Genomic DNA, 57,671 nt, shown 5'->3' on the forward strand with positions numbered 1-57,671 from the left:
TATTAGCGGGTGTACATGAGCAGTTAGGCCGGGACAGTGCTACGGTTGTTGCCTGGAGCTATTATAATAGTAGAGAAGCGGCGATGCCGAGTGATTAGCTATAAATGATGAAGATGGATTTTATATTGAGAAGGTGATTATTATGAAGATTACTATGAGAGCAATTAGAGACTTCTGCGGAACTGACTTTTATAACCGGGGGAAGTCTTATTATGAACAGGGGTGTGTCCGCAGCCTTACCTTCTATCCGGATGATAGCAGCTATGGTGCACAGGTGAAGGGAAGGAAAGTATATGAGGTGAATATTGATATTTATGACCGTACCGATACCTTCAAAGCAGACTGTTCTTGTCCGGCCTTTGAGAACTATAGTAACTGTAAACATGTGGCGGCAACACTTATTGCTATACACATGCGGCAGATTAAGGAGCCTACCGATGCACAAGCTGCTCCATCCAGACGCGTAAATAAGTCTAAATACAACCAGATGGAGCAGCTTATTTCTTCTTTTCAGAAATCAGTTCTTACCAGAGAGAGTGAGCCGGTGCTATTCGGTCATGCAGATTCGCTGCAGTTTGAGTTCACGCTTAACGTTCATGGTGGTTACAATAGTAATCCGCACTTCTCCGTTGAAATGCGTGTGGGAATCAAACGTCTGTATGTAGTGTCCAAAATAAACGAGTTTCTGGAGCATTTCGAGCAGCGTAAGCCGCTATACTTTAAGAGTATATTTACCTTCGATTCTGAAAACCAGCATATTAATCCTACGGATATGAAATTCCTTGAACTGCTGCTTCTAATGAAAAACACTGAGAAAATTTATAGAAATGATCTCCCCAGCTATCATAGTAGCTCCTTAAAGGACGGGAAAACAATTGTCGTCACCCCGCTGGCCTGGGACAAGCTTAAACTGCTTTTTTCAGAGGTGAATGTCATTATGGGGCGATCGGGGAACCAGGGAATTCGGGCTGAGCTTGCAGGAGAGGCATCTCCGCTTGAATTTACGATTGGACCAGGGCAGAAGAAGGACTATGTTCTGTCAGCTTCAGCACTGGATAAGCTGATGTTGTTTCCGGACTACTCCACTATGATCATGAACGGGAAGATATATTCAATAAACAGCGATGTTATAAGCATGATTTCACTATTAAGGCAGCAGTTTGCGGCATCGCAGAACATTGAGATTGCTCCCGCACAAATCGAATCGGTCGTACAGCAGGTGCTGCCAGCCTTAAGAAAGCTAGGGAAAGTAAGTGTGGAACAGGCAGTAAGCGAGCGAATTGTGGAGCCTGAACTGCAGGCTAAGCTGTATCTGGATTATGTGGATGGCACCTTAACGTTCCGGCTGGAATTTCATTATGAGGAGATTGTGATTCATCCGCTGGAAGAGAATGGCGTGGATGCAGCGCGCAAGCAGAAGATCCTGATCCGGAATGTGCAGCAGGAGAACAAGATCATTGCTGTTCTGGACCATTCTCCACTCAGGCGGGAACAGCAGCACTGGGTTTCGGTTAGTGAGCCGGTCATCTACGAGGCGTTATATGAGCTTGTGCCGGTTTTGGAAGAGGTTGCCGAGCTGTTTGTCACCCCTGCTGTTCAGAGACTTGTACAAGAGCGTAAAGTATTTCCCAAAGTGAAAGCGGAGCTGAGCGAGGGTCTGGATTGGCTGGATATCTCTTTTGAGCTGGAAGGCTTGAATGAGGAGGAGACCGTTCGGGTCATGCAGGCGATTGTGGAGAAAAGGAAGTATGTCCGCCTGCGCAGCGGGGCTTTTCTGCCTATTGCCGTGGACAGCTTCAGCGAATTCGGTACCGTTGCCGAACGGCTGAATCTCAGGCAAAGGGATCTTAAACACTCGGTAATCCGCCTGCCCTCCGTACAAGCTCTTCAGCTTCCAGAGCGGGGGCATGGCTTCAAGCATACGAAGTGGGGCAAGTCCTTACGGGAATTCCTGGACCAGCTGCGGGAGCCGGACAGTCTGGAATTCGAGCTGCCCGCTGAGCTGAAGCCGGTTCTCCGGGATTATCAGGCCCGAGGCTTCCAGTGGATGAAGACATTGTCGAAGTTCAGGTTCGGCGGAATTCTGGCGGATGACATGGGGCTGGGTAAAACCATCCAGAGTATTGCTTATATCTGCTCCGAGCTGGCTGAGATGCCGTCCAAGGTACAGGGGAGAGCTCCGGTGCTGATTCTGTGTCCGGCTTCCTTAACCTATAACTGGAGCCATGAGTTCGCCCGGTTTGCACCAGCAGTTAACGTATTAGTGGCGGCAGGACAGAAGGAGGAGCGCAGTGGTCTGCTGGAGAGTAAGGCCGTGGAAGAAGCGGATGTGATCATTACCTCATACCCTCTTCTCCGCAGGGATATTGATCTGTATTCCGGCATAACCTTTCATGCGCTAATTCTGGATGAAGCCCAGGCGATCAAAAACTCGGCCTCCCAAACCGCCCAAGCGGTTAAATCGCTTAAGGCTGCACGGAAGTTTGCGTTGACGGGCACACCGATTGAGAATTCGGTGGATGAGCTGGAAGCTATTTTCAGCACCGTCTTCCCGGCACTGTTCACCGGACGATTGACCTTCAAGGAGCTGCCTGCCGGACGTATTGCCAGCATCGTGTCTCCCTTTATTCTGCGGCGGCTCAAAAAAGAGGTTCTGGAGGAGCTGCCAGACCGCATTGATACCGAACAGCGTACGGAGCTGCTGGACGAGCAGAAACAGGTCTATCTCGCTTACTTAGCGAGGCTCCGTTACGATACCGAACAGGATTTGCTTACGGACGGGTTCCATAAGAGCCGGATGAAGATTCTGGCGGGAATTACCCGGCTGCGGCAAATCTGTTGCCATCCTTCATTGTTCATCGAGAATTATACGGGCGGCTCAGGCAAGCTTGCGCAATTGCTGGAGACCGTGCAGGAATGCCGCGATTCAGGCCGGAGAATGCTGGTGTTCTCGCAATTCTCCAGCATGCTGGAGCTGATCCGGCAAAGCTTAGACGATGCGGGGGTCCAGCCCTTTTATCTGGATGGCTCGACTCCGGCCAGAGAGCGGGTGGAGCTGTGCAGGCGTTTTAACGAAGGAGAAGGCGAAGTCTTCCTGATCTCGCTCAAAGCAGGCGGAACGGGCCTTAATCTGACCGGCGCGGACACGGTTATTTTATATGACCTGTGGTGGAATCCGGCAGTAGAAGAGCAAGCTATCGGAAGAGCGCACCGGATGGGGCAGCGGAATGTGGTACAGGTGATCCGGCTGATCACCGAAGGCTCTATCGAGGAGAAGATTCTGGAGCTCCAGCAGCGCAAAAAAGATCTTATCGAAGAGGTCATCGAAGCTGGCGAGAACAAGACCACCCGGCTGTCGGAGGAGGATATCCGCGAGCTGCTTCGGGTATAGGAAGCCCGTACCTATTTTCCCCGTACATGCACTTCTAGGCACCTACCCACATACAATAAAAGGACCATGAACCCGTTGTTCTCATTGCTGATCGGTTTCATTGTACATGTGCGGGAGGTGTCGCCAAGTTGCCTGGAATCATAAGCACGATTGCACTGCTGATCAAAGAACTGACGCTGCTGGTATCTTACGTAAGGAACAACGCTTTTCCCCAACCTCTATCGGAGCAGGATGAGAGCAAATACTTAGGGATGATGGCCGAGGGAGATGCCAAAGCGCGAAACCTGCTGATTGAGCATAACCTGCGGCTGGTTGCCCATATAGTGAAGAAATTCGACAACACCGGCGAAGACATGGAGGATCTGATCTCCATCGGCACGATTGGGCTGATCAAGGCCATTGAGAGCTACCGCCCGAACAAGGGCACGAAGCTGGCTACTTTTGCGGCTCGTTGTATAGAGAATGAGATATTGATGCACCTCCGTTCGCTGAAAAAGACCCGGAAAGATGTGTCCCTGCACGATCCGATCGGGACCGATAAGGAAGGGAACGAGATCACGCTGATCGACATTCTCGGTTCGGAAGCGGACGATGTAATTAAAGAAGTTGACCTTAAAATCGAGAAAAGCAAAATCTATCGTAATCTTGATATATTGGATGAGCGGGAGAAGGAAGTCGTGGTTGGACGATTTGGGCTCGATACTGGCGGAGAAGAGCGGACGCAGCGGGAGATTGCGAAGGATCTGGGGATCTCGCGGAGTTATGTGTCGCGGATTGAGAAGAGGGCGCTGATGAAGCTGTATCATGAGTTTTATAAGGTGAAGCGGTGAGGTAGGAAATTGCCTGTAGGAATGAGATGTTAGATGTCTCGATCCTGCAGGTTATTTATGCGTTTATGCATAGAGCTTAGGGTGATATAAAATACACTGTACTGTGATATACTCGAACTATAAGTGAAAAACGAGGTGTTTGTGTAATGATGAATCTTACGAAGGACCTTGCTAAATTGATCCGGTTAACGGGTGACCGTGCGAGATTGGATGCCAAAGCATATGGGACATATATAGTCTATAAGACAGCTGAAGGACAAATCGTAAAAGAATATACCACAGGAAAGATTGAAAAATTGAATGAACAGGATTTCACTTATGAATGAAACCGTTGCAACGATGTTTGTGTTTGCAGGAATCTGTTAACAATAGCGCATTTATAAAGCAACTTGTCTGCGGATGAGTTGCTTTTTGTTTATCAAGCTTAATTTTGAACAGGTTTTGTTTTACGGATATATCGTCCAGGAGATATCCCTTCTGACTTCGTAAATTGTTTGGTGAATGAATATATATCCCCGTAACCCAGACTAACGGCTACGTGTTTGATGGGAAGTCCGGAGAGCAGCATCATTTTGGCCTGTCTCATTAAATGCTCAGTGTGATATCGCTTAGGGGAAATCCCGGTAGTCTCTTTGAAAAATTTCCGGAAGTTCTCGTAGCCCATATTCACGGCAGATGCCACTTCCTGAATATCAAAGTGAATATCATTGGAGACACTAATCAGCTCGCAGGCTTTTGTTATTTTACTATCATTTTCATTGTTATGAGCATTATGAATGCTACTGTGTAATCGGATAATCAAATCCTGAGACTTCATTAGCAGGGAGGGAAGACTTTCATCTGTTGCACTTTTCAAGGCTTTCAGCAAGGAAACAAAATCAAAGAAAAAATCACTTGTATGTTGTGTCGATTGGACTTCCTTGTCGGAATTAATAATTCCAAGTGTCTTTAAATATGAATAGACAGGATACCCGACACTGATATAGAACTCGATCCAATTCCCATCTGGTTCAATTGCAGTAGTGTGCAAACGTTCTGGTAAACGTTGAACCAGATCACCTGCTTGCATAGGAGTAACGGTACCGTCCGTCGAAATAAACGTTCCACTGCCTTGCAATACTACAAAACAGCTGTAATAGCCTATCTTAAAATCATATTGAGAACGCTCTGCTGATCTTTTCCGCATAAAGCCGCAAGATACAATCCCCTGATTAAAATCTTTGCCGATACAGCGGTAGATTACATCATTTTCATTAATGTCTTCAAAATTCATGTATTCACACTCCTACCAAAATGGATAAATGAAATACCATACTCAACATTTAATATAACGGATTTTCCTTATATTATAGGGGTATCTATATTGAAAGATCAACCAATTAGAACAATGGATGGGAGTGTTATTTAAGCCGATGAAGCTAAGCAGAGATTGGGAGAATCAATATGTTACTCAAAAAAACCGTTATCCCATGCATGAGCCCTACGGAGTATACGAAACCGTTGAACAGGCTTTAAGCGGAGACCGGAGAAAGTCTAAATACGTAAAAAGCCTGAATGGAATGTGGAAGTTTAAAATGTTCGGATCTCCCGATGAAGTAACGGATGAATTCTATAGTCCTGAACATGATGTTTCCCATTGGGATAATATTCCGGTTCCTTCCAATTGGGAGCTTTCGGGGTATGGAAAACCTGTATACACCAATATGTTGTATCCCTTTGTTCAAAAAGGGGAGGGTTCAAGTCACGAAATTCAACTCAGGAATAATGAATACATTTTGAATCCGCCTCATGTGCCAGAGAGTAACCTTACCGGTTGCTATGTCCTTACGTTTGAAGTTGACGAACATTTTAACGAAAGGGATATATTTATCGACTTTGGAGGTGTAGAATCGTGTTTTTATCTTTGGTTAAACGGCAAAATGGTTGGTTATTCTCAGGACAGTAAGCTTAACGCTTCTTTTGATATCACGGATTACATTCAAAAGGGACAAAACCGTATAGCGGTTCAGGTGATGCGGTTTGGAGCCGGTACTTATCTGGAGGATCAGGATTACTGGCATCTCTCGGGGATCTACCGGGATGTTCTCATTTATGCAAAACCACGTATGCGCATTCATGATTATAAGATCGAAACCCTCTTTTCAGGGGATTACAACAATGCCGAATTAAAAGTGACGGTTGCACCTAATAATCAAGTGAACGGTTATGGTGAGGCTCATGTGCGGTTATCACTGTATGATAGCGAACAGAAATTGGTAACTGAGTTTGAAACGCCAAAGTTTGCGGATTGTGATTTCTACCTGCGGGAAAAATATGTAGCAAAGGTTACGAAAACCATTTCAAATCCTCAATTGTGGAGCGACGAGAGCCCTTATCTCTATAAATTGGTATTAGAACTGATTGATTTGTCTGGAAATGTAGTTGATATTGAAAGTGCGAATGTCGGCTTCCGTGAAGTGAATATCGATCGAAAAGGGATCCTGAGAATTAACGGGAAGCGTCTCATTATACGGGGAACCAATCTTCACGCCTTTTGTCCTGAATCAGGACGAGCCGTAACAACAGAATATATGCGCGAGCAGATCAAGGTCATGAAATCGCTGAATATCAATGCGGTAAGAACAAGTCACTATCCGCACGCAATCGAATGGTATGACCTGTGTGATGAACTGGGCATTTACCTGGTGGATGAAGCCAATATTGAAACACACGGTCTTGGCGGCCAGTTAAGCGCATCCCCCGAATGGACAAATGCGTATATGGACCGGGCTACACGGATGGTTCTGAGAGATAAGAATCATCCATCCATTATTCTCTGGTCTCTGGGTAATGAATCCGGTTATGGAGCGAATCATGCTGCGATGTACGGCTGGATTAAGGAGTATGACAAAACAAGGTACGTTCAGTATGAGTCTCTGAATCCTCCGGCAAACATCTCCGATATTATGGCGCCTATGTATCCTCAGAAAGATTGGATCCTGGATGTCATGGCTGAAAGCGAAGATTTGCGTCCTTTTATTATGTGTGAATATGCGTACGCGAAAAGCAACAGTAACGGAAACTTTAAGGAATTTTGGGATCTCATTCATAAATTTCCGCGGTTTCAAGGAGGATTTATTTGGGATTTTCAGGATAAAGCGCTGGTTAAGCATGATAAAGACGGAAATAAAAAGTATGTCTATGGCCGGGCATTCCAGGAAGAGGTTACTGATCCTGCTCCTGATATGTGCCTGAATGGTATTGTTTTCCCAGATCTCACGCTCAAGCCGGCTGCGAATGAAATCAAAAATGTACAATCTCCTATCCAAATGGATTACATGCCCGGGAATGATGGCTATCGAATTTATAATCATTACACGCATCGGGATTTAAGCCATTTGAATATGGCTTGGGAGCTGGTTTGCGATGGCAATGTGATGGAAAGCGGTAGTTTGCCTAAATATCACACAGCACCCGGAACCGTTGATAAGCTTCAAGCGCCATACGATTCGTCTAAAGTCTCCGGGGAAGCTTTTCTTAATTTCTATGCTTATTTGGACGAGGACACCTTTTATTCTAAGAAGGGAACCTGTATTTATGCCTGCCAGATAGAGATTAAGGATTCTGTTAATAAAGTGCATACCGGAGATATTGAAAAGGATAGCTTGAAGTATGATGAAACAACAAATGAAATTCGTATCTATAATGAAAATACAACGGTTCTTTTCTCGAAAGAAACGGCAGAGTTCATCTCTGTAAAATACAATCACAAGAATTATTTCACGGGAGGAACCAATAACTTCTATCGCCCGCCAACAGGAATTGATGGAGGTATTCATCTTGAATCGTCCAATTATGCAGATGAATGGCAAGCTCTCGGGCTCCATTCCAATGAGAAAGAAATCAAGAATATTCGGGTATTTGCAGCACCCGCTGCTGTTATCATTCAAGTTCATGGTATCTATCATGGATGTATTGAAACCAAAACCAATTATACCGTCGGCGGCAAAGGGATAGAAATCACAAATACCGTTGTGAACAATGCCAAGGTCGACACCCTCCCGAGAATTGGGCTAAGCTTCAAGTTCTCTGATGCCTGGAAGAAGATGAAATGGTATGGCCGCGGGCCATGGGAAAACTACGCGGATCGTAAATCTGCCGCATTCGTTGGAGTCTATGAGAGCACCGTAGAACAGCAGCACATACCCTATATTTTACCGGTAGAATGCGGTGGGAAGGAGGATGTCCGGTATTTATATTTGTCATCCCAAGAACAAGCAGTAAAAGTATCGGCAGCGGGACATTTCCATTTCGATATTCATGGGCACAGTATTGAGCAATATGACAACGCCGCCTATGAAGACGAGCTGGGACATTCAGATTCTGTTTATCTTAATATTGATTACAAACATGCAGGTCTTGGCGGAGATACCGGCTGGACCAAAAATATTCACGATCCCTATAAAATTAAGAAAGGTATTTATGTTTATACGGTGACTATAGAAATCATTTCTTAAAAATCAAAATAGAAGCATCCGCTGAGGATAATAGCCTGTAGAGATGAGAGAATAAAGTCTCATCCCTGCAGGTTATTTATGTTTCTCGTAGAGCATTCTACTTTCCGCTATACTTATCTAAGTAGCTTGAATATGCCATTAAAGAGCTTCGGATAGGAGGCAAAAGTGCAAACTTTAGATGAGATCCTTTCGTTTCTAAGCCAAAATTATTTGAAAAAAGATGAGCAACTGGAGATGCCGACAACAATAAGTGATGATTCACTTATAGATATAAATATTGTAAAAAGGACTGCCCGTACGCTACGAAGAGTAGGGATCATTACAATGGCAGGGCAGTATGGCTTAAGTGCTCAAGAACCTCCGGAGCAGCAGCTGTTACGCTGGACAGTGGGGAAGCGCGCCCTATTAGATGACAACCCACAGACTTTTGACTTGCTGAGTAAGGGATGGATTGTGAAGGAGGTCCGGTTCAAGCAAGACGGGAAATCGGTAGACCGGATATATTACCGTATGGGGTATTTATTATATGTTCAATGGGTAAATAAGCAAAAAGACGCAGAACGGGATATAATAGATCAATTTACGTTGTATCAGTCAGAAGCTGCCTGGAGAATGGAAGAAATGATGTGTGTACCGGGCGAACGGATGCTTCAGTTAAAGAGTTTGACAGTATTCTTAACGGATAGTTTAGCGTGGAGTATTAGTACTCTGAAGGTTCAGGCTGTTTTCCCTGCGAATTGGGGTGTATCTAAACGAATCCATTCCTTACACTTTTTACTGGCTTTTGGCATGATTTCTTGTACCAAAGAGATATTTGACTGGAAAGAAATTGGCGCGCTGTATTACCCGGGTATTGGAGGATCTAAGGCATTTGATCCCTCTAAAATAGAGTTCCTTAACATTCTGGAGACGATAAGCGGTCAGCCAGCGGAAGCATTAGGAATGATAAGCGGAGGGCAGATTACGCCCATCTATTTTGCTGGCACGCTTCAAGGGAAATGGTCAAATTTCCAGGCAGGGCCTGTCCATGCTTTAACGAATATTTCCATCTCCCAAGACCAGTATTCAACCACAGCAACAACGTTATGGTTAGTTGAGAACCGGGCTGTTTTGACGCGGATGTCAGCAGAACCCCATTTCTTGCAAGAGACTCATTCTATGATTGTATGTGTAGACGGCCATATCCGAAGTGTACACCGGTATTTTATCAGACAATTAATGAATAGTAGCTCCATCGGTCAAGTGATCTTGTGGAGTGATTATGATGAGGCGGGGCTGCAAATTGCAGAGGAAATGTATCAGTCGCTTAGGGGACATGATGTGCGGCATAAATGGGTCTGTCCTGATCACTCCATAATAACAAGTTGGCCGGAGTATCAACAGCGCATGAGGGATTTGTTACAGTATATGAGGTTGGAACAAGAGATTGTGTTAGGGGAGGCAGAGGATTGGAGAAGCTGGATCAACCATTAATTTCGATATTTCAGACCGACGAATCCAAACCGGAAATGCATCAGGCCTTAAGGGATATTGCACTATTATCAGGAGTGCTGAATGATCTGAACTCACAGAACTTTCTGCAAACACCTATCGAAATATTACGGTTCTTACGTATTATTCAACTGATCAATGAAGAGGCCCTGGGACTGGATGAACCGATTGAGAACGGTGATACACTGTATTTTCGTTACCGGAACCGTTATAAGGACCTTGACCCGCCAAGCAAGAAAAAGGTTGAACAGATTGTAAATGTCCTGGTGAAGTATAACTGGATATCCAAACAAACAAGGCAGCTAAAAATGCGTGATGTAGGGAAGCGGATGATGGATACGCTCATACGACTTGCAAATGATTCTTTAGCCTATTACATGCATGATGATATTGGCCGATCGTTATTTCAGGCCAGACGGGATGCCGAGCTTAGTGAAGCCTATGATGATCATGGCATTTCCGGCGGCAACAAAATTGCCAGTATGATTCGCAATGTGGAAAATGCTATACAATTGATGAAGGAACGTGAATTAGAAATGCTGGCGGACCGTAATGCACTGCCTCAGCTAGAGATCATCCATCAGTTAATGCAGGAGCTTGAAATAAAGCTGACAGAGCGTTTTCGTAAATTTCATACGTTAGAGGACAGTCTTGTGCTCAGTCATTTAATGCAGGCAGGAACATCTGCGCTTGCCGATGGCACGAATCTGAGCATGGGGATGATTAATAAATATCTTAAATTTACGATGATGAAGCAAACGATGCTCTTGTCCTCGATAAATCCGGAAAAAGTCAGAATGTTCATTACACAAATGTATGACCCGCCCCAAGAATCCGACATTCCTAATGCTCATCAGATTATGAGCTTTATGGAGCAGAATGAATACGAAGGGGAGTCCATGGATGGTCTATGGATGCCGGTCAAATTCGCCGCGCCGCTGTCCGGTGCAGCCATTGGTGAAGCTATTCAATATCTGGAGGACTATGAGCCGCTAGTGGACAGGATGCAGGAAGATGTCCAGGACACTCAATATATCAATGAGGAGATTGATATTGCACAATTAGAGGAGTTGATGGGAGATTCAGAGTGGTTGCTGACTAAATCTATGATTGAGACGGCCGCCATTGAACGATTCATGCAGGAAGTGGAGCAAGCTCCGCTAGAGACGGTAATCATTGAAGCAACCTCTACGGAGTGGGGCGATGCGATTAATGCACTTACTGCGTTATCTGCGTTAGTAGGCAGCAAGAAGCTGACGATAGAGGAAGCGGCGGAGGATTCAGAATCCCAAGCCCCGCTATATGACAAAGAATGGGACTGGATGAATCCGGAGGATATTAATCAAGTGGTTAAACATAACCAATCTTCAATGAACAGGCAGAAGAGGAGTGACGATGAGCTTGACGGATGAATTAAATGTAAATCCGCTTAATGCCATGCAAGCAATCAAAGGCATGCTGACCGAGGCGGAAGAGATCGTGTTCATGAATCTTTTATTCTCATCCTCTGCAACAATACGTGTGGGCAATTTCGGCTTATCCCGGCGCGAGGTAGAGAAGCAATTAAAGATCTCTGATGATGGCGAACAGTTCAATTCGTTTTTAATACGGGTTAATCAGGCGGTAAGCCGGTATTTCAAAGTAATCTATGATGTGAAAAGAGATCAGGTGATCGTGATGATGCGGGTTCCTGCCCGATCGGCACGTAGTACATTGTCCAAAGAAAGTCTGGCCATTCTCTTGTTTATCTTTTATCAGCAAGAAGTGTTGCAGCATGAGTTCACGCTATTCGATCAGTTGCTAAATGCCCTTGGACATGAGACGACAAAGGCTAATCAGCGTTTGATTCTAAATATTGATCAATTGAAAAAAATCGGGGCACTCGAAGAATATGATACCAATTCAAATGAGAAGGCGTATACCATCACCGGAATTGGTTCCAATATGTTCTCGGATTCCTTTCTGCGGCGTACGGTTGAGTTCAGTCAATCCAATCAATTAAACAAAGAGGAAGTTCTGAAGTTTTTCAAAAGATATAATCTGTATCAGGAAGGAACTGACGAAGAATAATGATACCTTGGAAAATGTGGTTTACTGGCATCCGGGATTATCAACCAACGATGATGGACTTGTCGGGAAAAGAATCACATATCCTGATCACCGGCCCTAATGGAGCAGGGAAATCTACCATAACGTACTGTATGGGGGTTGTTTTGTATTCTTCCAAGGTAGATATAGAGGGTCTGAAATCCCGCAATCTCCTTCCGGAGGATACGTGGAAAGCTCATATCCGGCTATTGTTTAAGAACGAGGGAAGCATGCGCATTGATGCCCCTGCTTTTATAGAATTCTCGGTTTATATTCTGAAGGAACCGGGACAACCCGCGAAGAAGGAGTTCATCATTCAATCGGGGGATGATCCGGAGCAATGGGAGGAGACGATTAAGTATACTTCCGGTGACCGTCAATACAATTTCACTACGTACAAGAAGGACCTCCAGTACAAATACAAAATTGATCCCGATTTGTTCTACCTGATTTGGTATCAGCAGGAGGTCAATCAATTCGCGGTCATGGACCCGCAGGAGCGGTTTCGTATTTTTGCTGAAATGCATGGCATTGATCAGGTACAGCGCAACTGGGAAGAAAGTATGGAGAAGTTGAAGGAAGTACAGGAGAGTCTAAGAACAGCGGATATAAACGTGGCCAATAAAAAGCAATGGCTGGGGATGGCGAAGGTAGCGCTGGAACGGTATGAGGATAATCGCAAGCGCCTTGTAGAAGGAGGCCGGATGTATGCTGGGGCACTGCTGAAATTAGAAAGCTTTTACAAGCAGGAACAACACCATTTAGTAGCGAAGCAAGACCAATTGCTCGTGGACCAGGAAGCAGCGAAGGATAGCCTTGACCTACTGCAGGAACAAGCCGAGCGGATTAATTATGAGCTGTCGCAGGTCCAAACGGAAAATGAGCGGATGAATGAGGAAATCACTTTATTGCAGGAGAAGCTATCTCTTGTGAATAATGAAATAAATGAAACCACGAATGTTATTAATGAATTGAACCACCAGCTGAAGGAGCTGAATCAAGAAAAGTCTGGAATTACACGGACTGAAGAAGAGGTACAGGGGCAGCTCGCGGCCATCACTTTACAGCTTCAAGCGTTGAATAATGACACAGGGAAAGCCGAAGCTGACATTCAGGAATCTGAGGCTGTTATAGAAGACTTAATGAATTCAAGCTATATTCTGCATGCGCAAATTCAGCAGGATAAGGCACTGGAGTATGAACACCAGGGTCGGTTATGGCAATATCACAGCAGTTATGATGTGAATAAGAATATTGCAGCATTAGAGCAAAGAATTAGCGATTTCAAGCATGAACAGGACAGGAAAGTGAAGCTGCTTCAGGAATTAACAGAAGAGGGACTTCAGCTTGAGCATAATAGATTATGGTCTGAACGCCAGAGGGAGTCACTTGCGCTATTCAGAGCGAATGGAGTACGTGCCTATACCCTAAATGAGCTGATCGAATTAGACGATTCCGCACGGCCGGCAGCAGAGGAGCAATTCGAAGCTATTAAATATACAGTATTTTTTGATGGTATGCATGTACAGGCTCCGAATGATTTGTATCATGTTCCTCTGCGGAGTATCGTGCCGGATCGATCGGTTACTGACATTCAAAAGCTTCAGATTCATGTGAAAAAAGGCATCAGTGATGATGTATTCCCGCATGCAGTTAAAGCTCTATGGTGGGTAGAGCAATTCTATCAGGTAGGAGAAATACGTGTAGAGAAGGGTATGCTGATTGATCCGAGGGGGATTCGCGGGCCACAGGAGAAGAAGAACTATATCCTAAGCCAGAAGGCTCTGCAGAAACGCAAAGAGGAAATTCAGAAGAACACTAGCCAATTAAATACAGTGCTTGCGGATATCGAAGACTCCATTAAGAATGATACACAGACTATGCAGGAATTGCATGCGATTATTCAAGCTGTTCGTGAATCTGAAGCTTTCCTCACCAGGAAGCATGAACGTGAAGGACGGGTCACGAAATATACACTTGAGGTGCTGCGTCTTGACGAGCAGAAGCAGCAGCTTCAGGAAATAAAGGTTGTGCACAAAAAAATCCTTGAGAAACTGGTCAAGCTGAAGCATGCAGAGGAAATTTTGCAGCAGGAAGCGGATTTTTATGTGCGCTTAGGACAGCAGAAGGAACAGTTTGAAACGTTGCAGCAGAAGACGAAACACCGCCAGAGCCTAACTGCGCAACAGGATATGATGAAGCAGCAATCTGACACACTTGAAGAACAGCTTGATCAAATAAAAGACAATGAACGCCAGCTTAACCGCAAGCAGGCCAAGAATCATGACGATGCTGAACAGGTAACGCGTACGTTACAGCAAGTGAATGTTCAATTAAAAGATACAAATGAGGGGCTTGATGCATCACAAATAAATCTGCTTACGGCTATCGAAGAAATTGAGGATTTCAAAGGAACAGCCCGATTTATTTATGATGAGCTGATTAACGAGCTTGAACCAGAACCTAATAATGTCAAAAAAAAGCAGTCGCTGGTCAAGCTTCGCCAAGAGTATGAGTCCGGGAAAGTTACGTTTAATAATGCCAGATATGAAACGGGTCTTGATCCTGCGGCACCTGATAATTATAAAGTCATTGAAGAAGAGGTTCTCCGGCTGCAGGATGAGTATAAGCGGACAAGCTTATTGTTTGAAGAGAATCAGGAACGGGCTGAGACGCTCAGGGATCAATTGGAGACGACCATCAATATGAGAGTGCTGGAAATTCAGCAGCGATTCAAGAACTACATGAGCGGTTTTCAATTCGAGGGGCAGATTGACTGGAAGCAGCAAGAGGATCGCAAGGGACGGGTACTGTTCCATTTATTCATACGAGCCCGTAAGGAAGGGCACCGCGGAACGTTAGAGGATGTCAGTGTGAAGGCACGGGGAGGAAGAGTGGGCAAAGGTGTCTCTGGCGGGGAGGAATCGCTTAGTTCACTTTTGTTTGCACTCGCTTTGTTACAGAATCTGCAAACGGCCCCCGGCTTTATTGTAATGGATGAATTCGATAGTGCGTTAGATGAGCAGCGGAAGTTAAAGGTATTTGATCTCTATGCCAGCGAGCTTAAGCGCAAATTAATTATCCTGTCTCCGAAGTCGCACGAGAACTCCTACCTGGACCGGTTCTCCAAAGCGTACATTGTGCATCATGATCCTACTGTACCCTGGAGTAAAGTGACGGGGTTAATTCTAAAGCGTGAATGAGAGCTTAAGAGTAGATTAGCCCGTTAGAGTAAGCTGAACATTATTGGGTCTAACGGGCTGATTTGGTTTGTGAGGAATATAGGCTTTAGCAAAAATAAATTACACTGTACTGTGGTATACTCGATCTATAAGTAGAAGATGAGGTGTAAGCATAATGATGAATCTTACAAAGGACCTTGCTAAATTGATTCGGTTAACGGGTGACCGCGCGAGATTGGATGCCAAAGCAAATGGGACCTATATAGTCTATAAGACAGCTGAAGGACAAATCGTAAAAGAATATAGCACAGGAAAGATCGAAAAATTGAATGAACAGGATTTCACCTATGAATGAAACCATTGCAACGATGTTTGTATTTGCTGGTAATAATGGAAGTGGTAAGAGCGCTGGAGATCAAGTCCTCCATGTCTTCGCCGGTGTCGCCCGAATTTTTTGAGGTTATGCACACGGGTGTGATGTCAAAAAAATAAACCAATCACGATCGCTTCCGATTCGAATTGGTTATTTTAACGATTTGTATTAATCTGTAATTGTTTATCGATTATTTTGACCCATTCAGGTAATTCATTTAAATAATATTTTATCCCGCTTTGATCTGCTTCAAGCATAAACTCCCCATCAGCTTTACTATTATCAATAACAATTAATTGATTAATCAGGTCTAAGTGACAAACCAGATTATTCATACTTGTTATATTGCGCCTAATAATATCCTCAGTTTCAATATGATGCCCCCCGTTCTTTACTCTCATAGCTACACGTTCAATATTAAGCTGAACATCCCCTAGCCCCACATAAAACATGATGATTTCGAAACCTTGTTCCTTTGCATCTCGCATCTGTCGAATAACATTACCACCCGCTAGAGTAGTTTCTACAGTAAAGTCCCACTTATTCCGGATACATTCCCTGGCTATTCTTATGGCTTCCTTTCCAGCAGATACTTTACTCTTTTCAGGATGCCCATTATTAATTTTACGGGCCAGTGCATCCGGATCAATGTTTACACTTACCCCAAGCCGGTCAACAATCAAGTTGCAGATAGCAGCACGATCGGGCTGATCAGGGCCATCGAGAGCTACCGTCCGAACAAGGGCACGAAGCTGGCTACTTTTGCGGCCCGTTGTATCGAGAATGAGATATTAATGCATCTGCGCTCGCTGAAAAAAACCGCAAAGACGTATCCCTCCACGATCCGATCGGAACGGATAAGGAAGGCAACGAGATCACCCTGATCGACATTCTCGGCGCGGAAGCGGACCATGTGATTAAGGAAGTTGATTTGAAGATTGAGAAGAGCAAAATCTATCGGAATCTGGATATATTAGACGATCGGGAGAAGGAAGTCGTGGTCGGCCGCTTTGGGCTGGATACCGGCGGGGAAGAGCGGACACAACGGGAGATTGCGAAGGAACTGGGGATCTCGCGGAGCTATGTGTCGAGGATAGAGAAGAGAGCACTGATGAAGTTGTATCATGAGTTTTATAAGGCGAAGCGGTGAGAGGATAGGGTCTGGACCTTTGTCAAGAAAGTAGACGCTCACGCAACGGATTTTTCAGTACATTGCTTAGCAAAACGGATGGGTGAAAGATACCCTAGCGCGCCGTGCATTCGCTTACGGTTATAGTAAAATTCAATGTACTGGTAAATGGCTTGGTAAGCCTGCTCAGGCGTTTTAAAACGGGGGTTACAGTATATGAGTTCCTTCTTTAAGATACTGTGCCAAGACTCAATGCAGGCGTTATCGTAACAGTTTCCTTTGCGGCTCATGCTCGATTCCATCTGGTATGTCTTTAGCTGCTGGGTGTATTCAGTAGAAGTATACTGAGACCCTCGGTCCGAGTGGTGTAAGAGTCCCGCACCAGGCCGTTTGGCTGTATAGGCCGCCTGCAGGGCGTCCAGAACCAGGCTAGTCTCCATGTGGTTATACAACCGCCAGCCTACGATTTCACGCGTGCATAGATCCATGACACTGGCCAGGTACAAGCGACCTCCCCGGCAAGGGATATACGTAATGTCAGTCACCCATACCGTATTCGGTTTCAGTACTTTAAACTCTTGGTTCAGCGTGTTCGGTGCAATGGGATTGCTATGCTTAGAATCGGTGGTCTGTACGCGGTAGGGTTTAGATACCACCGAGCGTAGCTTCATTTGCCGCATATACACACTCACGGTACGTTCCGTGACGGTATAGCCTTCCTGGTGCAGCAACCGGGTGATTTTCGGACTCCCATACCGCATTTTGTGGTCGGCAAAATGGTACCGGATTCGCTCCTTCACCGCAGCCTTGTGGAGTTCTTGTGGACTGGGTTTGGCGCTCAGCCACTTGTAATACCCGCTCCTGGATACTTGTAGGGTTATGCACATCTTCTCCAAGCGATACTCGGAGCGATGGTCCTTCATGAACTGGAATCGGAGTTCCTTGGTCTGCTGAAGATGTGCACTGTTTTTTTATGATAGCCAATTCTTCATCCCGGTCGGCAAGTTGATCTTGGTGTTCCTTGAGCTGACGCCGTGCTTCCTTCAGCTCTGCTTCGAGCTCCCTCACCCGATCCACACTCGCTACCGGTTCATTCTTAAGCTCTCGATATTGCCCCATCCACTGATGCAGTGTGCTTTTCGGGATGTCTAGCTCTTCCGCTAATTCACTGAAGCTCTTCGTCTGTTCTTGAATAAATTTCACAGTTTCCCTTTTAAACTCTTCGTTATATCGCTGACGCTGTTCTCCCATGTGAACACCTCCGTTACTTCTATTATCGGTCCGTACGTTAACGGTTGTCCACAGTCTATTCTAGTCGCAGTCTGTCTTTTGACAGGCTCTTTTTTGTCGAAATTAAGGCATGTAGTGCAAAACATTTATGTAAAAAGTAGGATTTACATGTAATATATTTTAAAAATAATGTTATAATTTGGATATCGTTATCCTATTTTTGTGTAACTTGGAGGGGTGAAGGTGGCTCGAAGTTTCGGAAGTACAGTTAATAAAATCATAAAAGAAACTGCAAAAGCACAGCGCGCAGCAGAAAGATCCAGAAATGCTACTATTCGTGAGCAGGAAAGGCATTTAAGACTGCAACGGCAATACGAACGTGAGCAGGAGCGCGCAATTAGACAATCGATACGTGAACAAAAGGCATATGAGAAAGAACAAAGAGTGTTATACATAGAAGGGCGTAAAGGAGAAACGAATGATTTAAATGCTGAGATCCATTACCGCCTGAACGAATTTAAATCCATTATAAGTGAAACACTCAGTGTGGACGGGAGGTTTTCTTTAGAAACATTATATAAGAAAGATGAATACCCTGCGTACGTGGAACCTTATGTTAAGCCAGTTCCAGCAAACTCAGTACCGGTGAGAGAATACTCTACGGAACCCTCCTTTATAGAGAGGATCATTGGCTTTGGGAAAAAGGCGCGACTTAAGGTTATTTAAGCATATAAAGTGATTATTTTCACATTATTTTGAAATTAATTGGGTTAATATACAAATATAAAGTATATTATGTATTATAATGAAAATTATTCAATGACAAAATTATGCTAAAAGGAGTGCACATGTAGTGAATTTATCTGAGAATTGTAAAATTTTATTTAATACTAATCGTGTAGTTATTCTTAATAGAGAAAACGGAGCTTGGATGAGGATTTCGAAAGAATGCTATGACATCTTAGAAGAATCTATTAGAAATAATGAATCACAAGAAGAATTATTAATGAGATTGTATGATGACGAGGATAGAACATATTTTAAAAAAATTTTAGATAAGCTGGATGCGCTAGGTGTATTAGATCCGGAACATAAAAAATGGGGGGTTAATGATGTTAGCATCTACCTCACAAATCGCTGCAATTTGAAATGTTCTCATTGCATAGTGGATGCTAGCACGATAAATGAATGCGATAAATATAATACAGAAGAGATTTATCGGATTATTGACAAGGTTAGTAAGACGCATCCAAAAAATATTACATTTAGTGGCGGAGAGGTAATGGTTCGGAAAGACTTTTTTGACATTATAGAATATGCAAAAAGGTCATTTGATGGAGAAATAACTATAATGACTAATGGAACCTTAATTAATGAACAAAACATTAAAAAACTCGTTAAAAATGTAAATTACATAAGTATTAGTATGGATGGAATAGATGAAGATTCGTGTTCAATTATTAGAGGAAAAGGAGTCTTCTCTAAAGTAATGAGAAGTATAAGTTTACTCCATAATGAAAACTTTCATCGAATTAGTTTATCAATGGTTCTTACGAAAAATAACGAAAATTTAATCAATGGTTTTTTTGAATTAAATAAACGGTTAAATACTAAACCAATGCTCAGAGCATTAGCTATTGAAGGAAGAGCAAAGAAGAACGTAAATTCTTTAATGAAAAATCCAAATGTTGTTAGCAACCCTGTTTTTTCTGATACTCAAGAACCCAAAGATAAAGTAGGGTGTTCTTGTAAAGCGGGAATTACAGAATTTACAATTGATTGCAATGGAGATATATATCCATGTGATTTATTTGTTGAGAAGTCTTTTAAACTGGGAAGTGTTGATGAGTTCGAAGATTTGACTTTATTGTTCAATAATACTCAAAATTCCTGTATACACCCGATACTATCAGACTATAATCCGGAAAATTATCTGGCCTGTAAAGATTGTGATGTTAATTATTTTTGTTGGCGGTGTCCACATGACTTATATTCTTTGAAAGATGATATAACTGCTTTCACAGAGCGCTGTGAATTCATGAAACCTAGACTAAGAAAAGTAATATGGGCAGAAGAGGCGATATCATGATAGCTACAATTTTTCTAACAAATAATTGCAATATGGCATGTAAATATTGTTACGAAGGGGAAAAAAGTAATAATATGATCGACAAAAGTACAATTGATAAAATTGTTGTATTTATTAAAAAACATATGATTGAATTTAAATTTGAGGATCTCATGGTAGTAATTCATGGGGGAGAACCCCTGATTCCTTGGCCGGAATTAACTTATATAGTGGACCAATTTAAGCAGAATATAGATGGAGTTTACTTCTCAATAACTACTAATTCATTGTTGCTAACAGATCAAAAAATTGATTATCTTGTCGAGGAATTCCGCTATATTTCAGTTAGTGTTGATGGTGATAAATATTCTCATGATAGCAACAGGGTCTTGCTAAACGGTACGGGAACTTATGATATTATAATGCCCAAAATAAATAAATTGCTTAATAGAAGAGATGACATACGAGCAAGAATGACATTCAATTCTACAACAGTGGATAAATTATCTGGTAACGTAATTCATCTATTAAATTGTGGATTCAAAGTAATATCTCCTGTTCCGGATCATTTGGATGAAAATTGGGACGAAACCTCAATGAAACAGTTATCCGATCAACTGATTTCTATAACAGACTATACACTTGAAATGAAAAAAGAAAAGAAAGTAGAAGTGGGTCTGATTAATGAAGCAGCAAACAAAAAAATTAACAGTATTTGTTCTGGGGGAGAATCCTCAATTAGTATAGATACTGATGGTAGTATATACCCATGTACTCTCGCAGTCGGAAAAAGTGAATTTATTATAGGTAATATTATAGATGGTATCCAAAAAACTAAAGTGGCAGAAATAAAAGAAATAGGAAAAACAGAAAACGAAAGTTGCATAGGTTGTGCACGTGCTCAGTATTGTACTTCTACTAGATGTAAGATTATAAATAAAATTACTACAAACGATTTTCACACACCTTCTCCGATCATTTGCAATCTAGAACATATAAGCTGTGAATCGAGCAAATATTATATTGAAAAAGAAAAATATACTGAAATTGAAAGGAGGTGATAAAAATGAGTCTGAATGTTAAAAAAATATCTGATAAAGATGTAAACCTGGAAATAAAGGGACAAGGGATTTGTATTGATGATTGTGAGATTACTGTTTGGAAAGGTAAGACATCACATGGTACTTCGGGGTGCTGGTCGACAACGGGCTATAATAACCAATATGCTGGTAGTTTTTTCTAATTTTAATCGAAAATAAGGTGCCTAATGGAGGGTGATTTTGTGGAATTGAAAGTAAAAAAGATAAGTGATTTTGAAAATAATTTATCGATAAATGGACAAGGAGGATGTAAAACAGATTGTTTGGAATATAATGTATGGGTAGGGAAAACTAATGGCAATGATGGTTGTGTAATCTATTCAAGTGCATACACACCAAAAGATAGAGCTTGGTGGTAAAAGCCGAAAAGAAAAGATGGGGAGGATCGAAATCCTCCTCATCTTCATTATGGGGGGGTTATATGAGCGATTCTGATGTGATCATTCTTGATAGTGGGATGAAAAGTGAATTAATAAATAGAGAAATTACTCTAGGTGGCTATTATGAATTTGATAATGACTCTAATGACTTGCATGCCTCAGAAGACTTTACTGATAATAATGGTCACGGAACTGCTTGTGGGCTTGCTGTATGCAAAGTATCTCCAAAAACAAAACTACATGTTATTAAACTCCTCAATGACAATATTCAATCTTCATTTGTGAAGCTAATTGAGGCTCTTCAGTTTTGTGATAAGTTGGAACCAAGAATTATTAATTTAAGTTTAGCTACATTAGATGCAAGAGATATAAGTAAAATAACTTCCTTAGAGAATGTATGCGAAAAATTAACACGAAATGGAAAAATTATCGTAAGTTCAGTTTATAACGGGTGTACAACTAGCTGGCCCGCTCGCTTTAACTCTGTTATAGGTGTAAGAGGAGCAATTCTTAAAAATGATTCGGAGTATTGGTTCAATAAGGAAAACGAGGTTCAGTGTATTGCTAGTATGGTTCCCATTTTTACTTCCAGAATTCTAAATGAGAATTGTTACTTCGGTGGAAATAGCAAGTCAGCTGCTATTATAACAGGTTTAATTTCAAATATAGTTGACGAAAATGTTGGGATAAATATAGATGAGCTAATAGATATGTTGTCTGAACGTGCTACCAAAAACTATTGGACCGAGGATGATGTTAATACTTCTTTGAATGAATTTATTTTTGATACTGGTAAAAGAGAGTACGATATGGATTCTGCAAGGAAAATAATAGAACTACTGAATCCCTTATTGAATAAACAGATGGTGATTTCTGACTTATCTTTAAACAAGAAGTTGTGGGAAATAGGTCTAAGTAAGTGCCACGTACCAGTTATATTGAATTCCTTAGAAGAAATTTTTAATATTAAAATTGATGATGCAACTTTGAACTTTAGCACATTTAAATCAGTTTATAATCTCCTGGAGCTGATTGAGGAGAATAAGAAATGAAAAAAAAAGATATGATTAAATATTTATTTAAGGTAATGTCAAATTACAAAAAAATGTATTTAATGGGCGTCGCTTTTATGGTTATAAGTAGTATTACGGCAATTTGTATGCCATATTTTATAATGATGATAATGGATGAGGCTGTAGGGGAAAGGGACTTAAAACTACTGATATATTTTGTTGTTTTTGCGTTGTTTGTTGATATTATTCAGGAAGTATCAACTTTTTTCTCTGACTACTTTTTCACGAAAACTGGAAGGCTATTTGTTAAAAACTTGCGAATAGAATGTATTAAACATATACAAAGGCAGGAAGGAAAAGATTTAGTTGATCAAGATTCTGGAGAGACATTTACCACATTATTTTCTGATATTGAGAATGTTCAGCAAATAACTACAACTGAACTTGTAAAGTTAGTTTCAGATATTATTATATCCGTAGGGATGCTAATCTTTTTAATATTTTTACAATGGGACTTATTATTAATTATTATTATGGTGCAGTTGATTATAATATTTCTGCAAAAAATAATGAGTAGCACGGTTGAAAGACAAAGTGAACTGCTGAGAGATGGAAGCGGAGAGCTAAATTCTATGGTTCAGGAGATGTTGAGTAATATTCTGAATTTTATTGTTACAAACGCTAAGAAACTCTTTATGCCTAGATATATCCTTTCAGAAAATACAAACTCGAAAATGCTTCTTAATCTACGAATGATTTTCTCCGTTGGTATGAGCATTAATGGATTGCTAGGATCTATTATGACTTTGTCTATTTTAGGTTTAGGAGGTTATAAAGTAATTATTGGTACTTTAACCTTGGGTGGTCTAGTTACATTTAACATATATTCACAGAGACTGGTATCCCCTTTAATTAGAATAACCCAGTTTAATATGAAAGTCGCAAATGCTTTTGTTTCCTGGAAAAAAATAAATGACATTCTCGCCACAACTGCTGTTGAACAAAATAATACTATCGATTTGCCTCAAGATCATGGTGATATAACATTTAAAAATGTTTGTTTTTCATATGGAGAAAAAACGATATTTGATAATTTGAACTTAAAACTAGAAGCGGGTAAAACGCATGCTATTGTTGGAGAAAGTGGCGTAGGAAAAACCACTCTTATATATCTTTTGCTAAGAATATGGCAGATTAATGAAGGAGAGATAAAAATAAATGGAATAAATATAAAAGATATAGACATAGAAATACTTCGGGAGTTTATTGGAGTGGTAACACAAAACACATATATTTTAAATGACAGCATATTTAATAATATCCTTTTAGGACACCAAATAGAAAACTTTGATTTTGAAAATGTTTTATATAGTTCGGATTTGTACGGATTTGTAGATGGTTTACCAAATAAATGGGATACAAAGGTGGGGCAAAATGGAGTAAAACTATCGGGCGGACAAAAACAAAAGATATCGATTGCCAGAACTATTCTGCGTAAATCGCCAATCCTTGTATTTGATGAAGCAACTTCAAACCTAGATAATAAGTCCGAGGATAGTATCTTGAGTAGCCTGTTCAGAAATATGAAAGGTAAAACGAAAATTATCATATCACATAGACTAACTACTATTATCGAGGCGGATATTATTCATGTTATCAAGGATGGAAAAGTTATTGAAGAAGGAACTCATAGAGATTTAATGATTTGTAATGGGTATTATCACTCATTGTATAATGTTGGAAGAAGGGAAGACACTATAAGCTTACAAAGATAGTTTCTATAAAATGCAACATAAGGAGATAAAATAATGTCTATATTAATAAAAGAATTAAGCAAGTCATATAATTCTCTTGTTGCTTTGCATAACATCAATCTTTCTATTAAGAAAGGTGTTTTTGGTTTACTTGGAAAGAATGGTGCTGGTAAAACGACTTTAATGAGAATTCTTGCTACATTATTGGAACCCTCATCGGGAATTGTTGAAATTTATGATATATCCTTACATAAAAAAAACCATAATGAAATAAAATCAATGATTGGTTACTTACCCCAAGAGTTTGGTTTTTATGAAAACTTGACGGTCTATGAAGCAATGGATTACATGGGCATTCTTAATAAAATGAACACAAGTGTACGTAAAGAACGTATAGACTACATGTTGTCTGAAGTGAATCTAAATAAAGAAAGACAGAAAAAAATACGGCAATTATCAGGCGGAATGAAAAGAAGACTGGGTATTGCACAAGCAATGTTACATGAGCCACGAATTTTAATTATAGATGAACCGACAGCAGGGGTTGATCCAGAAGAGAGAATTGGGATTCGAAATATGTTAAGTAACTTTGCTCAAGATCGTACTATATTACTCTCTACACATATTGTAGAGGATATAGCTAGCACTTGCCAAGAATTAGCGATTCTAGATGAAGGTAAACAGGTTTACTGTGGCAGTTCTACAAGTTTAATAAGTTCGGCACGAGGTCATGTATGGACTTGTAGACTAGAAAGTCAAGAACAATTAATGAATTTAAAACAACATCATTTAGTTATCTCACAGAACCACTTGGAAAATGGGATTGAGGTACGGTTTGTAAATATTCATCAACATGAACTAAGAGGGGATTACTCTGAAGTTACCCCATCACTTGAAGATGCGTATATGTTTATGATAAAGGGGGGGAGCAAATGAGGTCTATCTGGCAAATTACTAAATTTGAAGTAAAACAACAGAGTAAAAGTCTGTTGTTTTTAATTTGCACGATATTATTAATCTATAATATGTATCAAGAGTTCCGTCCGTTGTTAACCTATTATCCTATACAGAGCGATTCTGATATAAGCCAGTTAGCTCAATCTGGAAATCCAGAACATCTACAGGTATTAAGAAGTGAAAAAGAGTTAGCTCTTGCTGTCTCAAAATACTTATTAGATTTATCTCCAGAATACTTTGAAAATAATCTTGAAGCTTCTAAAAAGTTAAGAAGATTGGGAGAAGAAATCCAAAAAAAACAGATGAATATATCACAAATTCTAGCTTACTCTAAGGAAAACCTAAATGATTGGTTTTACTGGGTAGAGGGGGCTATAGAAAGTGAAAAGTATAGATTTGGTACAGTAGAAGAAGTGAATGAAAAATTGAAAAAAGACTTAGATGGAAAATATTTTACATATGAAGTTGCGATGAGATTCGTTGATAGAGCTCAAGTGTTCAGCTCCATAATTGTGATTCCTTTATTCGTATTGATGTTCTATAAAGATCGTCGTTATCAAATGGAGGAACTAATTCATTCTAAGAAAATAAAACCGCATGAATATATTATAGGAAGGTTTTCTGGCGGAATGCTCCCATTGGTTGCAGTATTATTTCTTTTAGCTACTATTATAAATATTTGGATGTGTATAAAATTTATAAAGGTAGGCGAGACAGTGAATTTTCTGGATATGTACATAAATTTTTTCCTGTTTCTCTTACCTTCTATTCTTTTCTCTAGTGTTTTTGTAGTGTTTCTTTCACTTGTATTTAGGAATTCAATTGCAGCTCTTCCAGTACTGTTTATGTATTTTATATTTAATATCTCAGAACAAGCTTTTACTGGACGAGAGATGAATACTGTAAGCATGTATAAATTTATGATTCGGACAGATGGACTTATTATTGATTATAAATTGTTTAGTATTATAGTAGAGAATAGACTTTTGTATTTGCTAATGTCCCTTGTTTTTCTTGCTTTATCGGCTAAGCTATGGAGAAAAAGATCAATTTCTGCTGCAAAGGGGTGAGAAGCATTTATGCGCTTTAGCATATATCAATTTAAAATAGTATATTCGCCAATTAAATGGGTTTTATGTTTGCTATTTGTATGTTTAATACCAATAGCGACGTATGCTCCAAGCCTTATAGATGTTTTAAATACATTTGAAATTTATATGCCATTAATTGGGGTGATTCTGTTGAGTGATTTGCCCTTAATTGAATCTTCATCTCGAACGGAGGAATTAATTTATTTATGCAAGCGTAGCAAAGCCCCCACTATTCTCATTCGCCTCACTACTCTAATTATTTTGATAATTTTACTTGAATTGATTGGCGTTGCTCTACTGGCTCTAAATCTCTCGCCTCATGGATATATTTTCAGAGAAGAACCTTTAAACTTTTGGAAGCTTATAAGTATAACTCTTCCGGGAATACTATTTTTAGGAGGAATAGCATTATCCTTTTCTAATGCATTTAAATCATCAGCTATCGGCTATATTGTTAGTCTATCATATTGGAGTTACTGGATGATTGGAGCCAATATGGATAAGAATACACCAATGAATTTATTCGCTTTTGCTAACCGACAAGATTATAGGATATCAAAAGTCCTATTATTATTAATTTTTATTGTTTTAGTTGTTTATAACATATATTTATCTAATAAAAGCCCATTAAATAGGTTGAGTTTGAATAAATTTAATAACTTTTTTTTGAAAATAAAAAACCTTTAGGAACCGGCTTAACCCAAAATGGTGGATGAAAAGGCATTGTTTTTCCTGTACTTGTGTATCTTCCTTCACTAACAAGGAATATAAAATAAGGTGAGATTTCACTGTACTCGAGGGTCTATAGGGTAAGGGTAAGTTAGTCCTAAGGAGTACTATAGCAATCTTTTAGTTTGCAAACTGTTAACCAAGCATTGAGTTCTACTACAGCACTTAGCGCGAGAATCTAAGAAGTTAAACTATGCTGGACCTACTTGCTGGATATGTTTTTTGCTTGCCCCAAACGGTACCCGGATTTATTGTGATGAATGAATTCGGTAGTAAGTTAGATGAGCAGCGAAACTTAAAGGTATTTGATCTATATACAGTCAGCTAATACGCAAATACGCAAATAGATCATCCTGTCTCCGAAGTCGCAAGTGAACTCCTACCTGAACCGTTTCTCCAAAGCGTACATTGTGCATCATAACCCTACCATACCTTGGAGTAAGGTGACGGGGATGATTCTAAAACGTGAATGTGACCGGGAGAATAGAATTGGTCCGTTAGAGGAGCTTAACATTATTGAGTCTAGCGGGTGATTTAGTTTGTGAGGAACATAGACATAAGCAGATAATTACGGAGGAAGAAAGAGTAAGTTTAAAGGTACTATCTTCGTATCCGGTAATAATTTTATTGGATGCCAGTGCATCAATGGAGTTATAATACCAGGCCTCTTTTTTAACATCTTTGAATGATGCAGTGCCGGTACCCGTCAGCTTGAACGCTCTGGTGATCAGTGTTGCTAATTCACTACGGCTAATCTTCGCATTGGGGCGGAAGTGCCGTCGCTGTATCCGTTCATCAGGCCGGCACTGGCTGCTGTGCCGATGTACTTATTCGCCCAGTGCGTTGCTGATACATCAGTGAAGCTGCTTGCTTGTCCGTCAAGTCCCATGTGCGTTGTAATGACCTTAATGGCTTCGGCACGGGTCAGGCCTGAATTCGGACGGAAGGTTCCATCTTCATAACCTGTTAGTAATCCTTTGGAAATCAGCAGGTCAATGCTTGCCTTTGCCCAATGATTCAGTGTGTCCGTGAAGCTGACCACTTCCGGCTTAGGTGTTGGTGCTGTTGTTTCAGCTGGTGCTGGTGTTGCTGTAGGAGCTGGTGTCGCTGTAGGTGTAGGCGTTGGTGTGGCCGGGGGAGTTACGGTACTTCCTCCAGGACTTGGATTGCTTGGTTCATTATCGGTTGGATCAGGAGTAGTAGGGTTTGGAACATATGGGAGTGCTGGAGCAAAAGCGGTAAGCAGTCTGGCTTGACTCTGCTGCTCAAGCGCATAGCCCATACCTAGAACTTTGGCATCGTCCCACGCTCTGCCCACAAGCTGCATCGAGATCGAATAGCCGCTGTCGTTCGTTCCTACAGGAACCACTACGGTAGGGAGAACGACATTAGACGTTAATACGCCAGTGTTGCGGTCAGAACTCAACTGAGAGGCTGATGCGTCATTGTTATATACGTCACTAATGAAACCTGCATACACAATAGTATCCACGCCGTTCTCATCCATCCAGCCTTTGATAACATCCTTATAGTCCGTTCTATACTTGATGTAATCTTGTACAGCCTGTTCCGTATCCGCGTAGGTGCAGTATATCCTCTTTGATTATAGATAAGCGCCTTATCGGAAGCGAGGACACTTGCTCCATCCGGGTAAGGGAATGCCTTATGAAGCTCGATATAGCGCGCCCAGCCTTCCGTTGATCCGTTAATGCCTGCTGGACGGGTAGGGGCTGCTGGCATTTTTGACATTTCAACCATTTCCGCTCCCGCAGCTTGCAGTTCTGAGAACTTATTCTTTACGGCTTGTCCGGTATCATCATCTGCATAACTGGAGACAAAGGATTCGGGGATGAATCCGATTTTCTTTCCTTTCAAGGCCCCGGCATCCAGCGATTCCTTCCAGTTCTCTGGACGTTTATGATCGGCATCAGCAGTTACGGTGAAAACATCCTGTGGGTCCGTACCTGTTGTAGCATTCAGCATAATGGCCAGGTCCGTTACGGTTTTGGCGATGGGCCCCGCATAATCCTGTCCCTAAGTGAGCGGCAGTACACCTGTTGTACTCGCCATACCGTCTGTTCCGCAGAAGCTCTTTAGGCTGGCGCTTGTAGTCGGTGCATAGAGAGACACCCCTGTCTGCGAGCCCATAGCTGCTGCTGCGAAATCAGCTGCAACCGATACGGCCGATCCACCGCTGGAGCCAAAAGAGGTTTTGGATGGATAGAGTGCGTTCCATGTCTGCATCCAGCCGCTTTCACTGAAGCTTCCGCTGTTCGCGAACTCCGAAGTATTGACTTTACCAAATAATGACAGCGCCGGTTTCCCGCAGCTTATTCACCTGGAAGGCATCCGATTCTGGCCGCCAGCCTTCAAGCGCTTTACTGCCGCCTGTAGTCGGCATGTCCTTGGTGTCATAGATATCTTTGATCGCAATCGGGATTCCCAGCAGATCACCCTTGGCGCCTTGTGCACGGGCATCGTCAGCAGCTTTGGCTTGGGCCAGCGCAGTTTCCGACACATGCAGGAAGGCATGGAAGCCGAGTTGCCCCATATCGTACGCCTTGATCCGATCCAGATAGGCTTGCGTAATTTGCACAGAAGTTGTTTTACCGCTAATCATATCCTGCTGCATCTCTGCAATGGATATTCACAACATTATAGGGGGAAGAGGTGACGAAGCTTTGCAGGAGCCTCTGGAATGAACAGGTTATCTCCAGTATTTAGTCCCTCTATGCCTGAGATATCCCAGTTGCTGATGGAGCGGATCTGTGCAGGGGTTAAGCCGGATACATCCAGCTGTTGATTGAGTCCATTAAGCGTGGCAACCAGATTGCTCAGCCCAGCTTCACCAGCTTCTCCAACTTGTACAAAATTCACCAGGGATTTCGACTGGCCCGCTTCAAGATTCAAGGTATTAATGAAGCCATAGAAATTCGCCTCATTACCGGACTTGGCCAGAGGTGTGGTGAATGGATTCTGCTGCTGATTCCCTAGAGCGGTTAATCCATTATTAAATGGATGTGGAGACCCGACTGCAACAACTAGAGGTTTATTGTTTCTGGCACTGCTATCGACTACAATCCATGAATCGTCTGTCGTCACCTCCAGATCATTGGAGTAGGTTGCCTTGACCACTGAAGCATTGGCCGCTGTGCCATAGCCTAAGGAGCCGCCGAAGGATACATCTGTTATCAAGGAAGTGAATCTGAAGATTGAGAAGAGGAAATTACTACATTTACTATGCAGCTTGTCTACTTACGAGTTGCTTTTATTATTTTATAGAACATAAAAGCTTAATAAATATAACTAAATTTGAGTATCCTGCGAAAATAAAAAACCACTTATGCCCGCAAATCCCAAGCTTGCTTAAGTGGTTAATCGTGCAAATGAATCTTATAACAAACCTTAAACGGTAGGGCTCAATGCCCTTTGATACTCACTCATTAAATTGTCGATAATCTGCTGGACGGACAGAATCTCTGTAATCTCATGAACTCTGGACCCGGCAAATACCAAGCCGTTCTTAACATCCCCTCTAAGGGAAGTGAGCAGGGACTCCATTGTACAGAAGCGATGTGAACACACCTTTAGACAATCATAGCATTTGGCTATCTTTAATCTGGCATCATTACTGATCCGGTCCGTAAAGTCATTGCGAATCGCTCTTCCTTCCAGACCCACAGTAGACTTGATCAGGACCGTATCTCCTTGCTGAGCATCTACATACTTTTGCTTGAAGGCCAAGGGAGCATCACACTCGTGGCTTGCCACAAAACGGGTACCCATTTGAACACCAGAAGCGCCCATCCGAAGGGCTTTTGCGATATCATCCCCTGTCAGAATTCCACCTGCAGCAATAACCGGAATCGAAACGGCCTCTAAGACTTCAGGAAGGATATCGAACATGGGTCTGTCTGTACCTAAATGTCCCCCGGCCTCGAATCCTTCTACAACGACTGCGGAGGCACCAAGTTTTTGGGAGATTCGGGCTAATTTGGCAGATGAAACAATCGTTACGACAGGAGTATCATATTCTCTGCCCCATGCATAAATATCTCTAGAAATTCCGGCTCCGGAAATTATAAAGTCAACCTTTTCTTCTAAAGCAACCTTCATTTTCTCGGCAAAATCCTTCACTGCGAAGAGTACATTCACACCGACATAGCCAATTCCATTAGAGAGTTCTCTTGTTTTGCGAATATGTATTCTCAGCTCTTCTGCAGTGATTCCTGTACCAGAGATGGTGCCGATCCCGCCTGCATTGGCTACAGCAGCGGCTAGTCCGCTTAAGGATATGCCTACACCCATTCCACCTTGAATAACAGGAACTCTCGATTTAATCTGTCCGAATTGGATTGTTGGAAGTTTCAATTACACACCTCTTTCGCAAGTTATTGACATATCGTAACACAGTTAAGTCTTTCCCGGATGTGACTGTAAACATGCTCAAACTATGTTAAATATCATGTCTTTCCACTTGTGATACAATATTTTAAATGGAAGTGGTGCTTGTTAATGATGATATTCAAAGGAGATTTAGAATGAAACGCTTTCGCTGGAGCATTACAGTTTATTTCGTGCTGTTCGTGTTTGTCTTATTCGTATTATTCAACGACTATTCACCAATCCTGATAGTAGTTGGAGCTGTGGTGGCTTGTCTCATTGCTTTTATAGCCCAATTCTATTGTCCTGCTGTTTTGGAGAAGCGGGTGGACCGCGTGGAGTCTTTTTTACGCAGCCAGAAAAACAATCCTGCCCTGTATATTCAGTATGTTCTTGCGAACAGACTTGACGATGAAGCAAGAACGGTTATGGAGAAGCTAATGAGCAAACATAAGCAGGCAGCGGTACAGGCAACATTCAAGGCGGCTTACGGACTGTACCGCAAAGAGATGGCTGCTGTTCGGGAAGCCGTCCCGCATATCCGCCATGCCGATTACCGGACGTACTATGAAACGGTTCTGCTGTTGGAGGAAGGGGAGAGTGCTCAGGCGCGGGAACATCTAGAGTCAATTAAGAAGCAATGGATGAGATCAGCGCTGCTCGCAGAAATTGAACTCAAAGCAGGTAACAGTGAAACTGCTATCACTCATGCGAGGGAAGCAGTAAGCGCTTCGAGAGGCGTCCAACGTTATGTGTTACATAAGGAATACGAACGAACGTTACCGCAAGCTCTTGAAGCTGTATCATGAGTTTTACAAAGTAAAAAGCGGGAATCCTCCTCATTCAAGGATGATACCCGCTTCTGTTAGTTAGAAGGCCAGTCTCACTGTCCCAAACAAAGCCGGATCAGATCATCGACATGGGCGGTAGCCAGACATTCTACGGTGTCGGCGGCTCCGTAATAGATTTTGACTTCGCCATCGTCCTCCAGGATCATGCCGCCGGGGAAGATGACATTATTGCGGAAGCCTCCGTCTATTTCGTAGGGTGCTTCAGGTGCAAGCAGCGGCGATGCACTCATCCCGAGAATCTTCTTCGGATTGTCCAGGTCAAGCAGCATAATACCTGCGGTATACCGCTTCTTCCAGGACGGCTCCCAGCCGTGCTTCCCTCTGGCGGAGTCGATATCCACCGCATGGAAGGTGGTGAGCCAGCCCTTATCCGTCTTCACTGGCGGCGCTGCCGGACCGATCTTGTCATTGGCGAACGGTACCTGCTCCACCGCCAGCAGCAGATCCGAACGTCCCCAATAGATCAGATCCGGCGACTCCGAGATCCAGGTGTCGAACCGGTCCTTGCCTCCGCGGCTGTATACGGTGAATGGCCGTTCCAGCCGCACATAGTTGCCGTTGATCTTCTCCGGGAACAGTACCATATTCCGCAGGTCCGGCGTAGACAAGCTCAATATTTCAAAGGATTCGAAGTCATCCGTGACTGCGACCCCTCCCCGGATACCATGCCGTGTATCTACAGCGAAGCACATGTAGCAGCGTCCGTCAATCACCGTCAGACGCGGATCGTAAGCGCGCACGACCTCTTCGTCATGTAGCTTGAATACCGGCTTGGGTCCTGCCGTCCAGTGAATTCCGTCTTCACTGAAGGCGATACCCAGATCCGTTGTATTAGTCGGTTCAAGGGTCTGCTTGTCGAGTGAGCCATAGTCATTGCGGAATACCATCACATACCGGCCGCCGAACTTAACCACTCCTGCATTGAACACAAGTGCGGTGGGATAAGGGACCCGGGCCGCATCCAGCACAGGATTGGCCGGATGACGGCGGATGAGCGGGCTTGAGGCCAAAGCTCCTATGACAGCTGTATTTGCATGATTCATCGTTTGAATATCCTCCTTGTGAGTACGAACTGTGATTTAGACAATGCTTCCATAGGGTGCGAACGGATAGTCGATCGTAATACGCCCGGCCTGGCAATCACCAACACCGCTGTACAGATCAGCCTTGCCGTCCCCCCGCATCACGATCCCCGAAGAAAAGACGCAGTCCGTCAAATATGGGAACTTGGCGGGCCCCGGCGGGTAGCAGGAACGGCTTCCAATCAGATGCAGGTGATGGGATTCCCTGGTGATGGGATCGAAGATAAAGGCCATATTCAAATATACCTTTAGAAGCTTGCCATCCTCATCCTTATCCTGATAACAAATATGGCCGATAATTCCGATCTTGCCGCTGTCCAGCAGATAAGCCTGATTAACGCCTCCCCATTCGCCTGCACCAAAAATACCATGAATGTAAGGCGCATTCTCAATGACGTCTGCAGTCAAATCCTCCAGGTTGTCAATAACGGTGAAGCCGATCATGGATTCGCTGCCGTATTGGCCCTTCATCTCGCTGCCCCGCGGGCGTGAGAAGACGCCAATCCTGCCGTCTGCCAGAGCAACAAGGCGGATATCTTTCATTTTGTTAGGACCGGTAGTGAAGTAGTACAAATCGTGGAGGTCAGTCCCCCGGTAAAAATATCCGAAAAACGTGCTGTATTTGCCGCTTTGATATTGCACATGCGTTCCGCCCAGGACAAGCTCATCACCGATTTCACTGATAAACGGGTCCTCCAGCGTATAGATCATACTATTATCTACCACGGTCCACTCATCCTGACCGGTCTCCTCGAAGAGGCGGACCCAGGAGCGGGCCCATTCTTCGCGGCGTTCTACCCGGCCGAACAAGTAACGTTTGCTATCCCGTTCAAAAGGAATCGAAATATTATAGACATCAAACCCTTCCACGTTTTTAAATGATAAGGTTGCGCTTTCATAAATAGTTTTTGACGCTTCAAATTCTATTTTTTGCTTATGCAGGCTCAACATTTCCGCACTCCTTTATTGTATCAGCTCTTTTTATTGAAGAGAAGATTGATATTCCTGAAACTGTTTTTGGTATTCCGCAACTACCTTGTCCAGGCCCGCTTTCTTCATTTTGCCCAGTGCTTCAGTGAAGGCTTGGTTGTAGTCCAGAACCCCCATATAGATTGGAGTGATGCTGGCTGAAGCTTCCGAGAGAATATTAGTATATTCCGTTCTCACATTCGTTGGATCAAAAATAAAGTTGGCCGCAATACTATTAACCGCTTTGGGATTTGGCTCAAATAAGACTTTGTTATTGTCAGGTATACTATTCTCCAGGTCAAAGCGCATAAAGTTCACATTCCCGTTCTGCGAATCGGAGCCCCTGTACCTCGGATTGTTATTGTTATTCGGATCTTTGATCGGCTTTAGGCCCTTTTCGCCATCTTTGGTGTAGTGCTCACCCTCTATGCCATATTGAACCAGATCATAATTGTCCTGACTGGCCAGCATCCAATCCATGAATTTAACGGCTGCCTCCGGATGTTTGCTGTTCGCCGGTACGGCATTTCCGTTCTTGAAGGAGAGGGGACGCAGATATTCTTTCTCCGGGTTAAACCATACCACTCCGATATCGTCTACTGTAGCTTTTGGATTGTATTTCTGGAGCCCGTTCAAGCTTCCGCCCGTTCCCAGGCGTACGAACCACTCCCCGCTGTCGAGCTGAGCATCTACCTGCTCCTGCTTCATGACTAGGATATCAGGATTCGTAATTTCTTTGGTGTACAGCTCGCGCATGAAAGCAGCATCCTTCTTGAATTCTTCTGTCTCAATCCAGGATTTGACCTCACCGTTCTGATTGACATAAAAGAACTTATCTTTAACGGTGAACGGGAAGCTGTCATAACTCCGGTGTAAGATGGAGGTATGCAGGGATATCGGGTCAAAATCTGCCCGGGTGCCCAAATAGGGTTTGTTTTTCCCTTTCCAGTTCTTCATCACAATCTCCCAGGCGCTAATCAATTCAGCCGGAGTTGTCGGCTCTTTCAGATTGTTCTCGCGGAGAATGTCGCGGCGGATATTGAACTCTCCCTCGCTCGCCATTTCAACCCAGTAGGAGGGGACGATATAATATTTCCCGCCGATGGTTGCGCCGCTAAAGATATCCTCCGGGATATGCCTTTTCAGGTTTGCTCCATATTTTTCAATTTCCTCTGAGATATCTGCCAGCGCCCCCCGGGTATAGTAGTTGGAGAACGGAGTGCGGTCCTGCATGACATGGAACAAATCGAACTCTTCACCGGTGGACAGCATCAGGTTCAGCTTCTGGTCCCATGCATCCCAGGGGATGAAGATTTTCTCCACTTCAACGCCGACACCATCTGCAGCCAGCTTCTCATTGACTTTTTCATACACCTTTTGGTAGTCTTTGGGCTCGGTGCCGGGAACCACGTATTTGATCCGGACGATATTGTCCGACTTCGGGGATGAAGCGTTATTTTCCCCGTTTGCGGCAGGGCTGTCGGAAGCCTTGCCGCACCCGATCAATGTAGAAAGGGCAAGCACCACAGCACATAGAATGGCGTAATGTTTTTTCATGAATAATATAGACCTCCTCTATTTATGCCTATTTATGTTAACCCCTTAGGGATGACATCAGCCTTTAACTGAACCTATAACCAGCCCTTTCACGAAGTACTTTTGCAGATACGGATAGAGGAGGACGATCGGCCCGATCGTCACGATGGCTGTCGCCATCTTGACCGACTCCGAAGGAAGCGTAACGTCGCTTGTTCCGGCCAGCATAGCCATATCGTTCAGCATACTGATCTCCGATTGCATCTGCAGCAGCATGAATTGCAGCGGATACAAATCTTTGGTGTCAATTAGCATGATCGCATTCCACCAGTTATTCCAATAATCCAGTCCATAGAAGAGAGCAATGGTCGCGAGTACCGGCTTACATAACGGAAGGTAAATCTTAAAAGCAATGACAATATCACTCGCTCCGTCTATGGTAGCTGATTCCCGCAGCGAGTCGGGAATTCCGTTCATGAAATTGCGTACCAGGAAGAGGTTGAACGGGCTGAACAGGAGCGACGGAATAATCAGAGCCAAGATATTATTGGTTAATCCGAGTGACCGGTTCATCAGATACCAGGGCACAATCCCGGCTGTGAAAATCATGGTGATAAAGAAGTAAAGAGCCAGCAGATTGCGGTTCTTCACATTTTTGTTCGCTAATGTATAGCCTGCCATAGAAGTAATCAGAATAGCCAGCGTGGTACCGACGACCGTGACAAAGATAGAAATTCCGTAGCTCTGAATGACTTGGGAGCCGCCCGTGAAGATCAGCTTATAGGCATATAGAGAGAATTTCTCCGGAAAGAGGTTGTAGCCGTTCTTAAGAATAGCATCCTCATCCGTGATAGAGATCATCAGCACGAGTAGCATCGGAAGCAGGCAAAGCGCCGAATACACCGCAGTCAGCGTGTACATGACCGTCTTGCTGATTGACATTTTTTTCATAGTTACTCCTCCGGATTTAGTATAATGCGCCATCTTTGAAGAACCTGCGGGTAATGGCATTGGTACCAAAGACAAGGATGAATCCGATGACCGACTGGAAAAGTCCAACAGCCATGGCTTCGGAGGGGTCGCCAATCTGACGCAAGGACCGGAATACATACGTATCAATGATATCCGTGGTCGAATACAGGGTGCCGTTGTCACCGATGAGCGCATAGATCATTCCGAAATCGCCGTACATAATTTTGCCGACCGAGAGCATCGTCAGGATAATAACCGTGGGCATCATTAGCGGAAGCGTAATCCGGAAGCACATCTGCAGGCGGTTAGCCCCGTCAATCTCGGCTGCTTCATACAACGTCTCGTCGATACCGGTAATGGTCGCCAAGTAGATAATGGCACTCATTCCGGCCCCCTTCCACACATGCATGACGGTAAGAATCGCCGGCCAGGACTGCGCCTCGGTATACCAGTTCACAGAGGACATGCCGAGCTGGTTCAGCGTTTTGTTCACAATTCCCATATCCATTGAGAATAGCGCATACAGCACATAGCTAATGACGATCCATGAGATGAAATTCGGGAATAACATCAGGGATTGACTGATCTTGACAAACAGCTTCTTGCGCAGCTCGTTTAGAACCAGTGAAATAGCCAGCGCCATCAGCGTACCGAAAATAATAAAGAGTAAATTGAGGTAAATGGTGTTGAAGGTGACCGTAAGCGCTTTGTTGGACCGGAAGAAGAACTCGAAGTTCTTGAATCCCACCCATTCGCTATGGAAGATTCCCTTGGTATAATTGAAACGCTGGAAAGCAATGACCATATAAGGATACGTCATATAGCCGAAAATAAAAGTGTAGGCCATTGCCGGCAAAACCAACAAATAGGATGTACCATTCCTGCGGATGTCAGAAAGTATGCTGAGTCTTGGACGCCGTTTTTTTGTCAATTTCCTGTTCCCCCCATTTGTTATAAATGACGCTTGCCTTGATTCCAGATTAGCCATACCCTCCCGAAGAGTCTATTTCAAAACCTGGAAAACGCTTTCAAATTCAAACACAAGGCTTTCAAAAAAACGGAATGACTTTCATTTTGGCCTGATTCAGTACCTTTTCGGTCCAAAATGTACTATAGTTTAGAAATGATAACGAGCAGTGTTGGGAGGAATTCAACATGCGGACAACCATCAACCGGCTTGTTCGATACAAGGCATTTCAAAAGCTCACCATCTCATATTTCCTTCTCGTTCTTCTGACCGTAAGCCTGCTATCCGGTGTGCTTTTCTCACTATTCTCCAGAAGTGCTATTAAGGAGATCGAACGTAATTCCCGGGCGATGTTATCCCAGATCACCTACGCCTCCGATGTAGTCTATAATCAGGTCGTTACTATAGGAAATACACTGCTGATTCAACCGGAAATCCTGTCCTTTCTCAATGAGACGGTGGAGGACAAGGTCAGCAATTATCATATTTTTCAACAGATCGAACAAATTACAAATGTGAACCCATATATACACAGTATCGGGATACACCGGCCTTCCACAGGAACTACCATTGATACAGCCGGGCTTCCGTTTGATGCTTCGCTTACCACCCTCAGCGCGAAGCAGTATATGGAGTTCCATCCGCGCAGTCTGAAGGTTCCGGGCCGCAACAACGGGAAGTCATTACAGTTCCTGACCTTCTTGCTGTACCCGAATTTCTCACCCCGGACCACAGGCAATCCGCTGATCTATATCAATGTGGAGGAGCAGTCCATTCTGACGACCATCCGCAAGATCAGCAGTGCGGACGCCGCTAATAATGTTTTTGTAATCAATAATGAAGGTAAAGTGCTGTCTCATACCGATTCCAACCTGTTTCTGGAGGATTTATCCGAAGAGGAGTATGTGCGGAAGATATTAATCGAGAACCATAAGGAGAGCAGCTTCACCACAATGATTTCAGACCAAAGGAATCTGGTCACTTATGTGAAGTCAGAGGAACTGGACTGGTATTTTGTAAGCGTTTCACCGTATTCCGAGCTCATCTCTAACATCGACCAGCTCCGGGGGATTACGCTGCTGGTTACAGCCGGAATTGTACTTGCAGGTCTGTTGCTCTCTGTCCTGTTGACCTCCAACATGAATAGACCCTTATCGGCGCTGCTCGAAAAAGTCATGCCTAACCCGGCCCATCCGGCCTCCGGGTTGGCACCTATTGATGAATACAAGCTGATGACCGAGGTGTTCCATTCCTATCATGAACGTGAGAAGTCGATGCAGTTTGTAATTAACCACTCCTCCCGGACCGTCCGTGAGCATTACCTGCATGCCTTGCTGCGTGGTCATTCCCTGGAGCACTATGTTTCGAGCGAAATTCTTAAGGATATCGGCGAGGAGGTGGCGGGGCCGTACTTTGGCGTGCTGGTGTTCAGAATCAATGAGCTTGAACCACTAGGGGAGAGGATGGAGGGGAAACAGCAGCCTTTGCTGAGCTTCGCACTCGGGAATATCGCCAAAGAGATGCTGGAGCCGATCGGCCCATGTGATGTGCTCATTATGGGAGGAAGTGAAGCCGTGGCTATCCTTCAATACACGGACAATCAGCTTCCGGAGGAGCTGGGGCCTGCCTTGCGCAATATTCAAAGCTTCCTGAACCGCTACTTCAAGATGACAGTATCTATAGGGATAGGAGATATATCCTGTGGCAAGGGGAATATTCCGTCCTCGTACACTTCTGCGCAGCAGTATGTGAAATACCGGCTCATCTATGGGAAGGAAGCAATTCTGGATGCTATAGCGACACGCCATCATGTGTTGACGGCCCTCAGTTACCCCAGCGCCTACGAGAAGAAACTGATTGATGCTGTGCAGGACGGCAAGCCGGAAGCAATGGTTAGTGCAATCGAAGAATTTATAGATAAAATATCCGGCGGTTCCGTTCATCAGGTCATCACCTTTAGCACTCAACTCATGTTGTCTTTGCTTAAACATTTTGACTATTTACAGCATGTGCCGGATTCTAATTTCAATGATTACCTGCAAGCGGTAACCGATATTGAACGGGCTGAAGATCTGACGGAGATCCGTAACCTGTTCAACCGCTATTGCAGCACCATCTGCACATTAATTGAAGACAAGAATCACTGGCTGAATGCTCAAAAGCATAATATCCTTATCGAAAAAGCACAGAATTACATTCATGAGCATTATGCCGAGCCTAACATCTCCCTCGATCTGGTGTCGAGCATCGCCGGACTGTCGCCCAGCTATCTGGGGAAACTGTTCAAAGGAGCGACCCGGCAATCCTTCAGTGAATACTTGAACAACACCCGGCTGGAAAGAGCAAAGGAACTGCTTGCTTCTACCTCGGAGACTGCGGCCAGGATCAGTGAAGCGGTAGGGATATACAACATCACTTACTTCTCCACCTTGTTCAAGAAAAAGTACGGGCTGACACCTTCGGCGTTCCGCGAACAGGAGGCGATGAAGAGCACTGTGAGTGAGGAGGAGTGATCGGTCCATTTACGGCTGCTCCGCATATCTCCACCAGGCAAAGGTTCCGGCTATTCCGACTATCCCTGTATACGCAAGTATCAATATACTGCTGAGCTGTAAGGAACCGGTGCTTTGAAATACCGACGGGATGGTCCATGGGAAATAGGGTGCAAATCCAAATGAGGAGAGCACATTGGACAGAATGACGATGATCAGGATGAGCCCCAGGGGTGCCAGATAGCCTTTGGTCACATTGGCCAAAAGAATGGTTGGTGCGGTCACCAAAATGTACATTAGCGAGGTGATCAGGAACTTAAAGAACAAGCCCGAAATGAAGGAAGCGGACCCGCCTTGGACGCCCATGATTGCCCCTACGGCAAAACCTACGGCAAACATATAGACGGAAAGCAACAGGCACCATGCTAAAATGACAAGGAATTTGGACAATACAATTCTCGCTCTGGACACGGGCTTTGCCAGCAAATCCTTGATGGTTCTATCCGCAAACTCCCGTCCGAATACCCATGCCGCAACAAAGGTATATCCGATAAGCCCCAGCGGGGCAAGTGTATCCAGCAATCCGGTTAAATACTGCTCCCAGCTGACACCGCCGGCGTCACTGGATAATACATTTCCGACGCCCATCATGATGGGCCCGAAGCCTAAGACAAGAAACATGATCCAGAACACATTGGAGCGGATAATCTTGCGAATCTCACAATGTAACACAGATAGAATATTCATTATTTAATCCCCCTGGTCATCCCAATGGTGCGGAGAAAATATCCTTCCAAATCCTCCGTAACCACCCGGAGCGATGTTGGCGGCTGATTGCGTTGTACGAGCAGTTCAGCCAGCCGTTCAGGATGATCTGCCGCGTGCTCGTTGGTTAGTTTGATATAGCCGTCCGAGGTATCCTCAAAGGTATAGCCATGCTCTTCCAGCACCTTCTTTAAGGCAGGTTTGTTCAGTCCGTTCACCACCAGGTTTTTCTGTAAGGACTGCTCCAGCTTATCCATTGCGACTTCTTGCACCAGCCGGCCGCCGTGAATAATTCCTATGCGTGTCGACACCTTCGAGAGCTCCTCTAACAGATGGCTGGATATAAAAACAGTTACGCCGAAATTGGTTGCCAGATTATATAACATATTCCGTATCTCCGCTACGCCTGCGGGATCAAGACCGTTGATCGGCTCGTCCAGGATTAGAATTTCCGGATTGTGAATCATCGCTTTGGCAAGTCCCAGGCGCTGCTTATTACCGAGTGAGAGATGTTTTGCTTTTTTCTTTTGATGCGGCTCAAGTCCCAGCTTATAGATCACCTGATGTACGGCATCCTTGTCAGCCAACCCTTGCATACGCCGTGCGATGTCAAGATTCTCAGTTACCGTGAGATCGGGATAAAAAGTAGCCTCCTCCAAATATCCGACCTTGCTCCATAATGTAGAGTTTCCGGCATCGACCTTTTCACCTAACATATAGAGCTTGCCGGAGGTTGGCTTCAGCATCGCCAGGAGCATCTTGATCGTCGTTGTTTTCCCGGCGCCATTCAGTCCCAGGAATCCAAAAATCTCACCGCGGCTCACCTCCAGCGAAAGATTGTTTAATATGGTATAGTCGCCAAACTTTTTGTGCACACCGTCAATTTGTATAGCGGGCGTGCTGCTTTTTTTTCTCTCTGATAAAATTCGCATAGCTGTTAACTCCTCCTATGACAATCCCTAATATATACAAGTTATTTTCACATTCGAAGATGAAGCTCCGGTAAAAGAAACATAAAGGTTTATAAAGAGAATATAAAAAACTATAAACTGCTAAAAAAACAAACAGGCTGTTGCCTGGGTGTCACACCCGGCAGCAGCCTGTAATCTTTGGTTGTTGAAGAAGAAGTGCTTACCCACAATCAGTGAAGCGAAGCCAGGGGGAGGCTGAATCGTATCCCCAAACCGCCATATTCGGAAGAGAAGGCCGTAATCTCTCCCCCGTGATGCTCAATAATAGATTTACAGCTTGCCAGGCCCAGCCCAAGGCCGCCCTTTTGGATTTGCCGCGATTTATCCACCGTGAAGAATTTAAGGAACAGAGAGGAGAGATCCTTATCCGGCACGCCAATTCCGTTATCCTCGATCTGGAAATAGGCATGATGCTCCCGCAGGTATCCGGTCATATACACGTTCAGCTTATTCTTCCCCCCATATCTTACAGCATTGCTGAAGAGGTTGCCGAACACCCGGCGGATCATCGGTTCATTGACCCTTAGCCAGATACTGTCCGTGAATGAATGGCGGCAGGTCAGTTCGTTGTCAAGTCCAGCCAGCTCAACCTCATATTCAAAAGCAATGTCTTCAAATAACTCTGTTGCCCTTACAGGACCGGCTACCATGGATTCCAGCTCCAGTTTTTGTTTGGTGAAGCTGGAGAGATCATTGATGAGCTCGACCATATAGGCGGACTTCTTTTGAATCAGTTCATAATACTCCTGCTTTTCAGTGTCGGGTAAGTCCCCATGTGTAGCCAGCAGTTCGGTGAAGCCGTTAATAGAGGTAAGGGGTGTCTTCAAATCGTGGGCGATGGCTGCAATCATATCGGTTTGTTCTCTGTGGGCGAGCTGCAGCTTATGCTCCATCTTATTGAAGTGCTTGTACAGCTCTCCGATCTCGTCATTACCTCTCGAAGCCAGCGGAGGCAGGGGATGGACCACATTGACTTCCCCCAGCCGGGTATTCAGAAGCCGGATGGGCTTCTCTATGCTTCTATAAATATAGATGATCAGAATGAGAAATATGCAACCCGCGATGGCAAAGATGGGCAGCAGCAAGGCTATATATCGGGAGTCCAGCAAGGTGGTGCGTATAGGAGAATACACTGCAAAGATAAACTTCAGGTAGATTCCAATGGAAAACATAAGAATGAGAAGCATCAGCAGGAATAAGAGGGGAAGTTTTATTTTCAGTTTCATCTTATTGCTCTCTTTCCGTATATTTATAGCCTATACCCCAAATGGTTTTAATGAAGTTATGTTCAGGACCCAGCTTCTTGCGGATATTCTTAATATGAACCGTTACGGTATTGATCTCTCCGTACTCGTCCCCCCAGACCTTCTCATAGATCTGCTCACGGCTGAGTACCTGATTGGGATGACGCATAAGGATAGACAGAATTTGAAATTCTTTCGCGGATAAGTCGAGCTTCCGGGTATGCAAGAAGGCTTCAAACGTTTTATCATTCAAAATAAGCGGAGCGTCCGCCTTTTCTTTACCGGGACTAAGCTCATCCCACTCTTTATGCAGCCTGTCCACTTTCCGGAAATGGGCCTTGATCCTGGAGGCCAGCTCCTGAATACTGAACGGTTTGGTCATGTAATCGTCTGCTCCTATTTCGAGACCGACGATTTTATCAATATCCTGATCACGCGCACTTAAAAAAAGGATGGGAACATTATAGGAAGTCCGGATATTCCGGCAGACATCAAGCCCATTCATATCAGGCATGACTATATCCAGAACGATGAAATCAATGTGATTATCATTCACTACAGATAAGGCTTCTTCTCCGGAACTGGCTGTGATGACTTCAAATTGCTCGTACCTTAAACTTTTGGTGATGAGTTTTACGATTTCTTGATCATCGTCTACCACTAATATCGTTTTTGACATTTTGCACCTCCCAACCTCATCATACCGCAACCCTGACGTTCAACGCCAGATACGCTCGGAGCAAGCTTGCCCAGATGTTTTGCAAACAGGAGAAAGACCATCCTTTTCGGGATGGCCTTGTCTTTTATGGATTGAACCTCTTAATTCGCAGTCTCCAGTAATCTGGAAACCACTGTTGCAAACTCTGCCCGGGTAATATCTTTTGCAGGCTTAAAGGTACTATCTTCGTATCCGGTAATAATTTTATTGGATGCCAGTGCATCAATGGAGTTATAATACCAGGCCTCTTTTTTAACATCTTTGAATGTTGTATTTCCGGTACCCGTCAGCTTAAAGGCTCTAGTGATCAGTGTTGCTAATTCACTGCGGCTAATCTTCGCATTGGGGCGGAAGGTGCCGTCGCTATATCCGTTCATCAGACCTGATCCGGCAGCTGCGCCGATATACTTATTGGCCCAATGCGCCCCGGATACATCTGTGAAGCTGCTTGCTTGTCCATCAAGTCCCATGTGCGTTGTAATGACCTTAACGGCTTCGGCGCGGGTCAAGCCTGTACCCGGACGGAAGGTTCCATCGGAATAACCCGTTAGTAACCCCTTGGCAATAAGCACATCAATGCTTGCTTTGGCCCAATGATTAAGGGTATCTGGGAAACTGACAACCTCCGGCTTAGGTGTTGGTGTTGCGGTTGCTGCTGGTGCTGGTGTTGCTGTAGGAGCCGGTGTTGGTGTAGGCGTTGCTGTTACAGGGGGAGTTACGGAACCTCCACCAGGACCTGGATTGCTTGGTCCATTATCTACCGGATCAGGAGTAGCAGGGTTAGAGACATATTGAAGAGCTGGAGCGAAGGCTGTAAGCAGTCTGGCCTTACTTTGCTGCTCAAGAGCATAGCCCATACCTAGAACTTTGGCATCGTCCCATGCTCTGCCCACAAGCTGCATAGAGATCGAATATCCGCTGTCGTTCGTTCCTACAGGAACTACTACCGTAGGGAGACCGACCGTAGATGTTAATACGCCCGTGTTGCGGTCAGAGCTTAATTGAGAGGCGGAGGCATCATTGTTATATACGTCACTGATGAAACCGGCATATACCAGGGCATCCACACCATTCTCGTCCATCCAGCCTTTAATCACTTGCTTATAGTCCGTTCTATATTTGATGTAATCTTGTACCGCCTGTTCAGTCATCCGCTCAGGCTTGGTATATCCTCTCTGATTATAGATAAGCACCTTATCCGAAGCCAGTACACTTGCCCCATCCGGGTAAGGGAAGTCCTTATGAAGCTCAATATAGCGCGCCCAGCCTTCAGTAGATCCATTAATGCCTGCAGGGCGGGCAGGACCTGACGGTACTGCCGACATTTCAACCATGGTTGCGCCTGCTGCTTGAAGCTCGGAGAACTTGTTCATGACGGCTTGTCCCGTATCATCATCAGCATAACCGGAGATAAAGGATGCAGGAATGTATCCGATTTTCTTTCCTTTCAATGCATTGGTGTCCAGAGCTGCCTTCCAGTCCACTGGACGCTTATGATCTGCATCGGCAGTCACTGTGAAAATATCCTGTGGATCGGTACCCGTTGTAGCGTTCAGCATAATGGCCAGGTCCGTTACTGTTTTGGCAATGGGACCTGCATAATCCTGTCCCCACGTGAGCGGCAGTACGCCTGTAGTGCTGGCCATGCCGTCTGTACCACGGAAGCTTTTTAAGCTGGCGCCTGTCGTAGGTGCGTAGAGGGAGACCCCTGTTTGCGATCCCATAGCTGCTGCTGCGAAATCAGCTGCCACCGATACGGCCGAGCCGCCGCTGGAGCCAAAAGAGGTTTTGGATGGATACAGTGCATTCCAGGTCTGCTGCCAGCCGCTCTCACTAAAGCTGCCGCTGTTAGCGAACTCCGAAGTGTTTACTTTACCAATAATGACAGCTCCGGCTTCCCGCAGCTTATTCACCTGGAAGGCATCCGAATCCGGCTGCCAGCCTTCAAGCGCTTTACTGCCGCCTGTGGTAGGCATATCTTTGGTATCATAGATATCCTTTATCGCAATTGGAATACCGAGCAGATCACCTGTTGCACCTTGGGCACGGGCATTGTCAGCAGCTCTTGCCTGGTTGAGCGCAGTTTGAGAGACATGCAGGAAGGCATGGAATCCAAGTTGGCCTTCATCGTATACCTTGATTCGATCTAGATAGGCTTGAGTAATTTGTACCGAAGTAGCTTTACCGCTAATCATGTCCTGCTGCATGTCTGCAATGGACTTATTCGTAACATCATAAGGGGAGGAGGTTACGAATGATTTGGCTGCAGGAGCCTCAGGAATAACCAGGGTATCTCCAGTATCAAGCCCCTCGATAGCAGATATATCCCAGTTACTAATGGAACGGATCTGGGCGTTGGTTAAGCCGGTTATATCCAACTGGCTATTCAGTCCATTTAGCACAGTCACCAGCTTCTTCAGCCCATCTTCACCGGCCTCTCCAACTTGTACATAATGCACCAGGGATTTCGACTGGCCCGGCTCCATATGTAATGTATTAATGAACCCGTAGAAATTCGCCTCATTTCCGGACTTGGCTAAGGGGGTGGTGAATGGATTCTGCTGCTGATTACCCAGAGCACTTAATCCATTATTAAATGGATGCGGAGACCCGACGGCAACGCCTAACGGCTTATTGTTCCTGGCGCTGCTGTCGACAACAATCCATGAATCATCTGTTGTCACCTCAAGATCATCGGAGTAGGTTGCCTTAACTACGGAAGCATTCGCCCCGGTACCATAGCCTAGAGAGCCGCCGAAGGATACATCAACCTTGACAGCTATATCATTCTTATTCGTAAAAGTATCAAAGAATCTCGTTCGATTATTAATAGTATCCACATAGACATCACGGGTAACTGTTACATTGCCCAGATTTACAGATTGAGCCGAGGTAAACTTATTAACGCCATCGTATTTCAGGTTAAACCCGCGCATCATTTGACCATTCATCAGTGAAGCGGAAGGCGAGGACACCTTCACGAAGATATTACCGAAGCCTTGTACTTGTGTAGTGCCAATTGTACGTAAACTTCCCGTATCTAAACTGGGCGCAAAAACATCGTGAATCTCCCATACCGTGCCGCTTGCTGAAGTCACCCGGGTTAAAGCATCAGCAGTTTGAAACGGAATGACTCCCGACGCAAGCACAGATAAGGCAATGGAAGTGGCCATAACCTGCTTTTTAGTTTTACGCAGACGTTTGAACTTATTCATAACGGCAATCTCCTTTTCCTATATGTATATTTTTAATATGTTAGGAAATATAACACCGTTAATCTATTCAGTCAATAAATATTAATAATTTAATATATTTATGCGGTTTTAAGATAGATTAAATACTATATTTATTAAAAAATGTAATTTTAATAGTGGTTAATAGACATGTTAAGTGACATGATGCGTTATGTGTCGCTCGTATTGAGCTATTTTGTTGCATGGGCCCATTTCGCCTATTAAACTATACATTAAGAAGAGGACCAAGTTTCTTGGTCCTCTTCTTAAAGCTGGAGCTAATTTTGGCGGTATCAAATATCATGATCCTGCTCACATGTTATACGATAATAAGTAAATTCTATTTTTATCAAGATTCATCATTCCAATCATTACATTGTCGAAGCTGGAGTTAAATACATCAGTCCCTGAAATTGAAGCGTTGGTTTGGTTATTTCTTATCACAAAGTATCCTTTGTCAGCATTGAGTGGTATTAGTTTAGAAGTTGTCTCATCTGTTATGGCCCTGATCTTTTTGGAAAATGAAGCCGCAAAATCTGAAGGAAGCGGGAGTTCGGACCAATGATTCTCGCGGCCCTTTTCCGCTATTATTTTCATACTCTCAGAATCGACTTGATAGATATACACCCGATACCCATCTCCCATTGCCCCATATGATTTCTTACTCAGTATAATTTCGCTTTTTTTTGGCAGTTGTATTCCGAACTTATCGTTAAAAAATTCTATTTCTTTACTACTATCAAAATAACCTTTATACAACACTGCTAATAAGATTATTAAAATAACGAATCCACCAATAATTACTCTTGTGTTTTTCATCAAATCATATCCTCTATTTTTAATAGTGAGAGCACAATTTGTAAATATATGGGTATAATTAAAATTAACACTATTTAAGAATGACTAGAAATTCATTACTACAAGAAAGGGGACAATAACTCCCTTTGATTGAGCAAGCCACATTGTATTTACGGCAGTTCCGGCTATACCTTGATAATCAGCATTAACGGCATAATCATATCTATCTGTAATACTAACGGTTCCGTTATTCCATTTGTAATTATAATTATGAATAGCATAATATAGATCATTATCTTTAGTACTAGAACCTTTTGAAAAGGCTCCACTACCAGATCCGGTGGATTGAGTAGTTCTAAGTCTCGCTAATTCGGCAGTTCCATTTGCCTGACTTTTATAGTATGGAGTGTATGAGCCACCATTTGAAGATTGTTTGGCATAAGTTAGTAACTCAGAAGCCAATAGATAACCTGTTTTCATCGCCGGCTTTTTAGGTTTTGTGTTCATCCTCTCTACGGGAAGTATTCTGTACTTCAAACAAATGACTGAGGCTGAACAAGAAAAAAACCATTACCGGACATTGCGTCAGCTCGGATTTCAAGTGGGCGATATAATGAAAGGCATCATCCGTAAACAGCTATTTGTTTATTTAATTCCCCTGGGTGTAGGGTTAATTTACGCTGCCTTTGCTCTTAAAGTAGGTTCTATTCTCATCGCCACAAGTATGATTACCCCAATCATCATTAGTATGGCAGCGTAAATTGTTATCTATTTGATATTTACCGTGGTAACCATCTGGTATTACAAAAGCATTGTCACGAATGCCATAGAGAAAGGGAGAAAAGGGATGAATATCAGGAAACATAAAAATAAACCAATTCGACGCGTGACCGGTCGGCATTGGTTTATTTTTAATTCGTATCAGGTTGGGCTGATTTCGGCGCGGTAATGTTTGGGGGAGGAGCCCTTTACCTTCTTGAACATTTTGGAGAACAGCAGGGGATCGTTGTAGCCTACGGACCTGGAGATGTCAGCAATAGACAGCCCGGTGTTCCCCATCATTTCGCATGCCTTATTAATTCTATGGCGGATTAGATACTCCTGAATGCTGAGATGCATGCTCTGCTTGAACAACGAGCACAAATAGCTTCGGTTGAGTCCGATAAACCGGGCGATATCCTCAACGGTGAACTTATACGGATAGTTCATTTCAATGAAATTCGTTACCTTCTCGACATAAATCTCTGTTCTTGATTCCGTATATTCATACTCTGGGGAAGTCACCGGACTGGATTCAATCAGAAGAGACAGTAATAAATACAGCAGACCCGTCAGCTTGGTTTCCCGGGCTTTACCTAATCCACCCGATTCAATCATCATCTGTAAGTACTGTTCAATCCTATTGTCCTGGTCATAGCAGAAGATAGGGGAGCTCTTCGATATACCTGCTTGCTTGAGAAGCGTCTCCGCAGAGGTCCCTTCAAACCCGAACCAGCAATAAGACCAGGGGTTCGCGGTTCCGGCCTGATAGTATGTGATTATATCCGGACATATCAAAAAGCCTTGTCCTCTCCGCAGCTCATAACGGGTACCGTCAACCTCAAAGAACCCTTCCCCATCTACAACATAGTGGAGTAAATAGTGACTCCTTACCGCCGGCCCGAAGAAGTGACCCGGCAGGCATTCCTCATTGCCAAACTGATTAAGATGTAATCCTATATGCTGCTTACTGCGGGGCAAATATTCAATCACAGCAAAACTCCTTTGAAATTAATTTCAAGCATTATAACATATTTAGTGATCATCATGCTATGTACTTAATGTGTATAGATAGTATATCCTTTTAGGAACAAACATCATTAGGTTAAGTATTAATCAAGTATTACACCATGAATGAATAGGGTGTGCTTATCGGAAGAGGGGAGTTAGGTCATGGGCATCATCGTTCAGGAACAAGCAGGGCTGTTTCATCTGCAGTCATCGGGTATGAGTTATATCATTCAAATTATAGACGGGTACCCGGTACATATCTATTGGGGAAGCAAACTGAATCACCGGGAGCCAATGTCCGATATGCTTATCCATACCCCGGATACCGCCGGATTAGACCGCTTGCCGCAAGAATACCCGCAATACGGAAGCGGAGACTTCCGCAATCCGGCGTATCAGGTTGAGCTTGTAGATGGAACACGGATTACAGAGCTGACATACACGGGTTACCGGGTGACTAAGGGTAAGCCGTCTCTGGCCGGTCTTCCGGCCGTATATACCGAGGATGAGGCGGAGGCGGACACGCTGGAGCTGGAATTAACCGATGCGTATTCGAGTCTGAAGGTAACATTGTGCTACAGTATCTTCGCAGACCGGAACGTGATCGTCCGCTCGGCCCATTTCAGCAATGCAGGCGGACAGGAGTTACGGCTTCGCCGCGCCTTGAGTGCAAGCATCGACTTTGCTGGCGGACGGGATTTAGAGATGATGTATCTTTCCGGCGCCTGGGCCAGGGAGGGGAATATTACCCGTACACCGCTTCATCAAGGAGAGACCCGGATTGACAGTAAAAGAGGCATGAGCAGCCATCAGTTTAATCCTTTTGCCGCTTTGGTCACTCCCGAGACGACGGAAGCTCAAGGTGAAGCTTTCGGGTTCAGTCTTGTATATAGCGGCGGCTTTGAGGCGGATGCCGAAGTAGATTCCTTTGGCTCTGTCCGGTTCAGCATTGGCATCAATGCCTTTGATTTCGCATGGCTGCTTGGTCCCGGTGAGAGCTTTCAGACACCGGAAACGGTCATGGTCTATTCCGGACAAGGACTGGGAGAGATGTCGCGGACGTATCATCGTCTGTATCGCACCCGGTTGTGCCGGGGAAGGCACCGGGATGAGGAGCGCCCTGTTCTGGTCAATAACTGGGAAGCCACCTATTTTGACTTTAACGCAGACAAGCTGGTATCCATAGCGGAAGAAGGGGCGAAGCTGGGGATCGAGCTGTTTGTACTGGATGACGGCTGGTTTGGTAAACGGGATTCAGACAATTCCTCTTTGGGCGACTGGTTCGAGGATCGCCGGAAGCTTCCCGGCGGACTGGCTGATGTTGCGGAACGTATTAACGGGCTGGGGCTGAAGTTCGGGCTCTGGGTTGAACCGGAGATGATCTCTCCGGACAGCGAGCTGTACCGCAGGCATCCGGACTGGTGCCTTCATGTCCCGGGACGCAGACGCAGCGAAGCCAGATGGCAGCTGGTTCTGGATTATGCCCGCCAGGAGGTGCGCGATTATATTTTCGACTCGCTTTCTGCTATATTTTCCGCTGTTCCTGTTTCTTATGTGAAGTGGGACATGAACCGGTGCCTGACAGAGATCGGTTCTGCCGAATTGCCGCCGGAACGGCAAGCAGAGACCGCCCACCGCTATGTGCTTGGTTTGTATGAGCTGTTAGAACGTATTACACAGGCGTTTCCGGATATTCTTTTCGAGAGCTGCTCCAGCGGAGGTGGCCGCTTCGATCCGGGTATGCTCTACTACATGCCGCAAACCTGGACCAGTGACAATACGGACGCGGCGGAGCGGCTGAAGATTCAATTCGGCACCAGCCTGGTGTATCCCATAAGCGCAATCGGGGCTCATGTATCGGCCGTGCCGAACCATCAGGTTGGAAGAATAACTCCGCTTGATTTTAGAGGCAATGTTGCTATGTCCGGAAATTTCGGATACGAGTTGGATTTGACGAAATTCACTGACGAAGACAAGGAAACGGTCCGGCGCCAGATCGTTACCTACAAAGAAATTCGCGGCTTGGTCCAAAAAGGGGATTTATACCGGCTAAAAAGTCCTTTTGAAGGCAATCAGTCCGCCTGGATGTTTGTATCCGGGGACAAGAAGGAAGCCTTGGTCTACTATTTTCAAGTGACAGCGGTGCCGAACGCACCCCGGAGTTATCTGCAGCTCGCCGGTCTTGAACCCGAATTCGGCTATGAAGTCCTGCCGGAGTGCAGCGGGTCTAGGTCTATTTATGGGGGAGATAGACTGATGAAGCTGGGACTGCCCCTGTCCTATCAACAGAAGGACTATGAGAGCGGCTGGTTCAGAGTCCGGGCTACAGATACGCCGAGAGAATGACTGCAATGCATTCATCATAATTTCGAATAATGACTGCCCCTTTCCTATGAGAAGGGGGCATTTTGCGTGAAGCGGCCTATACGGTACGGGAGGATGAGCGATGTTTTTGTTCCGCATGATGAACGATATGAAAATGAAAAAGAAATTGGCCCTTACCTTTATCTCTGCTGCCGTTCTTCCACTGGTGTTATCCGGTCTGTTCTTAACCGGGAAGCTTCGGGAGATTGTTATCAAAGATGCCTTAACCCAAATTTCAAACAACGTGGAGCGTGTTCAAAAACGGACGGAGGAGCTGCTTAAGGTGCCGCTGGATATTTCTTACCGGCTGACGGTTGATAACAGGATGAAAAGAGTAGCCACCCAACAGTACGAGGATTACGCCGATGTTATTCAAGCCTACCGGGAGTATACGGATATCCGGGATTACATTCAGCTGTACAAAGAGATATCCGGCATTCGTGTGTACGTTGTGAATCCGGGGGCGCTCAATAACTGGGAGTTCATTCAACCGGATGAGAGAATCATGGCAAAAACCTGGTACAAGGAGGCCATAGAACAAAAAGGGCTTGCCGGCTGGAATCTGATCAAAGATGAACAAAGCGGATCAGAGCAGCTCAGCCTGATCCGTTCGTTCTCGGCGGATTCGCTTGGACGTAAGGGCGTTCTGGCTATTAACATAGATCAACGGCAATTAAGCTCTATTCTCGATCAGGAATCCTTCACCACAATGATTGTGGATAACAAAAACCGGATTGTCGGCTCCAATGAGGCCGGTTATTGGGGGAGGGAATTATCTGAAATGGATGGAGACCAACAGATTCTATCCGGGCAAGAGGGAAGTTACGATACGGTAATCAACGGCAGAGACTCTAAAGTAGTTGTCGCGAGCCTGGAACCCGAGAACAGCTGGAACGGGCTGCGCATTATTTCGATTTTTACTTATTCAGACATGATGAGGGATGCCAACCGGGTTATTCGGCTTGGGGCCATTGTAATAACCGCCAGCCTGATTTTTGCAGCGGTGCTCATCTATGCATTTGCATCTCTGCTGTCCGGGAGGCTGCTTCGTTTAAGCAAGCATATGACAAGGGTAGGGTCCGGTTCCTGGGAAGCTTACCTCCATATTGACGGCAAAGATGAAGTGGGATTACTGTCCAGGCAGTTTAATTCGCTTATTAGAAGCGTGCATGAGCTGGTTCAAGAGGTTCAGGAAACGAATAATCAAAAAATTCTGGTAGAGCAGAGACAGAATGAGATGCGATTCAAGATGCTGGCGAGTCAGATCAATCCGCACTTTCTGTTCAATTCGTTGGAGTCGATCCGCATGGAAGCCCATATACGCAAGCAGGATGATATCGCGGAAGCGGTATGGCTTCTGAGTACGCTTCTGCGCAGCAGCCTGGAGGCCGGTAACGGGAGTATTCCTCTGTCCAAGGAGCTTGAGCGTGTGCGCTGTTATCTTGATATGCAAAAGTTCCGGTATGAAGACCGCTTGGAATACCGCCTGGTGTCTGATCCTGATCTGGATACCATGCCGGTCCCTCCGTTGATTATCCAACCGCTGGTGGAGAACTCAATCATCCATGGTCTGGATAACCGCGAAGAGGGAGTAACGGTTTGGGTTGAAATAAGCAGGGTGCCGAAGGGTGCCTCAGTTAAAGTGAGTGACAATGGAGCAGGCATCACGCCGGAACGGATCGCGGGTATCCGGGCGGAGCTTGCCGAATCCATACATGAGCAGGAGAGCGAGCGGATCGGTATTCGAAACGTGAACGACCGGCTTGTGCTGCTGTACGGGGGAACGAGCGCCCTGAACATTGAGAGCACGCCGGGACAAGGCACTGTCATTACATTTTATATTCCTGGAGGTGTACCTGTTGATTAAGGTCGTTATCGTGGACGATGAGCCCAAACTCAGGCAAGGACTGCAGACGCTAATTCCATGGGGAAGCCTGGGTTATACCGTTGTGGCTGCCGCAGGCAACGGCAGAGAAGCCTTAAAGATCATTGAGGAGGAAGCTCCGGAAGTCGTTGTAGCAGATATCCGGATGCCCGTTATGGATGGCTTGCAGCTCATTGAGCAGGTAAGAGGTGCTGGTCATAACACGCAATTTATTATTTTGAGCGGATATGCGGATTTTGAGTATGCCAAGCAAGCGATCCGTTATGGTGTGGCCGGATACCTGCTTAAACCGGTGAATATCGGTGAAATGTCAGCTACTTTACAGCTTGTGAGGGAACGGATTGAAGAGGAAGAACGCAAGCGGACAATCCCTCAGGCAGAGACACTGGACCGCGACTTATACCTGCATCGTCTGCTGGTCCCTCAGGAGAAGCCGGGAGAATCGATAAAGCTTGGTGCCGGCATAGGACAACCTGATGGGTTATGGAGCGGCAGCTACGAAGTCGTGGTAATTGTTCCGCGTGTTCCGGAAGTGGAACTGCCGGATGCGCTCAACCGGCTGGCGGCCGGGCTGAAGGCAATGGCAGAGGAGCGGGACCTGGGGGCTGTAACCGTCATATCCCCCCACGTGGTGCTTCTGCTCAACACGCCGCTGCGCGGATCGCAGCGGCGTGATAACCTGTACGGCGAGATCCGGAATATTGCCGCCGGAATCCGGTTTATTGCGGCAACCGGAGGGGCTGTTACCGAAGCCGGACTTATTTGCAATTCATATTCGAAAGCCAGAGAAGCGGCGAAGCTGTCTTTTTTCAGTGATAGAGACCGTCTGCTGGAGCCGGATTATCCTCCTGTCTGCCCGCCGGTACCTGCCGGTTTGACAGAAGACAACAATGAAGAGTATATGAGGGATGTAATCCTCCGCCTGTATTACTGCCTGGATGTAGGGAATAAGGCGATGGTAGCGCAGCTGCTGAATGAGGCGGCAGCGATGTATTGCGGGCAGCGGCAAGATGAGAATCACGTTAAACAAGCCTTCTTTTTTCTTTGCAATGGAATCATTCATAAGCTTGCCGCCGCCTCCCGTTTAGAAGGGAAAGAGACGGAGAAGGTCTCGCATTTCTTGAACGGAATCTATCAGCATGACCGGTTACAGCAGCTAATAGAGGATATCCGCCGCTTTCTTCTGGATTTTGTGGAAGAGTCTGATACACAGGGCAAAGAGCATGAATTCAAGCGGATGATCGACTTTATTCATAAGCATTATGCGGAAGACTTGAAATTATCAACATTGGCCGGGCTGCTGAACTATAGTACCCCTTATTTGGGTCAGTTGTTCAGAATGAAGACCGGAGAGTATTTTAACACCTACCTGGACAAGGTCCGTATCCAGAGAGCCAAGGAACTGCTGGCCCAAGGAATGAAAGTGTATGAAGTGGCAGAGCAGGTGGGTTACACGAGCGTAAATTACTTTTTCAGCAAATTTAAAAAGTATGAAGGCCGGTCGCCGTCGGATTATAAGAATCCATAATTTCTAGATGATTTTTCCCGAAATCATTGGTATAGGAAGCCCCTCTTCTCTAATTTATGATAGTTATGGAGAGAGGGGAGGAAGTATGAAAACGATAACGTTGAATACGGAAAACGTATACACAAAAAGAAAAAAGAGCGTTTGGAGGGAGTTAGGAAATCAGAAGTATCTTTACTACATGTCAGTACCCTTTGTACTTTGGGTGTTTGTCTTCCAGTACTTGCCTTTGTGGGGCTGGACGATGGCCTTCCAGAAATATAGACCCGGAGTGAGTTTTTTTGAACAAAAGTGGGTGGGCTTTGATCACTTTCATACCTTGTTCAAGGATGACCATTTCTATCAGGTGCTGCGCAACACGCTGGCTATGAGCTTTATGGGGCTGATTGCCGGTTTTATCGTGCCGGTCGTTTTTGCACTGCTCCTCAATGAGGTTCGTGTTCAGGCAATGAAGAGGTTCGTCCAGACCGTGTCCTATCTTCCGCATTTTGTCTCCTGGGTAGTTGCTGCAGGGATCGTTACCAAAATGCTATCCACGGACGGCGGAATTGTAAACGATATCCTTCTCGGCCTGAACCTTATTGATCAACCGATTCAGTTTATGGCACAGGGGAACTTATTCTGGGGAATCGTGACCGGTTCAGATATATGGAAGGAAACAGGGTGGAACGCCATTATATACCTTGCCGCCATTTCCGGGATTGGCCCGGAATTATACGAAGCGGCCAGGGTGGACGGAGCGAGCCGTCTGCGGCAAATGTGGCATATTACGCTGCCTGGCATCCGGCCGACCATCATCGTTCTTTTAATTATGTCGATTGGCCATTTACTGGGTACAGGGTTTGAGAAGCAATTTCTGCTGGGGAATCACCTGGTCATTGATTACTCTGAAGTGCTGGATTTGTATGCGCTTAATTATGGTTTGGCTATGGGCAGATACTCCTTCGGAACGGCAATCAACATTTTCAACTCGGTGATCAGCCTGCTTCTATTGTTTGCTGCCAATGGTATATTCAAGCGGTTTACTAACGAAAGCATCATGTAGATAGAGAGAGAGGAGGGGTTCCACATCAACCACCGTTCGAAATCAACACAGGACCGGATACTGGCATTCGTAGTTTATCTGTCTATGATTGTGGTAACCGTATTGACGATATATCCGTTCTTGAACGTACTGGCGATTTCGCTTAACAATTCAGTAGATACCGTCCGGGGCGGGATTACCATCTGGCCGCGGGAGTTCACGCTGGATAACTATAGCCTGATTTTCACTTATGGAAGCTTAATAACCGGATTTAAAATATCGGTACTGCGGACGCTTATCGGTACTATAGCAGGTCTGATCAGCGGTTCAATGCTTGCTTACACTCTTGCTCGCAGTGACTTTCAGGCGAGGAGATTTATATCCATCTTTCTGGCGGTTACCATGTACATCTCCGGCGGTCTGATTCCGGGATTCATATTGATGAGAGATTTGAACCTGATCGGTACCTTTGCGGTGTACATTCTGCCGGGACTTGTAAGCGCCTTTAATGTCTTCGTGATCCGCTCCTTCATTGATGGACTGCCGTATGCGCTGCAGGAGTCAGCGAAGCTGGACGGAGCCAACGACTTTACGATTTACTGGCGTGTAATACTGCCGCTGTGTAAGCCGGCCTTGGCTACCGTAGCCCTTTTCCTCGCGGTAGGACAATGGAACTCCTGGTTCGATACGTATCTGTTCAACGGGTCGGACGAAGCTTTGACCACGCTGCAGTATGAGTTAATGAAAATTCTGCAAAGCACAACGACAAGTGCAACGAATTCCCAGGACGCGGCGAATATGGCTGAGCGAATGTCACAAA

At 44.5% G+C, this 57,671-nt stretch carries 49 protein-coding genes and 3 pseudogenes (2 of these 52 cut by a window edge); 29 read left to right on the top strand and 23 right to left on the bottom strand.

What is annotated here, in order from left to right:
- The 4 genes from KDC22_RS06945 to KDC22_RS06960 all read left to right on the top strand — a co-directional run.
- Positions 1-98: the final stretch of a PP2C family serine/threonine-protein phosphatase gene (locus KDC22_RS06945; protein WP_211722496.1), read on the top strand. 712 nt of this gene lie to the left of the window's left edge; 98 of the gene's 810 nt are visible here — the last part of the coding sequence; the start codon falls outside the window, past its left edge; it ends in the stop codon at positions 96-98.
- Between the two features lie 56 nt (positions 99-154).
- A complete protein-coding gene (locus KDC22_RS06950; protein ID WP_246553344.1) occupies positions 155-3,391 on the top strand; it encodes a DEAD/DEAH box helicase in 3,237 nt (1,078 codons plus the stop codon).
- A gap of 128 nt (positions 3,392-3,519) precedes the next feature.
- On the top strand, positions 3,520-4,221 hold the full coding sequence (gene sigK, locus KDC22_RS06955; protein ID WP_173130774.1) for an RNA polymerase sporulation sigma factor SigK: 702 nt from the start codon (positions 3,520-3,522) through the stop codon (positions 4,219-4,221).
- Between the two features lie 146 nt (positions 4,222-4,367).
- On the top strand, positions 4,368-4,547 hold the full coding sequence (locus tag KDC22_RS06960; RefSeq protein ID WP_173130254.1) for a hypothetical protein: 180 nt from the start codon (positions 4,368-4,370) through the stop codon (positions 4,545-4,547).
- A 98-nt stretch (positions 4,548-4,645) separates the two neighbouring features.
- On the opposite strand, the gene KDC22_RS06965 is transcribed toward KDC22_RS06960, so the two are convergent.
- A complete protein-coding gene (locus KDC22_RS06965; protein ID WP_211722497.1) occupies positions 4,646-5,494 on the bottom strand; it encodes a helix-turn-helix domain-containing protein in 849 nt (282 codons plus the stop codon).
- Positions 5,495-5,612: 118 nt separating this feature from the next.
- Here KDC22_RS06965 and KDC22_RS06970 point away from each other — a divergent pair, with 118 nt between their 5' ends.
- The 6 genes from KDC22_RS06970 (at position 5,613) to KDC22_RS06995 (ending at position 15,833) form a co-directional block, all read left to right on the top strand.
- Positions 5,613-8,717: a glycoside hydrolase family 2 TIM barrel-domain containing protein gene (locus tag KDC22_RS06970; protein ID WP_211722498.1), complete on the top strand. Its 3,105-nt coding sequence runs from the start codon at positions 5,613-5,615 to the stop codon at positions 8,715-8,717.
- Between the two features lie 165 nt (positions 8,718-8,882).
- Positions 8,883-10,190, top strand: coding sequence for a DUF2399 domain-containing protein (locus tag KDC22_RS06975; RefSeq protein ID WP_211722499.1), 1,308 nt, complete (start codon positions 8,883-8,885; stop codon positions 10,188-10,190).
- Positions 10,166-11,620 carry a hypothetical protein gene (locus KDC22_RS06980; protein WP_211722500.1) on the top strand — a complete coding sequence of 485 codons (1,455 nt, stop codon included), beginning with the start codon at positions 10,166-10,168 and terminating at the stop codon, positions 11,618-11,620. The genes KDC22_RS06975 and KDC22_RS06980 overlap by 25 nt, the downstream gene beginning before the upstream one ends.
- A 25-nt stretch (positions 11,621-11,645) precedes the next feature.
- Positions 11,646-12,278 (top strand): hypothetical protein, encoded by a 633-nt coding sequence (locus KDC22_RS06985; protein ID WP_246553673.1) that lies wholly within the window; start codon positions 11,646-11,648, stop codon positions 12,276-12,278.
- A gap of 248 nt (positions 12,279-12,526) precedes the next feature.
- The gene (locus KDC22_RS06990; RefSeq protein ID WP_343221942.1) at positions 12,527-15,499 is read left to right on the top strand and encodes a coiled-coil domain-containing protein; all 2,973 of its coding nucleotides are present in this window, start codon (positions 12,527-12,529) and stop codon (positions 15,497-15,499) included.
- Positions 15,500-15,653: 154 nt separating this feature from the next.
- Complete coding sequence (locus KDC22_RS06995; RefSeq protein ID WP_211724292.1) at positions 15,654-15,833, top strand: hypothetical protein; 180 nt, start codon at positions 15,654-15,656, stop codon at positions 15,831-15,833.
- A 173-nt stretch (positions 15,834-16,006) separates the two neighbouring features.
- Here the strand turns inward: KDC22_RS06995 and KDC22_RS07000 are convergent, their stop codons facing one another.
- Entirely contained in the window at positions 16,007-16,534 is a 528-nt protein-coding gene (locus KDC22_RS07000; protein ID WP_246553346.1) for an ATPase, read from the bottom strand.
- A gap of 15 nt (positions 16,535-16,549) precedes the next feature.
- On the opposite strand from KDC22_RS07000, the pseudogene KDC22_RS07005 reads away from it, so the two are divergent.
- A pseudogene (locus KDC22_RS07005) lies at positions 16,550-17,001 on the top strand (sigma-70 family RNA polymerase sigma factor); the annotation flags it as partial.
- Positions 17,002-17,039: 38 nt separating this feature from the next.
- Here the strand turns inward: KDC22_RS07005 and KDC22_RS33965 are convergent.
- Complete coding sequence (locus KDC22_RS33965) at positions 17,040-17,903, bottom strand: IS3 family transposase (RefSeq protein WP_211722503.1); 864 nt, start codon at positions 17,901-17,903, stop codon at positions 17,040-17,042.
- Between the two features lie 160 nt (positions 17,904-18,063).
- Positions 18,064-18,231, bottom strand: a pseudogene (locus tag KDC22_RS33970) (transposase); the annotation flags it as partial.
- 222 nt (positions 18,232-18,453) lie between these two features.
- Between KDC22_RS33970 and KDC22_RS07020 the strand changes: the two are divergent.
- The 10 genes from KDC22_RS07020 to KDC22_RS07065 all read left to right on the top strand — a co-directional run bounded on the left by KDC22_RS07020 (position 18,454) and on the right by KDC22_RS07065 (position 27,260).
- The gene (locus KDC22_RS07020) at positions 18,454-18,936 is read left to right on the top strand and encodes a hypothetical protein (protein ID WP_211722504.1); all 483 of its coding nucleotides are present in this window, start codon (positions 18,454-18,456) and stop codon (positions 18,934-18,936) included.
- 127 nt (positions 18,937-19,063) lie between these two features.
- Positions 19,064-20,299: a radical SAM/SPASM domain-containing protein gene (locus tag KDC22_RS07025; protein WP_211722505.1), complete on the top strand. Its 1,236-nt coding sequence runs from the start codon at positions 19,064-19,066 to the stop codon at positions 20,297-20,299.
- On the top strand, positions 20,296-21,339 hold the full coding sequence (locus KDC22_RS07030) for a radical SAM/SPASM domain-containing protein (protein WP_211722506.1): 1,044 nt from the start codon (positions 20,296-20,298) through the stop codon (positions 21,337-21,339). The genes KDC22_RS07025 and KDC22_RS07030 overlap by 4 nt, the downstream gene beginning before the upstream one ends.
- Positions 21,340-21,344: 5 nt before the next feature.
- Positions 21,345-21,521 (top strand): hypothetical protein, encoded by a 177-nt coding sequence (locus tag KDC22_RS07035; RefSeq protein ID WP_211722507.1) that lies wholly within the window; start codon positions 21,345-21,347, stop codon positions 21,519-21,521.
- A gap of 39 nt (positions 21,522-21,560) precedes the next feature.
- Complete coding sequence (locus KDC22_RS07040) at positions 21,561-21,737, top strand: hypothetical protein (protein ID WP_211722508.1); 177 nt, start codon at positions 21,561-21,563, stop codon at positions 21,735-21,737.
- 62 nt (positions 21,738-21,799) lie between these two features.
- Positions 21,800-22,810, top strand: coding sequence for a S8 family serine peptidase (locus KDC22_RS07045; protein ID WP_211722509.1), 1,011 nt, complete (start codon positions 21,800-21,802; stop codon positions 22,808-22,810).
- Complete coding sequence (locus KDC22_RS07050; RefSeq protein ID WP_211722510.1) at positions 22,807-24,546, top strand: ABC transporter ATP-binding protein; 1,740 nt, start codon at positions 22,807-22,809, stop codon at positions 24,544-24,546. The genes KDC22_RS07045 and KDC22_RS07050 overlap by 4 nt, the downstream gene beginning before the upstream one ends.
- 33 nt (positions 24,547-24,579) lie before the next feature.
- On the top strand, positions 24,580-25,461 hold the full coding sequence (locus KDC22_RS07055; protein ID WP_211722511.1) for an ABC transporter ATP-binding protein: 882 nt from the start codon (positions 24,580-24,582) through the stop codon (positions 25,459-25,461).
- Positions 25,458-26,552, top strand: a complete 1,095-nt coding sequence (locus tag KDC22_RS07060) for a hypothetical protein (RefSeq protein WP_211722512.1) — start codon at positions 25,458-25,460, stop codon at positions 26,550-26,552. Before KDC22_RS07055 ends, KDC22_RS07060 begins: the two co-directional genes overlap by 4 nt.
- A 9-nt stretch (positions 26,553-26,561) precedes the next feature.
- Positions 26,562-27,260: a hypothetical protein gene (locus KDC22_RS07065; RefSeq protein ID WP_211722513.1), complete on the top strand. Its 699-nt coding sequence runs from the start codon at positions 26,562-26,564 to the stop codon at positions 27,258-27,260.
- Positions 27,261-27,799: 539 nt separating this feature from the next.
- Here the strand turns inward: KDC22_RS07065 and KDC22_RS33975 are convergent.
- The 6 genes and pseudogenes from KDC22_RS33975 to KDC22_RS07100 form a co-directional block, all read right to left on the bottom strand.
- Positions 27,800-28,090, bottom strand: coding sequence for an S-layer homology domain-containing protein (locus KDC22_RS33975; RefSeq protein WP_211723928.1), 291 nt, complete (start codon positions 28,088-28,090; stop codon positions 27,800-27,802).
- Positions 28,039-28,728, bottom strand: coding sequence for an S-layer homology domain-containing protein (locus KDC22_RS07075; protein WP_211722514.1), 690 nt, complete (start codon positions 28,726-28,728; stop codon positions 28,039-28,041). Before KDC22_RS07075 ends, KDC22_RS33975 begins: the two co-directional genes overlap by 52 nt.
- Positions 28,725-29,546, bottom strand: a pseudogene (locus KDC22_RS33350) (amidase family protein). The gene KDC22_RS07075 and the pseudogene KDC22_RS33350 overlap by 4 nt, the downstream one beginning before the upstream one ends.
- Before the next feature lie 52 nt (positions 29,547-29,598).
- Entirely contained in the window at positions 29,599-29,898 is a 300-nt protein-coding gene (locus KDC22_RS07090) for an amidase family protein (protein WP_211722515.1), read from the bottom strand.
- 59 nt (positions 29,899-29,957) lie between these two features.
- Complete coding sequence (locus KDC22_RS07095; protein ID WP_211722516.1) at positions 29,958-30,497, bottom strand: hypothetical protein; 540 nt, start codon at positions 30,495-30,497, stop codon at positions 29,958-29,960.
- 210 nt (positions 30,498-30,707) lie between these two features.
- On the bottom strand, positions 30,708-31,673 hold the full coding sequence (locus tag KDC22_RS07100; protein WP_211722517.1) for an NAD(P)H-dependent flavin oxidoreductase: 966 nt from the start codon (positions 31,671-31,673) through the stop codon (positions 30,708-30,710).
- Positions 31,674-31,843: 170 nt separating this feature from the next.
- On the opposite strand from KDC22_RS07100, the gene KDC22_RS07105 reads away from it, so the two are divergent.
- Positions 31,844-32,494: a hypothetical protein gene (locus tag KDC22_RS07105; RefSeq protein WP_211722518.1), complete on the top strand. Its 651-nt coding sequence runs from the start codon at positions 31,844-31,846 to the stop codon at positions 32,492-32,494.
- 74 nt (positions 32,495-32,568) lie between these two features.
- Here the strand turns inward: KDC22_RS07105 and KDC22_RS07110 are convergent, their stop codons facing one another.
- The 5 genes from KDC22_RS07110 to KDC22_RS07130 are packed head-to-tail and all read right to left on the bottom strand — an operon-like array spanning position 32,569 to position 37,942.
- On the bottom strand, positions 32,569-33,579 hold the full coding sequence (locus tag KDC22_RS07110) for a glycoside hydrolase family 130 protein (protein ID WP_211722519.1): 1,011 nt from the start codon (positions 33,577-33,579) through the stop codon (positions 32,569-32,571).
- A gap of 36 nt (positions 33,580-33,615) precedes the next feature.
- On the bottom strand, positions 33,616-34,569 hold the full coding sequence (locus tag KDC22_RS07115; RefSeq protein WP_343221944.1) for a DUF1861 family protein: 954 nt from the start codon (positions 34,567-34,569) through the stop codon (positions 33,616-33,618).
- 30 nt (positions 34,570-34,599) lie between these two features.
- A complete protein-coding gene (locus KDC22_RS07120; protein WP_211722520.1) occupies positions 34,600-36,144 on the bottom strand; it encodes an extracellular solute-binding protein in 1,545 nt (514 codons plus the stop codon).
- A 57-nt stretch (positions 36,145-36,201) separates the two neighbouring features.
- Complete coding sequence (locus tag KDC22_RS07125) at positions 36,202-37,074, bottom strand: carbohydrate ABC transporter permease (RefSeq protein WP_211722521.1); 873 nt, start codon at positions 37,072-37,074, stop codon at positions 36,202-36,204.
- A gap of 16 nt (positions 37,075-37,090) precedes the next feature.
- A complete protein-coding gene (locus KDC22_RS07130) occupies positions 37,091-37,942 on the bottom strand; it encodes an ABC transporter permease (protein ID WP_144025986.1) in 852 nt (283 codons plus the stop codon).
- 308 nt (positions 37,943-38,250) lie between these two features.
- On the opposite strand from KDC22_RS07130, the gene KDC22_RS07135 reads away from it, so the two are divergent.
- Positions 38,251-40,575 carry a helix-turn-helix domain-containing protein gene (locus KDC22_RS07135; protein ID WP_211722523.1) on the top strand — a complete coding sequence of 775 codons (2,325 nt, stop codon included), beginning with the start codon at positions 38,251-38,253 and terminating at the stop codon, positions 40,573-40,575.
- A gap of 9 nt (positions 40,576-40,584) precedes the next feature.
- Here the strand turns inward: KDC22_RS07135 and KDC22_RS07140 are convergent, their stop codons facing one another.
- The 7 genes from KDC22_RS07140 to KDC22_RS07170 all read right to left on the bottom strand — a co-directional run bounded on the left by KDC22_RS07140 (position 40,585) and on the right by KDC22_RS07170 (position 48,763).
- The gene (locus tag KDC22_RS07140) at positions 40,585-41,301 is read right to left on the bottom strand and encodes an ABC transporter permease (RefSeq protein WP_211722524.1); all 717 of its coding nucleotides are present in this window, start codon (positions 41,299-41,301) and stop codon (positions 40,585-40,587) included.
- Positions 41,301-42,251 (bottom strand): ABC transporter ATP-binding protein, encoded by a 951-nt coding sequence (locus tag KDC22_RS07145; RefSeq protein WP_211722525.1) that lies wholly within the window; start codon positions 42,249-42,251, stop codon positions 41,301-41,303. The genes KDC22_RS07140 and KDC22_RS07145 overlap by 1 nt, the downstream gene beginning before the upstream one ends.
- Before the next feature lie 209 nt (positions 42,252-42,460).
- The gene (locus KDC22_RS07150; RefSeq protein WP_211722526.1) at positions 42,461-43,516 is read right to left on the bottom strand and encodes a HAMP domain-containing sensor histidine kinase; all 1,056 of its coding nucleotides are present in this window, start codon (positions 43,514-43,516) and stop codon (positions 42,461-42,463) included.
- Position 43,517: 1 nt separating this feature from the next.
- Complete coding sequence (locus tag KDC22_RS07155; protein WP_173130834.1) at positions 43,518-44,213, bottom strand: response regulator transcription factor; 696 nt, start codon at positions 44,211-44,213, stop codon at positions 43,518-43,520.
- 140 nt (positions 44,214-44,353) lie between these two features.
- A complete protein-coding gene (locus KDC22_RS07160; protein WP_246553354.1) occupies positions 44,354-47,467 on the bottom strand; it encodes an amidase family protein in 3,114 nt (1,037 codons plus the stop codon).
- Positions 47,468-47,797: 330 nt separating this feature from the next.
- Complete coding sequence (locus tag KDC22_RS07165) at positions 47,798-48,304, bottom strand: hypothetical protein (RefSeq protein ID WP_211722527.1); 507 nt, start codon at positions 48,302-48,304, stop codon at positions 47,798-47,800.
- Between the two features lie 84 nt (positions 48,305-48,388).
- On the bottom strand, positions 48,389-48,763 hold the full coding sequence (locus KDC22_RS07170; protein ID WP_211722528.1) for a hypothetical protein: 375 nt from the start codon (positions 48,761-48,763) through the stop codon (positions 48,389-48,391).
- 19 nt (positions 48,764-48,782) lie between these two features.
- Between KDC22_RS07170 and KDC22_RS33355 the strand changes: the two genes are divergently transcribed.
- The gene (locus KDC22_RS33355) at positions 48,783-49,043 is read left to right on the top strand and encodes an FtsX-like permease family protein (protein WP_343221945.1); all 261 of its coding nucleotides are present in this window, start codon (positions 48,783-48,785) and stop codon (positions 49,041-49,043) included.
- Between the two features lie 161 nt (positions 49,044-49,204).
- Here the strand turns inward: KDC22_RS33355 and KDC22_RS07180 are convergent, their stop codons facing one another.
- Complete coding sequence (locus KDC22_RS07180) at positions 49,205-50,035, bottom strand: AraC family transcriptional regulator (RefSeq protein ID WP_211722529.1); 831 nt, start codon at positions 50,033-50,035, stop codon at positions 49,205-49,207.
- Positions 50,036-50,215: 180 nt separating this feature from the next.
- On the opposite strand from KDC22_RS07180, the gene KDC22_RS07185 reads away from it, so the two are divergent.
- The 5 genes from KDC22_RS07185 to KDC22_RS07205 form a co-directional block, all read left to right on the top strand.
- Complete coding sequence (locus tag KDC22_RS07185) at positions 50,216-52,399, top strand: alpha-galactosidase (protein ID WP_211722530.1); 2,184 nt, start codon at positions 50,216-50,218, stop codon at positions 52,397-52,399.
- 100 nt (positions 52,400-52,499) lie between these two features.
- Entirely contained in the window at positions 52,500-54,284 is a 1,785-nt protein-coding gene (locus tag KDC22_RS07190; RefSeq protein WP_211722531.1) for a sensor histidine kinase, read from the top strand.
- The gene (locus KDC22_RS07195) at positions 54,268-55,830 is read left to right on the top strand and encodes a response regulator transcription factor (RefSeq protein WP_246553358.1); all 1,563 of its coding nucleotides are present in this window, start codon (positions 54,268-54,270) and stop codon (positions 55,828-55,830) included. The genes KDC22_RS07190 and KDC22_RS07195 overlap by 17 nt, the downstream gene beginning before the upstream one ends.
- A gap of 85 nt (positions 55,831-55,915) precedes the next feature.
- On the top strand, positions 55,916-56,872 hold the full coding sequence (locus KDC22_RS07200; RefSeq protein WP_173131409.1) for an ABC transporter permease: 957 nt from the start codon (positions 55,916-55,918) through the stop codon (positions 56,870-56,872).
- A gap of 84 nt (positions 56,873-56,956) precedes the next feature.
- Positions 56,957-57,671, top strand: the 5' portion of a protein-coding gene (locus tag KDC22_RS07205) for a carbohydrate ABC transporter permease (RefSeq protein ID WP_246553360.1). It continues 122 nt past the right edge of the window; the window shows 715 of its 837 coding nt (coding positions 1-715); its start codon is at positions 56,957-56,959; the stop codon falls past the right edge of the window.

It is taken from the genome of Paenibacillus tritici, from assembly GCF_018207515.1.
Taxonomy (GTDB): Bacteria; Bacillota; Bacilli; order Paenibacillales; family Paenibacillaceae; genus Paenibacillus_AQ; species Paenibacillus_AQ tritici.

What these genes read in the sequence shown, in the direction of transcription:
- KDC22_RS06950 (WP_246553344.1), top strand. Translation starts at nt 155, where the DNA reads ATGAGAGCAATTAGAGACTTCTGCGGAACTGACTTTTATAACCGGGGG.
- KDC22_RS06960 (WP_173130254.1), top strand. Translation starts at nt 4,368, where the DNA reads ATGATGAATCTTACGAAGGACCTTGCTAAATTGATCCGGTTAACGGGT.
- KDC22_RS06965 (WP_211722497.1), bottom strand. Translation starts at nt 5,494, where the DNA reads ATGAATTTTGAAGACATTAATGAAAATGATGTAATCTACCGCTGTATC.
- KDC22_RS06970 (WP_211722498.1), top strand. Translation starts at nt 5,613, where the DNA reads ATGGGAGTGTTATTTAAGCCGATGAAGCTAAGCAGAGATTGGGAGAAT.
- KDC22_RS06985 (WP_246553673.1), top strand. Translation starts at nt 11,646, where the DNA reads ATGCAAGCAATCAAAGGCATGCTGACCGAGGCGGAAGAGATCGTGTTC.
- KDC22_RS06990 (WP_343221942.1), top strand. Translation starts at nt 12,527, where the DNA reads ATGCGCATTGATGCCCCTGCTTTTATAGAATTCTCGGTTTATATTCTG.
- KDC22_RS06995 (WP_211724292.1), top strand. Translation starts at nt 15,654, where the DNA reads ATGATGAATCTTACAAAGGACCTTGCTAAATTGATTCGGTTAACGGGT.
- KDC22_RS33965 (WP_211722503.1), bottom strand. Translation starts at nt 17,903, where the DNA reads ATGAAGGACCATCGCTCCGAGTATCGCTTGGAGAAGATGTGCATAACC.
- KDC22_RS07030 (WP_211722506.1), top strand. Translation starts at nt 20,296, where the DNA reads ATGATAGCTACAATTTTTCTAACAAATAATTGCAATATGGCATGTAAA.
- KDC22_RS07035 (WP_211722507.1), top strand. Translation starts at nt 21,345, where the DNA reads ATGAGTCTGAATGTTAAAAAAATATCTGATAAAGATGTAAACCTGGAA.
- KDC22_RS07045 (WP_211722509.1), top strand. Translation starts at nt 21,800, where the DNA reads ATGAGCGATTCTGATGTGATCATTCTTGATAGTGGGATGAAAAGTGAA.
- KDC22_RS07050 (WP_211722510.1), top strand. Translation starts at nt 22,807, where the DNA reads ATGAAAAAAAAAGATATGATTAAATATTTATTTAAGGTAATGTCAAAT.
- KDC22_RS07055 (WP_211722511.1), top strand. Translation starts at nt 24,580, where the DNA reads ATGTCTATATTAATAAAAGAATTAAGCAAGTCATATAATTCTCTTGTT.
- KDC22_RS07060 (WP_211722512.1), top strand. Translation starts at nt 25,458, where the DNA reads ATGAGGTCTATCTGGCAAATTACTAAATTTGAAGTAAAACAACAGAGT.
- KDC22_RS07065 (WP_211722513.1), top strand. Translation starts at nt 26,562, where the DNA reads ATGCGCTTTAGCATATATCAATTTAAAATAGTATATTCGCCAATTAAA.
- KDC22_RS07105 (WP_211722518.1), top strand. Translation starts at nt 31,844, where the DNA reads ATGAAACGCTTTCGCTGGAGCATTACAGTTTATTTCGTGCTGTTCGTG.
- KDC22_RS07110 (WP_211722519.1), bottom strand. Translation starts at nt 33,579, where the DNA reads ATGAATCATGCAAATACAGCTGTCATAGGAGCTTTGGCCTCAAGCCCG.
- KDC22_RS07115 (WP_343221944.1), bottom strand. Translation starts at nt 34,569, where the DNA reads ATGTTGAGCCTGCATAAGCAAAAAATAGAATTTGAAGCGTCAAAAACT.
- KDC22_RS07120 (WP_211722520.1), bottom strand. Translation starts at nt 36,144, where the DNA reads ATGAAAAAACATTACGCCATTCTATGTGCTGTGGTGCTTGCCCTTTCT.
- KDC22_RS07125 (WP_211722521.1), bottom strand. Translation starts at nt 37,074, where the DNA reads ATGAAAAAAATGTCAATCAGCAAGACGGTCATGTACACGCTGACTGCG.
- KDC22_RS07130 (WP_144025986.1), bottom strand. Translation starts at nt 37,942, where the DNA reads ATGGCCTACACTTTTATTTTCGGCTATATGACGTATCCTTATATGGTC.
- KDC22_RS07135 (WP_211722523.1), top strand. Translation starts at nt 38,251, where the DNA reads ATGCGGACAACCATCAACCGGCTTGTTCGATACAAGGCATTTCAAAAG.
- KDC22_RS07140 (WP_211722524.1), bottom strand. Translation starts at nt 41,301, where the DNA reads ATGAATATTCTATCTGTGTTACATTGTGAGATTCGCAAGATTATCCGC.
- KDC22_RS07145 (WP_211722525.1), bottom strand. Translation starts at nt 42,251, where the DNA reads ATGCGAATTTTATCAGAGAGAAAAAAAAGCAGCACGCCCGCTATACAA.
- KDC22_RS07150 (WP_211722526.1), bottom strand. Translation starts at nt 43,516, where the DNA reads ATGAAACTGAAAATAAAACTTCCCCTCTTATTCCTGCTGATGCTTCTC.
- KDC22_RS07155 (WP_173130834.1), bottom strand. Translation starts at nt 44,213, where the DNA reads ATGTCAAAAACGATATTAGTGGTAGACGATGATCAAGAAATCGTAAAA.
- KDC22_RS07160 (WP_246553354.1), bottom strand. Translation starts at nt 47,467, where the DNA reads ATGAATAAGTTCAAACGTCTGCGTAAAACTAAAAAGCAGGTTATGGCC.
- KDC22_RS07165 (WP_211722527.1), bottom strand. Translation starts at nt 48,304, where the DNA reads ATGAAAAACACAAGAGTAATTATTGGTGGATTCGTTATTTTAATAATC.
- KDC22_RS07170 (WP_211722528.1), bottom strand. Translation starts at nt 48,763, where the DNA reads ATGAAAACAGGTTATCTATTGGCTTCTGAGTTACTAACTTATGCCAAA.
- KDC22_RS07185 (WP_211722530.1), top strand. Translation starts at nt 50,216, where the DNA reads ATGGGCATCATCGTTCAGGAACAAGCAGGGCTGTTTCATCTGCAGTCA.
- KDC22_RS07190 (WP_211722531.1), top strand. Translation starts at nt 52,500, where the DNA reads ATGTTTTTGTTCCGCATGATGAACGATATGAAAATGAAAAAGAAATTG.
- KDC22_RS07200 (WP_173131409.1), top strand. Translation starts at nt 55,916, where the DNA reads ATGAAAACGATAACGTTGAATACGGAAAACGTATACACAAAAAGAAAA.